We start from the raw sequence: 56153 nt of genomic DNA on the forward strand, positions 1-56153 counted from the left end.
CGCGCCCCTACGGGCGCGCCCCTGACAGGGCGCTATACGTACCGCTTCAGTTCGCGCCGCGCGAGAGACCGCTGGTGCACCTCGTCCGGCCCGTCCGCCAAGCGCAGCGTCCGCGCCGCCGCCCAGAGTTCCGCGAGCGGGAAGTCCTGACTCACACCCCCCGCGCCGTGCAGCTGCACCGCCCGGTCGAGGATGTCCACCACCGCACGCGGCGTCGCGATCTTGATGGACTGGATCTCCGTGTGCGCACCCTTGTTGCCGACCGTGTCCATCAGCCAGGCGGTCTTGAGGACCAGGAGGCGCAGCTGCTCCACGGCGACCCGCGCGTCCGCGATCCACTCCTGTACGACGCCCTGCTGGGCGAGCGGCTTGCCGAAAGCGGTGCGCGACACGGCGCGCCTGCACATCAGCTCGATGGCCCGCTCGGCCATGCCGATCAGCCGCATGCAGTGGTGGATGCGGCCGGGGCCGAGCCGCGCCTGGGCGATGGCGAAGCCGCCGCCCTCCTCGCCGATCAGGTTCGAGACGGGGACGCGGACGCGGTCGAAGACGACCTCGGCGTGGCCGCCGTGGTAGTGGTCCTCGTAGCCGTACACCCGCATGGCGCGCCGGACTTCGAGGCCCGGGGTGTCGCGCGGGACGAGCACCATGGACTGCTGGCGGCGGATGTCAGTGCTGTTCGGGTCGGTCTTGCCCATCACGATGAAGATCTTGCAGTCCGGGTTCATCGCCCCGGAGATGTACCACTTGCGGCCCGTGATGACGTACTCGGAGCCATCGGCGGAGCGCTCGATGCGCGTGGTGATGTTCGTGGCGTCGGACGAGGCCACCTCCGGCTCGGTCATCGCGAACGCCGAGCGGATCCCACCGGCGAGCAGCGGCTCCAGCCACTGCTTCCGCTGCGCCTCGTCGCCGAACTGCGCGAGCAGCTCCATGTTGCCGGTGTCGGGCGCCGCGCAGTTCAGCGCGGTGGGCGCCAACTGCGGGGAGCGGCCGGTTATTTCGGCGAGCGGCGCGTACTGGAGGTTGGTGAGCCCCGCGCCGTGCTCCGCGTCGGGGAGGCTGTGCTGGTCTACAAAGAACAGGTTCCACAGGCCCTGCCTGCGGGCCTCGGCCTTCAGTTCCCCGACGACGGCGGGGGTGTCCCACGGCGAGGCGAGCGCGGCCCGCTGCTCGTCGGCGACGGCCTCGGCCGGGTACACATGGTCGTCCATGAAGGCGAGCAGCTTGCCGCGCAGCTCTTCGGTGCGGGCGTCGAATGCGAAGTCCATGGCTCCGTCTCAGCCTTCCTTTCCCTGGAGCGTGGTGCGGCCGTGCTCGATGAACACGGGCACCAGCTCGCCGATCCGGTCGAAGCCCGCGCCGACCGTCTGGCCCAGCGTGTAGCGGTAGTGGATGCCCTCCAGGATCACGGCGAGCTTGAACCACGCGAACGCCGTGTACCAGGAGACGGCCGACACGTCGCGCCCCGAGCGCGCGGCGTACCGCTCGACGAGCTCGGCCGGGTCGGGATGGCCCGGCGCGCCCGCCGTGGTGCTGACGGGGGAGTCGGGCACCTCCAGCTTCGCGCTGTACATCACGAGCAGGCCCAGGTCGGTGAGCGGATCGCCGAGCGTGGACATCTCCCAGTCGAGGATGGCCTTGATCCGGTCGTCGTCGCCGATCAGCACGTTGTCCAGGCGGTAGTCGCCGTGGATGACGGTGGGCGCGGGGGAGTCGGGGAGCGAGCGCCCGAGGGCCGCGTGCAGCTCGTCGATGCCGGCGAGCTCGCGGTTGCGGGACGCGTCGAGCTGCTTGCCCCAGCGGCGCAGCTGCCGGTCGAGGAACCCTTCGGGTCGCCCGAAGTCGCCGAGCCCGACCGCGGCCGGGTCGACGGCGTGCAGGTCGACGAGGGTGTCGACGAGGCCGAGCACCGCCTCACGGGTGCGCTCGGGGCCGAGCGGCGCCAGCTCCTCGGCGGTGCGGTACGGGGTTCCGTCCACGAACTCCATCACGTAGAAGGGCGACCCGAGCACGGTGTCGTCCTCGCACAGCAGCACGGGCGCGGGCACCGGCACGTCCGTCCGGTGCAGTGCCGCGATCACCCGGTGCTCGCGCTTCATGTCGTGCGCGGTGGCGAGGACGTGGCCCAGCGGGGGGCGCCGGACCACCCAGCGCGACGTGCCGTCCGTCACGGCGTACGTGAGGTTGGAGCGGCCGCCCTCGATGAGCCGGGCGGTGAGCGGGCCGCCGACCAGACCGGGCCGCTCGCGGTCGAGGTGGCCGCGCAACTGGTCGAGGTCGAGGCCCGGCGGGTGGTCTGAGCTCATCTTCGCTCCTGATCGGCGTGGTGGTGGCGTGCCACTGCGGGGTGGCGGGCGTGCCACTACATGATGCCGACCAGTCGGTATGCCGTCCAGAGGCTACCGCGCCCCGTCGTGGGGCGCGGGCGGAGCGCTCAGTGGTCGTCCCAGTGCCCGTCGTGCGGCGCGTGCCGGTGACCGTCGTGCAGATAGTCGACGTGGTCGCCGTGCGTCACGGAGTCGTGGCCGCAGCCGTCCCCGTGCTGGTGGTCGTGGCCCTGGTGCGCGGTGTGGCCGGTCGGCTCGCACTCGTCGTAGTGGTCGGAGTGCAGACGGTGCAGGTGGCCGTCGTGCGCGTAGTCGACGTGGTCGCCGTGCGGCACCTCGGGGTGGCCGCAGGCCGGTCCGTGGACGTGGTCGTGCACCGGGTGTTCGTGGTGGAGCGTGGTCATGACGCGCACCTTCTGTGGCTTCCGGGACGGGGTGCCCTCCCTTCCGGGAGGGGGTGACCCTCTCAGGCTAGCCCCCGATGCCCCTTTATTTCCTTTATGCGAGTCTTGTCAGTCACGTCGGTGTTTCCCTGACCTCCGCGAAGGCGACCCCATGAAGGCGATCAGCTACCGCAGCTACGGCGGACCCGAAGTCCTGGAGTACGGAGAGGTGCGCGACCCCAAGGTCGGCCCCGACTCCGTCCTGGTCAAGGTGCGTGCCGCCGCGGTGAACCCCGTCGACTGGAAGTGCCGGGACGGCCACCTCGACGCCGTCCTGGACCCGGTCTTCCCCGTGATCCCCGGCTGGGACGTCTCCGGCGTGGTGGTCCAGCCGGGTGCCGCGGCACCGGAGTTCGCCGTCGGGGACGAGGTCATCGGCTATGTGCGCGAGGACTTCCTCTCCCGCGGCACCTTCGCGGAGTACGTCGCGGCTCCGGTCCGCACCCTCGCCCGCAAGCCGCGCAACCTCACCTTCGAGGAGGCCGCGGGGCTGCCGCTCGCCGGGCTGACCGCCTACCAGGTCATCACCCAGGCGCTGGAGGTCACCGAGGGGGACGTAGTCCTCGTGCACGCGGCGGCGGGCGGCGTCGGCTCGATCGCGGTGCAGCTCGCCCGGCACGCGGGCGCCCGCGTCATCGGCACCGCGAGTGCACGCAACCACGACTTCCTGCGCGAGCTCGGCGCCGAGCCGGTCACGTACGGGGACGGGCTGGTGGAGCGGGTCCGCGGGCTCGCCCCCGAGGGGGTCGACGCGGCCTTCGACACGGTCGGCGGCGACACGCTCAAGGCGTCCGCGGAGCTCCTCGCGCCCGGCGGCCGCCTCGCGTCCATCGCGGACGGCGGGGTGATCGGGCTCGGCGGCCACTACTGCTTCGTACGTCCCGTCGCCGCCGACCTGCGGCGCCTGTCCGAGCTCGCCGAGCAGGACGTCGTCACCGTCCACGTCGACGAGACGTTCCCGCTGGAGCGGGCGGCCGACGCGCACCGGCTGAGCGCGGAGGGCCGGGCCAGGGGGAAGATCGTCGTGACGGTGGAGTGGGCGGACTGAGGCCACCGAGGTCCGCGGCACGGACGGCCCCGCTCCTCAGAGGAGCATCACCACCGCGCACAACGCCAGCGCGAAGGTGCACAGCGCTGCGGCCCGCGCGGCCCGCAGCGACATCGTCCGGGGCCGGGGCGCCGTCAGCGTGACCATCCTGCGGTGCGCCACCGCGAGGAAGCCGAGCCAGAGCAGCAGGCACAGCGCGCAGGCCAGCACGCCGAGCGCGCTGGCCCCGTCGTGCAGCACCGCGCGGGCGCCGAGCACCGCGGCCACCGTGCACGAGAGCGTCGTACGCCGCCAGGCCAGGCGGGTGCGCTCCGGCTGCAGGCCGGGATCCCGGACCCGCCCGGCTCCCCGGTCGGCCTGCGTCACCCCTCCCACCCGAAGAGCACGACCACCACCATGGCGACCGCGACCACCGCGACCGCCAGGCTCAGCACCGTCGGGAAGCGGCTGGCCGGCAGGTCCTCGCCGCGCCGCATGGCCCGCTCGCAGCGCACCCAGTGGTTGACCGAGCGCAGCGAGCACAGGACGCCCGCGGCGAGCAGCGCGAGCGCGAGCCCGATCCGCCACCCCCAGCGCAGGTCCGGCAGGAACTGGTCCACGGCGAAGCCGCCGCCGATCAGCGCGAGCGCGGTGCGCAGCCAGGCGAGGAAGGTGCGCTCGTTGGCGAGGGAGAAGCGGTAGTCGGGGGTGTCGCCGTCCTCGCGGATGCCCTCGGGCGCGAACCACAGCTTCAGGCTCTGTACGAAATTGCTCACGGCCGCACCCTAGGTCCTTTCGTCCGGACCAGGCCGTGTCGACCAAGGTGTGCCGGTCAGGCCGCGCGGAAGGCCCTCAGCCGGTGGTAGGCGTCGAGGCCGTCCGGCACCCACTCCCACTCGTCGAGCCGCCGCTCCAGCTCGTCCTCCGTGATGAAGGCGTGCCAGGCGACCTCCTCGACCTGCGGCGCCACGGGCAGGTCGCAGCGCACCTCGTAGAGGTACGACCACCAGGACTTCCCGGCGCCGTCGTCGTACAGGAACTTGAACAGCGGCGTGGGGCGCGGCAGTCCGTGGACGCCGAGCTCCTCCTCCGCCTCGCGCAGCGCCGCGTCGGCGTAGGACTCCCCGGCCCCGACCACGCCCCCGACGAACATGTCGTACAGCGAGGGGAAGACCAGCTTGGTCGGGGTGCGGCGGTGCACGAAGACGCGGCCCTCGGCGTCGCGCGCCATGATGAACGTGCAGCGGTGGCGCAGCCCGCGCGCGTACGCCTCACCGCGCGGGGCCTCGCCGACCACCTCGTCGTGCTCGTCGACGATGGTGATCATCTCTTCGCTGGGGTCGGGCACGGGCCCGTCGCTCGCCGTCATGCCGACCATCCAACCTCAGCGCCGGGCGGGGGAGTCCGCCGGGCGTCGGGGTTCACTGCCCCATGACGTACTTCACCGTGGGTCCGGCCGTCCAGCCGCCGTCCACGGCGAGCTCCGCGCCCGTCACGTACGAGGCGGCGTCGGAGAGCAGGAAGACCATGGCGCCGGCGATCTCGTGCGGCTCGCCGACCCGGCCCATCGGGGTGTTGGGGTAGTTGCCCTCGCCCTTCTCGATGCCGACCTGGGCGGTCATCGGGGTGTACGTCATGCCGGGGTGGACGGAGTTGACGCGGATGCGGGCCGTGCCGAGCTCCACCGCGCCGATCTTGGTGAGGCCGCGCACGCCCCACTTCGACGCGCCGTACCCCGCGGTGAGGGCGAGGCCCATCAGGCCCGCGGCCGAGGAGATGTTGACGATGGAGCCGCCCCCGGCCTCCTTCATGGCGGGCACGACGGTCTTCATGCCGATGAAGACACCGGTGAGGTTGATGTCGAGGACCTTGCGGAAGTGCTCCACGGACTCCGACTCCAGGAACTGGCCGGTGGATATCCCGGCGTTGTTCACCAGGCCGTGGACGCCGCCGAACTCGGCGACCGCGAGGTCGGTGACGCGCTGCCAGTCCTCCTCCGACGTCACGTCGTGGTGCGCGAACCGGGCGCGGTCGCCGAGCTCCACGGCGGTGGCCTTGCCCTCCTCGTCGAGCACGTCGGTGAGGACGACGTTGGCGCCCGCGGCGACGGCCTGGCGCGCGGCCTCCGCGCCGAGGCCGCGCGCGGCGCCGGTGATGATGACGGTCCGGCCGGTGAGGTCGTGCTGGCTCATGAGAGGTCTCCAGGGGTGGGGTGCGGGGCCCGCAGCAGCGCTGCGGTGGTCTCGACGAGATCGGCGAGGAAGACCTCCTCGCCGGTCAGAGGGGTGGTGCCGGCCAGATACTGGCGGGCGCGGTCGCCCAGGGCGGCGCCGACCATGGCGAGCGCGAGGTCGAGCCGCTCCAGGCGGAGCGGCTCGGGCAGCCCGGGGGAGAGGGCCACCAGGCGGTCTTCGAGCCGCCCGATCAGCGTCCAGTAGACGGTGCCGTCGAGCGTGGGATGCGGGGTGCGGGTCCGCACGCCGCTCTCGTGGCTGAGCTGGGCGGAGATGCGCAGGCAGCGGAGCCCGCGCTCGGTGCGCAGTTCGGTGGCCTCGGTGCGCACGAGGGCGGTGAGCAGCGCGCGCAGGCTCAGGTCGTCGCCGGTACGTGCCAGCTCGGCGGTGAGCACCTGCTCGGTGCGTTGCTGCCGCGCGGCCATCACGGCGTCGAGGAGGCCGCCGCGGGAGCCGAAGTGGTACTGCACGGCGGAGGGGTTGCTCTGCCCCGCGATGCGGACGATGTCCCGCAGCTGGGCACCGTCGACGCCCTGAGCCGCGAAGACCTCCTCCCCGGCACGGATGAGCTTCTCCCGGGTCTCGGGACCTGAGGTTCTGGCCATGGCTTCACTGTAATGCTGCCCATTATTAAAACGCGAGCGACCAGGGAAGTGCGTTCCAGCCCGTCGGGCGTTCGAGGACGAACTCGGCGGAGCCGGTGACCGACGTCAGCACACGCCGACGTCAGCCCTCATCGCCGCCAACGCCCACCCCTCACCGCCGCCGACGCCACCAGAACCCGCTCCGGCCCGCGCCCAGCGCCCGGCATCGCGGGGTGCAGCCCGAGCAGCACCACCCCCGCCACGATCGCCGCGAGGCCCGCCGCCTCCCAGGCCAGCGCCCCCGCGTCGGTACGCAGCCGGTCGCCGAGGAAGCCGACCCCGCAGGCGATCCCGGCCAGCGGCTGCGCGGCCGTGAGCGCGGGCAGCGACATCCGCAGCGGCGCCGTCTCGAAGGCGCTCTGCACGAGGACCAGTCCCGCCACGCCGAGCGCGAGCACCCCGTACGGCTGCCACCCGGTGACCAGCGCGTCGAACCCGCCCGCGGAGAACCGCTGTCCGCTCACCCGCGTCAACGCGTCCTGCACGCCGTACAACAGTCCGGCCGCGACCGCGAGCAGCGCGGGCCCGGCGTAGAGGCGGGACCTCTTCGCGTACGCCGTCATGAGCAGCGCACCGCCGACCATCACGCCGATGATCAGCCAGTGCCGCGTCGGATCGGTCACGGCCCGGCCGCCCCGCGGCTCACCGGCCACGATGAACGCCGTGACGCCGCCCGCGAGCAGCGCGAGCCCCGCCCATCCCTGGCGCCCCAGCGGCTGCTTCGTCTGGTGGCGGGAGAGACCGAGGGCGAAGAGCAGGTTCGTGGCGAGGAGCGGCTCGACGAGCGAGACCTCGCCGTGCCCGAGGGCGATCGCGCCGAGGGCCATGCCGCACGCCATCAGGCCGATCCCGGCCAGCCAGCGGGGCACCCGCACCAGATCGAGCAGCAGGCGGGGCGAGAGGAAGTCGCCCAGCGGGGCGTGCCGCGCCACGTTCTGCTGGAGGACGAAGCCGAAGCCGAGGCAGCAGGCGGCGCCGACCGCGAGGACGAGAACCAGAACCGACACGTCACGCACCAGACAGACGAAGCGGAGTACGGGATCTGGCCGACGATAGCGGCCGTCCGCCCGCACCGCGCACCGGAGCTTGACGAACTCTCCTCCGCTGTCGGTTGACGTCCGTCACTCCGCTGCCCAGGATCTGACCTGTGCCTGAGATGACCCACCAGTAACGTTGCGGGACCTTGTCGAGGAGGACGACCTCAATGGCGTACGACGCAGATGTGATCGTGATCGGGGCAGGGCTGGCGGGACTCGCGGCGACCGCGGAGCTCGTCGACGCGGGACGCCGGGTCATCCTCGTCGACCAGGAGCCCGAGCATGCGATCGGCGGCCAGGCGCACTGGTCCTTCGGCGGACTGTTCTTCGTGGACTCGCCCGAGCAGCGCCGGATGCGGATCAAGGACTCGCACGCGCTCGCCCTCCAGGACTGGATGGGGACGGCGGCGTTCGACCGGCCGGAGGACCACTGGCCGCGGAAGTGGGCGCAGGCGTACGTCGACTTCGCGGCCGGCGAGAAGCGGTCCTGGCTGCACGGGCAGGGTGTCAGGTTCTTCCCCGTCGTGGGATGGGCCGAGCGCGGCGGGTACGACGCGCAGGGGCACGGGAACTCGGTGCCGCGCTTCCACATCACCTGGGGCACGGGCCCCGGGTTGCTCGCGCCGTTCGTGCGGCGGGTGCGGGCCGGGGTCGCGCGGGGCCTGGTCCAGTTGAAGTTCCGGCACCGCGTCACGGGGCTCTCGCGCAGCGCGGGCAGCGTCGACACGGTCACCGGCGAGGTCCTGGAGCCGTCGTCCGTCGAGCGGGGCGAGGCCAGCAGCCGCGTGGTGACCGGCGACTTCGAGTTCCGGGCCCAGGCGGTGATCGTCACCTCCGGCGGCATCGGCGGCAACCACGACCTCGTCCGCGCCAACTGGCCCGAGCGGCTCGGCACCCCGCCCCGGACGATGATCTCCGGGGTGCCCGCCCACGTGGACGGCAGGATGCTCGGCATCGCCGAGGACGCGGGGGCGCACCTCATCAACCGCGACCGCATGTGGCACTACACCGAGGGCATCCAGAACTGGAACCCCATCTGGGACCGGCACGGCATCCGCATCCTGCCCGGCCCCTCCTCCCTGTGGCTCGACGCGCGGGGCGACCGGCTGCCCGTGCCGCTCTTCCCCGGCTTCGACACGCTCGGCACCCTCGAACACATCATGAGCACCGGGCACGACTACACGTGGTTCGTGCTCAACCAGCGCATCATCGGCAAGGAGTTCACCCTCAGCGGGTCGGAGCAGAACCCCGATCTGACCGGCAAGTCCGTGCGCGGCGTCATCGACCGGGCGCGCGCCGAAGTGCCTGGACCCGTCAAGGCGTTCATGGACCACGGCGTGGACTTCGTGGTGGAGAACGACCTGAGCGCCCTCGTGCGCGGCATGAACGCGCTCACTGGGCACTCGGCGAATCCCCTCATCGACGAGGACGCCCTGCGCCGCACCATCGCCGCACGCGACCGCGAGATCGCCAACCCCTTCACCAAGGACCTCCAGGTGATGGCCGTCCGCGGCGCCCGCAAGTTCCTCGGCGACCGGCTCATCAGGGCCGCGGCCCCGCACCGCATCCTCGACCCGAAGGCGGGCCCGCTCGTCGCCGTCCGCCTCAACATCCTCACCCGCAAGACCCTCGGCGGCCTGGAGACCGACCTCTCCTCGCGCGTCCTCACCGAGGGCGGGACGCCCCTGCCGGGCGTGTACGCGGCCGGGGAGGCCGCCGGATTCGGCGGCGGGGGAGTGCACGGCTACCGCTCGCTCGAAGGAACCTTCCTCGGCGGCTGTCTCTTCTCGGGGCGCACGGCGGGCCGCGCCGCCGCACGTGCGGTGAATTGAGCGTGACACGAGTGTGATGCGAGTGGTTCTCCGGTGAAGGGAGGTAGGAGCGTTCGCCCAGGTGACGGGCGAAGTCTGCGGATTTTGAAATGAGTTGGTGAAGAGTGTGGGACCGCCGGGCCTTGACGTGGAGCGGTACCTACCGCTTTGCTGTGCGTGATCATCCGCTCGCAAGCCGCGCCGGGGAGGACGTCCCGCGGTGTCACCACCCCCGCCCCCACTGGGCCGTTCCCGCAAAAAGGCCGCGGGACACGCCTTCGACGCCGCACTCGACGACGCCGAACTCGTCGCCGCCCGCACGGCATTGGCGCAGGGCCGCTGGACCGAGGTCCGCGCGCTCCTCGCCGCCACCGGTGACGACTGGGACCGCAGGGGCCACCGCTTCGACGTCCTCGGGCAGGAGCCCACCACCACCGCGTGGGCGCGCGACTGGCGGCTCGCGGAGCCCGAGAGCCACGACGCCGACGTGCTGCTCGCCTTCGCCGCCGTGCACAAGGCGCTGCGCGGCAAGGAGCGTTCGGGCAAGGTGCGCGAGAAGTGCCGGGAGGCCGCCGCCCGCAGGCCCGCCGATCCCACGCCCTGGCTCGCGCTGCTCATCCTCGAACGCTCCCTGGGCCACGAGGAGGACGTCGTACGCCTCTTCGACGAGATCCGGCACCGCCACCCCGAGCACCACCACGCCCACCACCTGATGGTGGCCCGGCTCGCCGAGCGGCGCCCCGGCGCCGGCCAGGACCCGATGCACGAGGTGTACGACTTCGCCTCCTGGGCCGCCGAACAGGCCCCCGCCGACTCGCCGCTGGCGGTCCTGCCCGTCGTCGCGCACGCCGAGCGCTACCGCGTCCTCGCCGCCGCGGGCCTGGAGTCCGCCGATCCGGCCGCGTCCGGCCACTGGGTCGGGCGGCGCGCCCGCGGCGTCATGAAGGCCGCCTTCGACTGGTGGCTGGAGTGGGAGACGCCCGACGCCCCCGGCCACCCCCGCTGCCACGTCGACCTCAACTTCCTTGCCCACGCGAAGTCCTGCGAGGGCAGGGCGGCCGAAGCCGCCGCGCTCTTCCACCGCATCGGACGGCACGCGACCCCGGCCCCCTGGTCGTACCCGGACCGGGACCCGTACGGGGCGTTCACCGCCGCGCGGACCGCGGCCTTCGGCTCGGCCTGAAGCACGCCCTGAACCACGCCCTGAACCACGCCCATCTGAGAACAAGGCCCCGATTCAGCACCCCCGAAAGGACAACCGCGCCATGGCGACGGGAAGTTCGAGCCCGAGCGGAACCAGATCACCGGGTGAGCCAACCGGAGACACCGGGATCAGCACGTACAAGGGACAGGAGCAGGCGCTCCGCGCGGGCCGGCTCGGCACCGCGGGCCTGCTGCTCTCCGTGCTCGCCGCGACCGGACCGCTTATGGTCGTCGCCGGTGTCATGCCCACCACGTACGGCGTGATGGGCATCGTCGGACAGCCGCTCCTCTTCCTGATCCTCGGTGTCGTCCTCGCGCTCTTCAGCCTCGGATACGCCGAGATGAGCCGCCACGTGCACAACGCGGGCGCCTTCTACGCGTACATATCCCGCGGCCTCGGCGGCACCGCGGGCGCGGGCGCCGCGCTGGTCGCGCTCGTCGCCTACAGCGCCTTGCAGGCGGGCCTGTACGGGCTGCTCGGCTTCGAGGTGTCCGGGCTCCTCCAGACGTACTTCGAGGTCGAGGTCGCCTGGTGGATCCCGGCGCTGGTGGCCGTCGCCGTCGTCGCGGTCCTCGCCTGGATGAAGATCGACCTCAACGCGCGCGTGCTCGGCGTCCTGCTCCTCATCGAGGTGGCGCTCGTCGTCATCTTCGACATCGCGGCCGTCGTCGACCCGGCCAAGGAAGGCCTGTCGCTGCACGCGTTCAACCCCGACACCCTCACCGGCGCGGGCGTGGCCACCTCGCTCTGCTTCTGCATCGCGGCCTTCACCGGCTTCGAGCAGGCTCCCGTGTACGCGGAGGAGACCAGCCGCCCGCAGGTCGTCGTCGCCCGCGTGATGTTCTTCGCGGTGGGCTTCGTCGCCGTCTTCTTCGCGTTCAGCTCCTGGGCGCTCTCGGTCGCGGCGGGCCCGTCCGGCATCGTTCCCGCGGCTCAGGAACAGAGTGCGGGGCTGCTCTTCGACCTCACCGAGTCGCGGCTCGGCAACACCTTCACCGACGTGCTCCACGTGCTCTTCGTGACCGGCATGTTCGCGGCGATCCTCAGCTTCCACAACGTCGTCGCGCGGTACGCGTTCGCGATGGGCCGCGAGGGGCTGCTGCCCGCCGCGTTCGGCCGGACCAACACCTCCACCGGCGCGCCCGGCACCGGCTCGCTGCTCCAGACCGTCGTCTCCGTCGTGGTCGTCGTGGGCTTCGCCGTCTCCGACGACGGCAAGGCGGGCGACCCGACCGCGCCCGTCCTGCACCTGTTCACCTGGGGCGGCAACATCGGCGCGCTCGGCGTGATCCTGCTGATGGCCACCGCGTCCGTCGCCGTCATCGTCTTCTTCGCCCGCAGGGGCGCGGCGCGCGCCCAGGCCTGGCGGATCACCGCGTCCGCGCTCGCCGCGGTCGGCCTGCTGGTCATCGCCGGCTACACCGTCAAGGACTTCGACGTCCTGGTGGGCGCGGGCCCCGGCTCGACCCTGAGCTGGGCGCTGCCGGGGATCATCCTCGTGGCGGCCGTGATCGGGGTGGCCCACGGGCTGATCCTGCGGGCCAAGAACCCGGCGGCCCACGCCAGGATCGGTCTCGGCAACGAGGCCTTCCAGCTGGAGAAGGCGTCCTCCTCGCCGGAGGCGTGACGGCGTACGGCCGCGCTGCGGAGCGCGGCGCGGCCGTGGGGTTCTTCCCGTACCGGGCAGCTAGATGATCAGGGACAGCAGGAGCACCAGGCCGCCCGCCACCACGGAGATGATCGTCTCCATGACGGACCAGGTCTTGATCGTCTGGCCGACGTCCAGGCCGAAGTACTCCTTGACCAGCCAGAATCCCGCGTCGTTGACGTGCGAGAAGAACAGCGAGCCCGCGCCGATGGCGAGGACCAGCAGCGCCGTGTGCGAGGTCGACATGTCGGCCGCGAGAGGTGCCACCAGGCCCGCCGCCGAGATCGTCGCGACCGTCGCGGAGCCCGTCGCGAGCCGGATGGCCACCGCGATCAGCCAGGCCAGCAGCAGCGCCGGGATCGACCAGTCCTTGGAGAAGTCCAGGATCATCTGGCCCACGCCGACGTCGATGAGCGTCTGCTTGAAGCCGCCGCCCGCGCCCACGATCATCAGCACGCCCGCGATCGGGGCGAGCGACTTCTCGACGGTCGTCGACAGCCGGTCCTTGGTGAACCCGGCCGCGCGGCCCAGCGTGAACATGCCGACGATCACCGCGGCGAGCAGGGCGATCAGCGGCGACCCGATGACGTCGAAGACCCGCTGCACGGTGGCCTCGGGGTCGTCGACCACGATGTCCACCAGCGCCTTGGCCAGCATCAGGACGACGGGCAGCAGCACGGTGGCCACCGTCGCGCCGAAGCCGGGGCGCTTGTCCAGGTCCTCCGAGGGACGCTGCGGGATCATCTTCTCGGGGGCGGGGACGTCCACCCAGCGCGCCGCGACCTTCGAGAACAGCGGCCCCGCGATGATCACCGTCGGGACGGCGACCAGGACGCCGAGCGCGAGCGTGACGCCGAGGTTGGCCTTCACCGCGTCGATCGCGACGAGCGGTCCGGGGTGCGGCGGGATGAGCCCGTGCATCACGGACAGACCGGCGAGCGCCGGGATGCCGATGCGCATCAGCGAGTAGTTGCCGCGCTTGGCGACCATCAGGACGACCGGGATCAGCAGCACGATGCCGACCTCGAAGAAGAGCGGAAGGCCGATGACGGAGGCGATGAGGACCATCGCCCACGGCATCGCGCGCCCGCCCGCCCTGGCGAGGATCGTGTCGACGATCTGGTCGGCGCCCCCGGAGTCCGCGAGCAGCTTGCCGAGGATCGCGCCGAGCGCGATCAGCACGCCGACGCCCGCGACCGTCGAGCCGAGCCCGGTCGTGAAGCTGGCGATGGCCTTGTCGAGGGGAGCGCCCGCGAAGGCGCCGAGCGCCAGCGACCCGACGGTCAGCGCGAGGAAGGCGTGCAGCTTGAACTTGGTGATGAGCAGGACGATGACGGCGATGCCCGCGAGGACGGCGATCCCCAGCTGGGCATGGCCCGCCGAGGTGATCGGCTCGACGGGGTCCGCTGCCAGCATCTCGACGCTGAGATGGGTCACGGTGCTTTCCTTGTACGTGGGTACGGAGTGCGCCCGTAAGGGGCGCGGGGAGCTGCGCGACCAGCCACAGCGGGCCCGCAGTCGAAGAACTCCCGGCGGGAGCGGTCAGCCGAGACGGCCGAGCGCCTCGACGGCCCGGTCGGCAATCTCCTCGGGGGTCCCGGCGACATCGACGCCGATGCCCGTCTCATCCGCCCCGAGAGGCTGAAGCGTGGCGAACTGCGAGTCGAGGAGCGCCGTCGGCATGAAGTGCCCCTGCCGGTGAGACATCCGGTCCTCGATGAGAGCCCGGTCACCGGTGAGGTGGACGAAGACGACGCCAGGAGCGGCCGCCCGCAGCCGGTCGCGGTAGCTGCGCTTCAGCGCGGAGCTGCTGACCACTCCGCCGAGCCCGGCCCGGCCGTGGGCCCAGGTCCCGATGGCGTCGAGCCAGGGCCACCGGTCGTCGTCGGTGAGGGGCGTGCCGGACGACATCTTCCGGATGTTCGCCGGCGGGTGGAAGTCGTCGCCCTCGGCGTACGGGACGCCGAGCCGGTCCGCGAGCAGGGGCCCGATCGTGGTCTTGCCGGTCCCTGCCACGCCCATCACCACGACGACGTGGGGGGTGCGCCGTTCCTGCATCGCGTCCTGCCTCGCTGTCCTCATCGACATCGGTCGGTTGTTCACGCCACTGAAACCCATTAGGTCTGACGAATTCAAGAGCCTGTGACATAAAAGTCTGACTTATTGTTCCCGCGTCGCTCCTCGTAGGCTTCCGTCATGACCGCACAGGCCCGAGGGCTGCACTCCCGCGTACTGGAAAGCCTCGGGCCCGCCATCACCGCGGGCGAGTATCCGCCGGGCAGCGTGTTGCGCACGGACGAGCTGGCCCAGCGCCTCGAGGTGTCCCGGTCCGTGATGCGGGAGGCCGTGCGGGTCCTGGAGTCCATGCACCTCGTCGCGTCCCGCCGCCGGGTGGGCGTCACCGTGCTGCCCGCCGAGGAGTGGAACGTCTACGACCCGCAGGTCATCCGGTGGCGGCTGGCCGGCGCCGACCGTCCCAGGCAGCTGCGCTCCCTGACCGTCCTGCGGTCCGCCGTCGAGCCGGTCGCCGCCGGACTGGCGGCCCGGTACGCCACGGCGGCCCAGTGCGCGGAGCTCACCGAGTGCGCCCTCGGGATGGTCGCCCACTCCCGCGGACACCAGCTGGAGGGCTACCTCAAGCACGACGTCGCCTTCCACCGGGTCATCCTCAACGCCTCCGGCAACGAGATGTTCGCCCGGCTCGGTGACGTCGTCGCGGAGGTCCTGACGGGACGCACCGCACACCAGGTCATGTTCGAGGACCCCGACCCGCCCGCCGTCACCCTGCACGTCCAGGTCGCCGAGGCGGTCAGGGAGGGCGACGCGGTCCGCGCGGAGGCCCTGACGCGGGAGATCGCCCTGGGCGCCCTGGAGGAGCTGGACATCCTCGCCCCCTGACGCGGGGGCCCGCCGTACGACCGGGGGCGTGCGGTCGGCGAGAATGGGCGCCATGTCCCGACGCGCCGCACGCCCCGCCGCCACGCACTGCCCCTGCGGGCACCCCCGCCCGTACGAGAAGTGCTGCGGAAGGCTGCACCGGGGCGAGGCCGCCGCGACCACCCCCGAAGAGCTGATGCGCTCCCGCTACTGCGCCTTCGCCGTGCGGGACGAGGGCTACCTGCTGCGCACCTGGCATCGCAGGACCCGGCCGCCCCGCGTGGAGTTCGACCCGGCCCTGCGCTGGGTCGGCCTGGAGATCGAGGACACCACCGAGGGCTCCGCGTTCCACACCACCGGCACGGTGACGTTCCGCGCGCGGTACACCGACGGCGGCCGCCCGGACGCCCTCCACGAACAGAGCCGGTTCGAGCGCGTCGACGGCGCGTGGGTGTACGTCGACGGCACCTTCATCGAGTAGGCCGCACCCTCAGTAGTTGTCCTACGTTTCAGGAGCGGGCCAGGGCCGGCGGTATTGCCGGGAGTGTGGTGATCCGTTGCCGGTGACGATGGCGGCGGCCGCGGTGTCCTGCTCAAGTCGGTGCAGGTCGAGGCGGTGGCGGAGGTTGCGGCGGACACGGTTGCGGGTGGCTGCGATACAGCGGGGCGAGCGGGCGGTGTGTCCGGTGTGCGGGCGGTCGTGGACGGTGGGGGTGGAGCGGGCGAGGTCGGCGGTGTACTGCTCCGACCGGTGCCGGGTTCGGGCCTGCCGGAAGCGGCGGGCGTCGCGCTTTGGTGTTGCGGAAACGCCGCAGGCGAACGCCTCGCCTGCACCCTCAATACCCTTTGTTTTGCACGGAGGTTGAAGCCTTCGGGGTGGGTGCTTCCAGCTCTCCTGGCTCGCGCTCTTTCTGCGCCGGGCCGGAGCCGAGTGCGCTGCCCGGAAGGGCGACAGGCCGCGGACGTCGTGATCGGCAGGGCGGCGAGGGCATCAGGCCTACGGCCTGAGTTGAGCCGACCTGAGTTGAGCCGAGAGGCGATCTGGCTGGTGTTCCGCTGGTGACATTCCGGTGCTGCCCGTGCCGGCGCCTCCGTCGCCGCCTTCACCGATGAATACGCGGATTCCGATGCGCCTTCTCCCGGTCACCCTCTAGGCCGGGCGTCACTCCCGACGCCCGCTGTCCTCCTACCGGCCCCGGTGCCGCAGCCCACGCCAGGCCCATACGTCGCCGAGGACGGCAGTTCCTACAGGTGCCTCCAAAGCCTTCACAGCCCTGCGCATTCACCTGGCGCGGGCCGGTGAAAGGGTTTCCCAATCCCTGTATAGGAAATTCTGGCATAGGCAGGAGTCGGGTCTCTGCGTAGAATCTTGGCGTGCCGGATATTGGTGAACTACCGTGCTCATCACTGCCGTCCAGCATGTCCGCCCGCCACCGAAGGAGCATCTTGTCTACCCGGAAAACGATAACCAAGCGCTTCCTGGCCGCAATGACCGCAGTCACCGCGATCGGTGTGGGTGGGGTGATCTCGTCGAATGCTTCTGCCGCCCCTGCTGTAAATACCGCACCGGTCGCCGCCGAAAAGTCGGGACCGGCTGTCGGTACTGATCAGGACGGCCGCCATCTTTACGCGGGACTGATCTTCCTGCAGGGGGACCTTGGTAAGAAGTTCACCGAGCTTGGGTCATACTCCGGTGCCCCAGATTCCTACCGAAAGAACAATAATTCCGAGGCACGGCGCGCCGTAGCCCAGGTGCTCGACGCGATCGCCGAGAAGGAGCCCGGCTTTTTCAGTGCCTTCTCCACAAAGGTCCGCTCCGGCGATCCCCGCAAGGTAGAGTCCGGAATGGACCAGGCCGTCAAGCTGCTCGCCGACGTCACGGTGGACAAGAAGGACACCGACAAGAGCTCTGGGGACGCGGGCACGGGTACCGGTCGCTGCGCTGTGATCGCGGTGAACGTGCTGGTCGCCGTGAACGTAGGCGGCGCTGTGAATGTTTCCGTCGCAGTCAATGTGCAAGCGTGGAAGAACGTCGTCAACATGTCGAGGGCAGCGCACGACGACGAGGACGGCATCACCAAGGAGCAAAAGGTCGCCGACATCACCCGACTCGCCGCTGCGTGATCCACAGCAGCCGAGCACTTCTTTGCACCCAGCTTGCAGATCGCTTATGAGACTTGCCGAGCACGTACCGCTACGAGTAACTGATAGCGCTAGTCGCACCCGCGTGGCGAGCAGTTGGATCGTCGTGGCTGCCGTCATCTGGGCTGTGATCGTCCTCTACTTGGCCCAAATATTTCTACCGAAGAACGCACTCCACTTTCCGGGGCAGGAGAAGTTGTACGACGTCGCCTTTGTGGTCGCACCGCAGGGCTGGGCGTTTTACACCAAGTCCGCCAAGAGCTCCGAGTTCGTTCCTTTCCATCGGCAGGGCGAGGAGTGGCGCGATATCCGGCTGGGACCGCATGCTCGCGCCTCCAATGCTCTCGGCCTGGACCGTGCCTCTCGCTCTCAGGGAATAGAGGGAGCCCTGCTCCTGCATGAGAAGGGCATCGTCTGGCATCCCTGCGGTGACGCCACCTCCGCTGCCGAGTGCCTTCAAAAGGTATCTGCGGCGCGAAAATTGAAGAACCGTTCGCCGTCGCCCAGCATCTGCGGGCGCTCGGCCATGGTCGAGATGAAACCGGTTCCGTGGGCTTGGCGTGATCTGCTGTCGGGCACCCACACGCCGGTGCGCGCTGCCGTCTGGGAGGTGGAGTGCTGACATGGCCGCCGACCGCCTCGTCCGCCTGCCGTGGAGCAACGTCTACGGCCTGGCACGCACCCTCGTCGCCCTCGGCACCGCGGGCACCCTCGCATTCTCCAGCGTCGACACCCTGTTTCGCCCGGTCGCCCTCGCCGGTGACTTTCCTACCTGCGAGGGGGCCACTTCAGCTTCCGTGTTCTGCCTCGCGAAGGACGACCACGCCGGCCTTTTGTGGCTGAAGTGGCTGTGCGTCCTTCTGCTCCTGGTCGTCGCTTCCGGATGGCGCCCCCGCCTCACCGCCGTTCCGCACGCCTATGTCAATTACAGCGTCTTTGCGGGCATCGCCATCAGCGACGGCGGTGACCAGATCGGGCTCATCCTGTCGATGCTGTTCATCCTGCCTGCCCTGGGTGACCCGCGCCGGTGGCACTGGCAGGCACCGCCATCGGACGAAGGCTCCCGGGCCCGCCGAGGCTGGGCTCTCATCGGCTCCTCGGGACTGCTGATGCTGCGGCTGCAGATGTGCGTCGTCTACTTCACCGCGTGCGTCGCCAAGCTGCCGCACCAGGAGTGGTACGACGGAACGGCCATGTGGTACTGGAGCACCAACCTCAGCTTCGGCGCTCCCCCTTGGCTGGCCGCCATCGTACGTCCTGTCGTGTCGACGCCATGGGGGGTCGCCCTGATGACGTGGCTTCCCTTGTTCATCGAGATCACACTCGCCATCGCCCCGCTGTTGCCGCAGCGGGTTCGCTATGCGGCGATGTGGGCGGGGCTGCTGTTCCACTTCTCGATCGGGCTGATGATGGGCCTGTGGAGCTTCGCCCTCGCGATGGCGGGCGGCATCCTGGTGCTCTGCCTGCCGTCCGGCGCCTCTATCGCCCGGCGCCGGGCGCAGCCGACTGCTGAGGCCCCTGCCGAACCAGTCGAACCTGTCGAGCCCACGACGCCGCGACCTCCGGTACGAAGCGCCAGTTGACACGCAGAGGACGGACTCCCACCGGATCTACCGCATCTACTCCCGGCCCATGCATGTCGAGACCAGCGCGAGCGTTTCGGTATCCGAGATGCCTATCCGCCGAGCGGCAGCCACCAGCTGCCGTGCTTGTTCGACGACTGCGGCGCGGTCCTGCGGAGCGCATGCGACGACGACCGCCCCTCGGCCGCGCCGCAACTCGATGAGCCCCTCGGCCTGGAGCGCCTGGTAGCCCCGCAGCACGGTGTGCAGGCTGATCCCCAATGCCCCGCCCAGATCCCTGGCAGCCGGCAACCGGTCACCCACGCGCAGCGAGCCGGCGAGCATGGCGCGCCGCACGGCCGCGGCAACCTGTTCCGACAGCGGTTGCGTGGAGCTTGTATCGATCTCCACCAGCATGGCGTCAATGCCCTTCAGAGAGGTCCGTGATCAGACGTGCGGCAGTCCCGGCATCGTCTACTGTCACGACAAACTCTCGCCCACTGCTCAGCACCAGCCACAGGGCATCGCCCGGCCGCAAGGATACGGAGTGCCGGCCGGGCATCACGCGATAGCCGAAGCCCCCCAGGTCGGCGAGGCGGGCGTAGCCGGAGCGCGCGGCGACGATCTGATCCGAGCGGAAGCGCCGGATCGGCAGCCGACCTGAAGAGACGGTGACACCGCCCGCGTCGACGGTAACCCTCGTACTGCCGAACAGCACGAGAAGCAGGCCAATGAACGCCGTAAAGAGCAGCCACCAGCTCACCGATGTGACGTAGGCGAGACCGCCGCTTGCGGCGACCAGGAGCACTCCGACCGGTGCGCACCAGGCAGGCCCCGCGTTCCGGCTCCAGGCCGCCCTGCGAGGGGTGTGCGGCGTCATCCCTGGTCCGCCTTCCATGCCAGCGCTGCCCCGAGAGCGCCGCCCGCCAGGCAGATAGCGATGGCGATCCCCCCGTGCAGCGCCATGGAGAAGTCGAGGTCGCGTGGGTCGGACAGCCCGGCGTTGGCGGCGAAGGAGGCGGTGAGGAAGTAGCCCTCGCCCAGAGCGGCGCCCCACCCGCAGGCAGCAACGAGTCGATATTGCCCGCCCGTCTGGCGGCGGCCGGTCAGCAAGTATCCGAACAGGGCTGCCTCGGCCAAGTACACGGCGATGGTGATGGCGACCAGCTTGAGGGGCGACATGAAGCCGTCGGGCCCGGAGAAGCCCACGTGAGAGACCACCTCGTCCGGCAGTCGACCGCGAACAGCCGCGTAGACGGCCAGCTGTGCCACGGCGGCGGCGATCCACGGGGCAGCACCTAAGACGATCCGACTGCGATCGGAGATTCCGGGACGCGTCTCTTTGGCCTGGGAGGTCATGAGCTCTCCAACTTCAAGAACTATTGTTACAGTACTACTATAACAATGGCTTGATGGGTTGGCGCGCCCAAGCTCGCCCCTACGCAGCAGCGCGGCGTCGATCTCGCTGATCCACACCCGTTCGACGTACGCCTTGAGCTTCGCCCGCCCGCGCACTCAGTCCTGCCGCTCCGTCCAAGCACGGCGGCGAGTTCGTCTCTGGCGATGCCGCAACCTGGTTGCACCGAGCAGGCCTCTCATCGAGGGCACCGTCGTCCGCCTGATCGTGGAGAAGCTGCCCAGCGGCGGGATCAACAAGCCGGTCTGGCTGTGGTAGTCGACTAGAGGTCGGTGGCCAGTGGGCGGGCGAGCCGGAGATGGGCATAGGCGGCGATCACCAGCCAGGTCCCTTGGGTCGGCGCTTCCGAGTTGCGAAGCCGGGGCTTGGTCCACCTCGGCGTCTGCTTGAAGAGGCGAAACGTGTGCTCGATGTCGAAGCGACGCAGGAACGACTGCCAGCACCGGTCGACTTTCGCGTCGGTGGCGCCGGCCGGATGTCGTCGGCGCGCGCGGCATGGGCGCTGGCAGGCGCGAGCAGGACGGTGAGTGTGGCACGGGTGGCGGCGGCGCGGATGCGCACGGGCTCCTCCGACAGGCCTTGCGCCTGCATTTCCCATCGGATGATGGATGTCTTTCCTTCATCGCCTTCGAAGCCACCGCAGTTTGAAAACAGGCTCTCAGCGGGCGCCGCCCCTCACCGCACGTCCCCGAACTCGCTCAGGACCCCGGGCGGAGCCAGCGCGTTGACGTAGTGGCCCGGACCGTGGTCCTCGAAGGAGTACGTGAACGGGATCGTCCGCGTGAGCGCGAGCCGCGCCGCGAAGAACGCGAGCGGCGCCACCACCGCGAGCCCCGCGAGGCTGTCCATCTGCGGATAGTGCAGGCCGGGATCGTGCACCTCGGCCCAGCCGCCCTCCCTCGGCCCCCGCGCGAGCGCGGTCAGCGAGCGGCCCGCGGCCCGCGCCCTGCGCCCCGCGTTGCGGCGCAGCTGCCCGCGGAGCAGGTCGCCCGGCAGCGAGACCGCGTCGATCGCCGTCTCCGCCGCGAAGGCGAGCGCGCCCTCCGTCACCCCGCGCGGCCTGCGGTAGTGGAACTCGCGGCCGAAGGGGGCGTACGGCCCGACGGGCCGGGGCGGCAGCGCGGGCACGACGTCGCGGTCGAAGATGTAGCGCAGCAGCCGGTCGCGCAGGACGTGCTCGCCCCGCTCGTCGGTCGCCCGCGCACAGGCCGCGGCGAACTCGGGGCCGCCGAGCAGCGGCTGGCCGAAGGTGTAGACGGCCCGCAGGCGTTCGGCCACGACCCGGTAGCGCGGCTCGTGGGTCAGGACGACGCCCATCAGCGCGGCCATCGCCCCGCCCAGGCTGTGCCCGGTGATGTACAGCGCCTCCATGCCGTCGCCGCGCACGCCCTTCTCCGTCGGGTCGACGGACTCGCCGCGCGCCGCCCGCTCCAAGGCCTGCATGATGAGGTGACGGGTGGCGCGCATGTTGCGGTAGAAGCCCGCGTGGACCTGGTGGCGCGTGCCCGCCAGCTCCACGGAGAGCGTCTCGGGGCGCACGTCCGCGTCGGTGAGGATGCTGATGATGTCCTCGGGCTGGGTGCCGCGGTAGCAGAGGATCACCACGCGGCGGTCCTTGTCCTGGACCAGATAGGCGGCCGAGGCGATGTACATGGCATCGACCCGCTGCTCGAAGACCCGGCAGCGGTTCTCCTCCAGACCGAGCCTGGACATGATCATCGCGACGGTCCCCGGATCACCGACCCGTCCTGCCCCGGCGTACGCGTACGCCGAGCAGGTCGCCATGGTGTGCGGGACCGGGCCCTCGGCCGGTGGCGGGCCCTTCTCCGCGGCCAGCAGGTCCACCAGGTTCTCGTGGACGGGGAACCCGGGCCGGCCGGGCCCGTGGACCTCGGTGGGGTCCTTGAGCGGGCGCAGCTCGGCGAAGCTCGGGCCCCTGGCGAAGTCGTCCCGCATGGCGTCCCCTACGACGAGCGGTGGCCGCCCCCGCGACGGGCGGTGGCTGCACCGGACTTGCGAGCACACCACCGGCCCGGCGCACCGTCAACTCCAAGGCCCCCGCGCGGCGGCCACCCGACGGGACCCGGCCACCGCGCACGCCGCGCACGTGGGGCTGGTGGGGAGCGGGGATTCACACGGGGTGCGAACCGGCCGCACGGCACGGCACGGCGCACCCGTGGACAGGCCCTCGACGGGCCCAAACGTCCTGGCCCGCGCGCCCGTTCGAGGTGTCGGGACGGCCGCGCACATAGGCGGGAACCCTCGCTGCGGCCGACCGGTGCCGCCAGTAGCGTCTGCCTGCCCCCTGTCCGTACGCAGTCCCGCGCAACCCAGCCGTGCGAAGGAAGAGGCGCCCGATGGCCGACACCGGACAGCACCAGCAGAGTTACGAGCGCTACATGGGCGGCAGCCCGGAAGCGGAGCGACGCCTCTTCGAGCGCCTGGCCAAGGAACTGATGAAGGTCCAGGAGAAGAACCGGACCGCGGTCCACGGGGCCACCCCCGAGCGCGCCCTCCACGCCAAGGCGGCCCTCGGCGTGGAGAACGCCCGCCTGCGCTTCCACGACGACCTGCCCGACACCCTGCGCAGCGGCTTCGCGCAGCCCGGTGCCGAATACCGGGCGACCGTGCGGCTCTCCAACGCGAGCGGCATCCGGCAGGCCGACGGCGCGCCCGACCTGCGCGGCGCCGCCGTGCGCGTGACCGTGTCCGCCGAGGAGAGCCACGACCTGCTCGCCACCAACCACCCCGTCTCGCACGCCCGCGACGCCCGCGAGTTCGTCGCGTTCGCCAAGGCCATGGCGGGGGCCACGACCACGCTCCAGAAGGCGGTCGGGCTCTTCGTGAAGCTGCCGCTCGCCGTCGGCATGGCCACCGCCACCCGGATGCGCCGCAACGTCCAGGCCGCCGCCCGGCACACCGTGAACAGCCTCGCCGGAGAGACGTACTGGAGCCGGAGCGCCATCCTGTGGGGCGAGGCGGGACCGGTCCGCTATCTGCTGCGCCCGTCCGGTCAGGGCGGCACCACCGCCGGGTCCGACCCCGAGCGCCGCGACCCGCAGTACCTGCGCCGCGAGCTGGAGACCCGGCTCGCCCGGCAGGACGTCGCCTTCGACCTGTGCCTGCAGCGGTACGTCGACGAGCGGCGCACCCCCGTCGAGGACGGCTCCGTGGAGTGGCTGGAGTCCGTCGCCCCCGCGGTGCCCGTGGCGACCCTCACCGTGCCGCGCCAGGACCTCGACACGGCGGAGGCGCGCGCCGTCGGCGGACGCGTCGAAGTGCTCGGCTTCAACCCGTGGTTCACCACGGACGAGTTCCGCCCGCTCGGCAACCTCAACCGCGCCCGCAAGGCCGCGTACGAGGCGAGCGCGGCACACCGGGGCGGCCTGCGCTTCGTCACCGGGGAACCGCTGCGCAACAGGGTGCTCGGGGCGCCCGTCGGCGCCGCCTTCCGGCTCCTGAACCGCTATGTGCCCTGGCACAAGCTGCCGGTGGAGCTGGGCCTGCTCAACCTCGTCTTCCTGCGCAAGGCGCTGCGCCGCCTCAACCTCATCGACACCGACGTGCCCGAGGCGCCGCCGAGGACCGTGCCCGTGCCCGCCCCCGTCGACGAACAGCTGCGCACCGCCCGCTCCTACGACGGGACGTACAACGACCTGTCCAAGCCCTCCATGGGGGCCGTGGGCGCCGCTTTCGGGCGCAACCTCAAGCCGGTCTACCGGCCCGACCTCTTCGACGTCCCGAACCCGGTCACCGTCAGCCGCACGCTGCTGCACCGCGACACCTTCCTGCCCGCGACCTCGCTCAACGTCCTCGCCGCGGCCTGGATCCAGTTCCAGGTCCACGACTGGGTCAACCACCGCCGCCACAAGCCCGGCGGCAAGGCCGTCGAGGTGCCGCTGCCGCCCGGCGCGACCTGGTTCAACACCCCCGGTGGACCGGCCGAGCGCGTGATGCGCTTCGCCGACAACGAAGGCGTCGAACTCCCCGGCGACCAGCCGCCCATCCTCTTCGCCAACACCGCCTCGCACTGGTGGGACGGCTCCGAGGTGTACGGCGAGAACGAACACACCGCGAGGTTCCTGCGCGAGCCCGACGGCCGCGCCGAACTGCGCCTGGAGGAGGGCCATCTGCCCCTCGGGCAGAACGGCATCCCGCTGACCGGGTTCGCCGAGAGCTGGTGGATGGGGCTCAGTGCCATGCACACCCTCTTCGCCCGCGAGCACAACGCGGTCTGCGGCGCGCTGCGCCACGCGTACCCGTCGATGAGCGAGGAGAGCATCTACCACACGGCGCGTCTCGTCGTCTCCGCCCTCATCGCGAAGATCCACACGGTGGAGTGGACCCCGGCGATCCTCGCCACCGAGGCCATCGACATCGGGCTGCACACCAACTGGGAGGGCCCGCCCAACAGTTGGCTCAACAAGCTCGGTCTGTGGCTGTTCGAGTCCCACTCGCTGACGGGCATCCCGGCGACGCTGCCGGACCACCACGGGGCGCCGTACTCCCTGACGGAGGACTTCGTCACCGTCTACCGCATGCACCCGCTGATCCCCGACGACTTCGAGATGCGCGAGCACCACTTCGGGCAGCGGCTGGAGACCCTCGGCTTCCGCGACGTCCAGGGCGGCGCCGCCGAGGCGGCCATCCGCAAGACGGGCCTCGCCGACACGCTGTACTCCTTCGGCATCGCCCACCCGGGCGCGATCACCCTGCACAACTTCCCGCGCGCGCTGCAGCAGTTCGAGCGCGAGGGCGAGATCATCGACCTGTCCGTGGTCGACCTCGTCCGCACCCGCAGGCGCGGCGTGCCCCGCTACAACGACTTCCGCGAGGGCCTGCACAAGCAGCGCATCCGCCGTTTCGAGGACCTGTCGCAGGACCCCGAGACCGTCGCCCGCCTCAAGGACGTCTACCGCTCGGTCGACGAGATCGACACGGTGGTCGGCCTGTTCGCCGAGAACCCGCCGCACGGCTTCGGCTTCAGCGACACGGCGTTCCGCATCTTCATCCTGATGGCCACCCGGCGGCTGCAGAGCGACCGCTTCCTGACCGTCGACTTCCGCCCCGAGATCTACACCCCGCTCGGCATCGACTGGGTCCAGAAGGGCGGCATGAACTCCGTGCTGCTGCGGCACTGCCCGGAGCTCGCGGGCATGCTGCCGCGCGGGGCCAGCGCGTTCGCGCCGTGGCGGCAGGTGCAGCAGACGGGCGGCGGGGACGAGGGCGGACGTGTCGGCGGCTGAGGGCGGGCCCGGCGGGCAGGGCGAGCGTGCCCCCGGCCGCCCGGGGGAGCACGGGCCCGGCCATCCGGGCCTCGGGGACCTGTTCGCCCGGCCCCTCCTGGAGACGGTCTGGCGCCGCCGCACCCACCGGGTGAGCCGCGGCGCCGCCGTCCCGGCGGGCTCGATGAGCTACCGGTCGCCGCACGAACCGCGGCCTCTGTCCGAGCTGGAGGAGGCGGTGCTGATCGCGCTCACCGGCTGCACCGGCCTCACCATGCCGGACCGTCCCTTCGACGACCCGCGCGACGGCACACCCATCATGGCCAAGCCCAACATGACCATGGCGGGCCGCACCGCGGGCAGCCCCGACAACGCGCAGGGCACGCACTTCTTCCTGATCAACGACTCGGGCACGTACTTCCTGCGCAGACTGCCCCCGGCCCCCTCCACCCCCCTCGACGCGACCAGTCTGGTGGAGCGGGCGCGTCGGGCGAAGGTCCGTGTCCTCGACCACCGCCTGGACGTCGCCGAGGGCATGCGCGACTTCCCGGCCTACCTGGACTCCAACCGCTTCCTGTCCAACCTGCCGGGAACGACGGTCCTGTTCCCGGTGGTCGACCTCTCCCACCAGTACATCAACGCCCTGATGTATCTGCTCACCCAGCCGGACGAGGCCCGCCCGACCCTGGTCGACGACCGCAACTTCTACCGCCCGGCGGGGGTGAAGAAGTGGGTCCGCAACGGCTTCCTCAACGGCGATCTGAAGCTGCCGCTGGGCGCGCTCGGCCCGATGCGCACCCAGATCGAGGCGGACCTGCTCCTGCAGAACCTGATGCTGACCGCCGAGGCGATGGGCCTCGGCGCGTGGATCCACGCCTCCATCAACCCGCAGATAGCCCTGGGCGACCCGAAGTTCTCCCGCGCCTACGGCCGGATGCTCGGCTTCACCTTCGTCACCCCGCGCTGGCGCCTGCCGGACGTGTGGCGCTGGCACGTCCCGCTGCCCAGGCACGCGAACCTGCGCTCCCACCCGGTCGGGCTGAGGTCGCCCGGGGGCGAGCCCCTCATCGAGGCGGCGTGCCCGCCGGCGCACCGCACGATGGCGGCGGCGGTCGACGCGGTGATCCGCGCCAAGTTCGGCCCCGGCGGCACGTACGGCGACAAGGACGTCTTCGCCCACATCTACAAGGAGGACTACGGGCCGCGGTACCTGGCGGAGGCGAGCGAGTACGAGGACCGGGTGGTCGCCTGTGCGCGGGACATCTGCACGTACATCCTGCGGACGCACCGCCGCTTCCCCGCGCACACGGACGCGATCCACGTCCCCGGCGTCTGGCTCCAGGTCCACCACGTGGAGAACGACTACTACGACAAGTTCTTCGCCGACGGACTGACGGACGCGCACCGTCACCATGAGGAGACGTGGGACACCTGATCCCCCCGCCGGTTCCTGCCTCGCGCCGGGGTCACGCCAGCGGCGGCACCACACAGTCGATGAGGAAGGGCCCCGGCTCCGCGAGCCCACGCTTCAGGAGCGCCGCGAACTCCTCGGCGGTGGCCGCCCGTTCGGCGGGCACCCCCATCCCGTTCGCCAGCGCGACGAAGTCGAGGGACGGTCCCGAGAGGTCGAGGAGCCGACGGGCCCGCACCCCGCCCGCGCCCGCCCCGACCGCTCCCAGCTCCAGATTGAGGATCGCGTACGACCGGTTGGCGAAGACGACGGTCGTGACGTCGAGCCCCTCCCGCGCCTGCGTCCACAGCGCCTGCAGCGTGTACATCGAGGCCCCGTCCCCGACCAGGGCGAGCACCGGCCGGTCGGGGCAGGCCACCCCCGCGCCCACCGAGAGCGGCAGCCCCTGCCCCATGGCCCCGCCGGTCAGCGTCAGCCAGTCGTGCGGCGGCGCACCCGCGGTCGCGCCCGGCAGCCACAGCCCCGACGTGTTGGCCTCGTCGACGACGACGGCGCCCTCCGGCAGCAGCGCCCCGACCACCGCGGCCGCCGACTCGGCGGTCAGCTCGCCGCTGGGCAGCGCGGGCCGGGCCGCCGCCTCTTCCCGTACGCGGTTCGCGGCGGGCCCGACCACCTCCGCGAGCCCTTCGAGCGCCGCCGTCACGTCCTCCGCCCCGGCCGCGAGCGTGTGCACCGCGCACCCCTGCGGCACCAGCGCGCCGCCCTGCCCGGGGTAGGCGAAGAACGTGACCGGTGACGCGGCTCCGGCGAGCACCAGGTGCCGTACGCCCTCCAGTTGACGCAGCGCGCCCGACGCCAGATAGGCGAGCCGCTCGACGGCGGGGCGGCCCGCGCCCCGCTCCATGCGGGCGGGAAAGGTCTCGCACAGCAGCTTCGCGCCGGTGGCCGCGGCGATCCGCCCCGCGGCCGCAAGACCGGCGCCGCGTGCGGCCTCCCCGCCGAGCAGCAGGGCCGTGCCTCCGCCGGACCGCAGCGCCCCGGCCGCGCCCGTCACGGCGTCCACGGAGACCAAGCCGTGCCGCGCCGGGGCGGGCCGCGCGGAGGGCGGCGGATCGCCCGCATCCGACCACGACACGTCGGCGGGCACGACCAGCGTGGCGACGGCGCCGGGCGGCCCGGTCGCCGCGGTGACGGCGGCGGCCACGTCACCGGCGAGCTCGGTCGCGTAGTACGTGCGCCGCGTCCAGGCCGACACGGTGCGGGCGAGCGCCCCGATGTCGGACTCCAGGGGCGCGTCGAGCCGCTTGTGGTGCAGGGCGTGGTCGCCGACGACGTTGACGACGGGGGTCGCGGCCCGCCGTGCGTTGTGCAGGTTGGGCAGGCCGCCCGCGAGGCCGGGGCCGAGGTGCAGGAGCGTGCACGCGGGGCGGCCCGTCATGCGTCCGTAGCCGTCGGCGGCGCCGGTGGCGACGCCTTCGAAGAGGCAGAGCACGGGCCGCAGTCCGGGCGTCTCGTCCAGGGCGGCCACGAAGTGCATCTCGGAGGTGCCGGGGTTGGCGAAGCACGCGCGGACGCCTCCGTCCACGAGGCCGTTGATCAGGATCTGCGCTCCGGTCGGCATGGCGGTCCGCCTCTGCTCGGTGGCGAGGGCGCGCGGTGGGCGACGGCGCCCGGCGCGTGGGGGAGGCCAGTCTTCACGGGGTCCGGGCCGTGGCGGCAGCCGGGATCCGGCCAGCCGGCGCGGGCGCGCCGGGGCCGAACCTGCGCCGGTAGTCGGACGGGCTGAGCCCCGTCTCGCGGCGCAGCCTGGCCCGCAGATTGGCCGCGGTGCCCAGGCCGCTGCGGTGCGCGACCATGTCGAGGCGCTCCTCGCCGCGTTCGATGAGTCGGCAGGCCAGGGCCACGCTTCCCCAAGCTCTTAATGAGCAGGGGAGACCCCGATCCTGGTGAGCCCGGCCAGCGGGGGATGCCGAGCTGGGCGCGGAAACGGCGGTGCGGGGTGGCGGGGCTGACCCCGGCGCGGGCCGCGAGGCCGGCCACCGTGACGGAGTCGCCGAGCTGCCCCTGTGCCCAGGCGAGTACCGGTGCGAGGGACTCGTCCGGCACGGTGCGAACGGGCCGTTCGACGAACTGCCGCTGTCCGCCGTCCCGGTGGGCGGCGAAGACGAGCCGCCTGCTCACGGAGTTGGCGACCTCGGCGTCGAAGTCCTTGCGCACGATGTGCAGGCCCAGGTCGAGGGCGGCCGTGCCGCCCGCCGCGGTGAGGATGCCGCCGTCGTCGACGAAGAGCACGTCCGGTTCGAGCTGCACGGCCGGAAACCGCTCCCGGAAGAAGTCGGCCCACTGCCAGTGCGCGGCGGCCCGCCGCCCGTCGAGCACCCCGGCCTCGGCGAGCGTGAAGGCCCCGCTGCAGAAGCCCACCGGGCGGGCGCCGCGCGCGTAGGCCCGGCGGACGGCGTCCGAGACGGCGGGCCGTCGCGGCACGTCGGTGTCCGGCCGGTTGGGCACGATCACGGTGTCCGCGGTGTCGGCCGCGTCGAGTCCGGCCACACTGGTGAGCGCGAAGAAGCCGTCCGCATCGGGGTGCCGGGCGCGGGCGAGCAGAGCGCGAACTCGTAGAGTGCGCGCCCCAGGTCCGGCCCGCGCAGCTCGAACGCCACGGTGGCGCAGCCGAGTTCGAAGGGGTTGGAGTTCTCGTCGACGACGACGCGGTGCGGACGGGCCGGGCCCGGTACCGGGGCCTGAGAGGATCCTTGCGGCATGCGCGATTTCCAGCACTCGTGGCGGGGCGCGGCACGTCGCAGGATCACCCCATGACCAGTGACCCCAGCGCCGTCAGCACTGCCCCCATCGCCCTCGACCAGGCCTTCGCCTGCTTCGACGCCCTGTGGAGCCCCCGCATCGTCGCCTCCGTCAACGACTACGACGTACGCGTCGCCAAGGTCGAGGGCGAGCAGGTCTGGCACGTCTGGCACGTCCACGACGACACCGACGAGTTCTTCCTGGTGCTCGGCGGCGAGCTGCACATCGATCTGCGCGAGCCGGCGGGGGAGCGCCGGGTCACGCTCCCGCAGGGCTCGCTGTGCACGGTCCCGCGCGGCACCGAGCACCGGCCGTACGCCCCGCGGGGCGCCCGCATCCTCCTCTTCGAGCCCACCGGCACCCCGACGGTCGGCGACCGCCACGAGGAGATCCCGGCCCACGTGGACGTGACGACGGGTCACCCGCTGCACGCGTGACGCTTGTGTTCAAGTCCGTATCCGTACGCCGTCGTCGAACGCGGCCCGATCGAGCCGCAGTTCTTCGGAATGAAGGAGTACGACCCCCAGGAGTCGTACTCCGCGCGCTACGTCGTCACGGACGACGTGGAGGCACATGTCGTACGGCACGCGGCAGTTCCTGATGACCGACCCCGGTGGCACCAGCATCCGCGTCGGACCGCGGATCAGCGAGGACCAGTCGCTGCGCCCCGTCCCTGCAGGGCCCGCGCGAAGGTCCCCTTGGCGCGCCGCCCGGCTCCGGCTCACCGGCGCGGAGCGGGAGGCCGCACGCGACGCCCTGGCGCGCCTTGCGGAGCCGCGGGAGTAGCGGTCCGCCCCCGGGCGGTCACGCACCGGCACCCTCCGTATGAGAGCCGTCAAGACGGCTGAAAGTGCCGTATGGAGGACGTCAACGAAGGTCGTGGACGGCGAAAACGGCGGTTACCTCTAACCGTCCGAGCAAGTACTGCACCGTCCACTTCCTACAGGAGCTCACGATGGCCGACGTGGCCTTCGTCGTCACCACGATCGCGGTCTTCGCGCTGGTGGCCCTCGTCGCCAAGGGGGTGACCAAGCTGTGACCGCCGAGAACATCGTCGGCCTCGTCGTGGCCGTCGCACTCCTGGGCTATCTCGTCCTCGCCCTCGTCTTCCCGGAGAGGTTCTGAGTACGGATATGAGCCCCGTCCTTGCCGGTGTGCTCCAGCTGCTCGCCCTGGTGGCCGCGCTCGCACTCGCATACCGTCCGCTCGGCGACTACATGGCCCGCGTCTACGGCTCGAAGAAGCACCTCCGTGCCGAGAAGTGGATCTACAAGGCCATCGGCGCCAACCCCGACACGGAGATGCGCTGGCCCGCCTACCTGCGCGGAGTCCTCGCCTTCTCCGCCGCCGGCGTCCTCTTCCTCTACCTGCTGCAGCGGCTCCAGGGCTCGCTGCCCGGCTCGCTGGGCTTCAGGTCCATCGACCCGGATCAGGCGTTCAACACCGCCGCGTCGTTCGTGGCGAACACCAACTGGCAGTCGTACTCCGGCGAACAGGCCATGGGCCACGTCGTGCAGACCGGCGGCCTGGCCGTGCAGAACTTCGTGTCGGCGGCCGTCGGCATCGCCGTCGCCGTGGCCCTGGTCCGCGGCTTCGCCCGCTCCCGCACCGGTGAGCTCGGCAACTTCTGGGCCGACCTCGTGCGTGGTGTCGTCCGCATCCTGATCCCGATCTCCGTGATCGGCGCGATCGTCCTGGTCGCCTGCGGCGCCCTGCAGAACTTCTCCGGCATCCACGAGGTCGGCCAGTTCATGGGCGGCAAGCAGGAGTGGAACGGCGGAGCCGTGGCCTCCCAGGAGGTCATCAAGGAGCTCGGCACGAACGGCGGCGGCTACTTCAACGCCAACTCCGCGCACCCCTTCGAGAACCCCAACGGCCTCTCCAACCTCTTCGAGGTCTTCCTGATCCTGCTCATCCCGTTCGCCCTGACGCGGACCTTCGGCAGGATGGTCGGCTCGGTCAGGCAGGGCTACGCGATCCTCGCCACGATGGCGACGATCTGGCTCGGCTTCACCGCGCTGATGATGTGGACCGAGTTCCACCACGGCGCCCCGGCCCTCGACCTGGCAGGCGGGGCGATGGAGGGCAAGGAGACCCGGTTCGGGATCGCCGGATCGTCGATCTTCTCCGTGGCCACCACGCTCACCTCCACCGGCGCGGTGAACTCCTTCCACTCGTCCTACACCGGCTTCGGCGGCGGCATCCAGATGCTGGGCATGCAGCTCGGCGAGATCGCTCCCGGCGGTACCGGGTCGGGCCTGTACGGCATGCTGATCATGGCGATCATCGCCGTGTTCATCGCCGGTCTGATGGTCGGCCGCACCCCGGAGTACCTGGGCAAGAAGATCGGCACCCGCGAGATCAAGCTGGCCGCCTGCTACATCCTCGTCACCCCGGCGCTCGTCCTCGGCTTCACGGCCGTCGCGATGGCCCTGCCCACCCCGGGCAACTCCATGGCGAACCCCGGCGCGCACGGCTTCTCCGAGGTCCTCTACGCCTACACCTCCGGGGCCAACAACAACGGCTCGGCCTTCGCGGGCCTGAGCGCCGACACGCAGTGGTTCAACAGCACGATCGGTCTCGCGATGCTGCTCGGCCGCTTCCTGCCGATGGTGTTCGTCCTCGCGCTCGCCGGATCGCTGGCCGAGCAGCAGCCGGTCCCCGCGACCGCGGGCACCCTGCGCACCGAAAAGCCGCTCTTCACCGGCCTCCTTGTCGGCACCATCATGATCATCACCGGTCTGACCTACTTCCCCGCGCTCGCGCTGGGACCGCTTGCCGAGGGGCTGGCGTCATGAGCACACACACCGAGAAGCACCAGGCCGACGACCGGAACGAAGGGGCGCTCGCCACCGCGGAACGCGCCCCGCACCAGGACGTCCCGAGCGGCCACAAGTCCTCCGACGCGGGCAAGGTCGGCGCGGGCCTCTTCGACCCGGCCCAGCTCCTGAAGTCGCTGCCGGACGCCTTCCGCAAACTGAACCCGCGCGTGATGGTCAAGTCGCCGGTCATGTTCGTGGTCCTGATCGGCTCGGTGGTCACCACCGTGCTCGCCGTCAAGGACCCGGGGGACTGGTTCGGCTGGGCGATCACCGCCTGGCTCTGGCTGACCACGGTCTTCGCCAACCTCGCGGAGGCCGTCGCCGAGGGCCGCGGCAAGGCGCAGGCGGACACCCTGCGCAAGGCCAAGACCGACACGGTCGCGCGCCGCCTGTCCGGATCCACCGAGGAGTCCGTGGCCGGTACCGAGCTGCGCATCGGCGACCTGGTCGTCTGCGAGGCGGGCGACATCATCCCCGGCGACGGTGACGTCGTCGAGGGCGTGGCGTCCGTCGACGAGTCCGCGATCACCGGCGAGTCGGCTCCCGTCATCCGCGAGTCCGGCGGCGACCGCTCCGCCGTCACGGGCGGTACGAAGGTCCTCTCCGACCGCATCGTCATCAAGATCACGACGAAGCCCGGCGAGACGTTCATCGACCGCATGATCAACCTGGTCGAGGGCGCCGCTCGGCAGAAGACGCCCAACGAGATCGCCCTGAACATCCTCCTGGCGTCCCTCACCATCGTCTTCCTGCTGGCCGTCGTCACCCTCAAGCCCTTCGCGATCTACGCCGGGGCCGACGACCAGACCTCGATGATCGTCCTGACGGCGCTGCTCGTCTGCCTGATCCCCACCACCATCGGTGCCCTGCTCTCCGCGATCGGCATCGCGGGCATGGACCGCCTGGTCCAGCGCAACGTCCTCGCCATGTCGGGCCGGGCCGTCGAGGCCGCGGGCGACGTGTCGACCCTGCTGCTCGACAAGACCGGCACCATCACTCTCGGCAACCGCCAGGCCGCCGAGTTCGTGCCGGTGCGCGGCACCACCGAGGCAGAGGTCGCGGACGCCGCCCAGCTCTCCTCGCTGGCCGACGAGACGCCCGAGGGCCGTTCCGTCGTCGTACTCGCCAAGGAGAAGTACGGCCTGCGCGAGCGCCACCAGGGCGAACTGACCGGCGCCGACTGGGTGCCCTTCACCGCGCAGACCCGTATGTCCGGTGTGGACGTCGACGGACGCAAGGTGCGCAAGGGCGCGACCGGTTCGGTCATCGCCTGGGTCAAGGAACGTGGTGGCGAGGTCGCCGAGGATGCGCAGGAACTCAACGACCGGATTTCACAGGCTGGTGGCACGCCGCTGCTTGTGGCTCTTGAGGACGCTGACGGGGCCCGGGTCCTCGGGGTGATCCACCTCAAGGACGTCGTCAAGGAGGGCATGCGCGAGCGGTTCGACGAACTGCGCCGCATGGGCATCAAGACCGTCATGATCACGGGCGACAACCCGCTGACCGCCAAGGCCATCGCGGACGAGGCGGGCGTGGACGACTTCCTCGCCGAGGCCACGCCCGAGGACAAGATGGCGCTGATCAAGCGCGAGCAGGCGGGCGGCAAGCTCGTCGCGATGACGGGTGACGGCACCAACGACGCGCCCGCGCTCGCCCAGGCCGACGTCGGCGTGGCCATGAACACCGGCACCTCGGCCGCCAAGGAGGCCGGGAACATGGTGGACCTGGACTCCAACCCGACCAAGCTCATCGAGATCGTCGAGATCGGCAAGCAACTCCTCATCACCCGAGGCGCGTTGACGACCTTCTCGATCGCCAACGACGTCGCGAAGTACTTCGCGATCATTCCCGCCATGTTCGCGGTGGCCTACCCGAGCCTCGACAAGCTCAACATCATGAACCTGTCGTCGCCGGAGTCCGCGATCCTGTCCGCGGTCGTCTTCAACGCGCTGATCATCGTCGCGCTCGTGCCGCTCGCCCTGAAGGGGGTGCGGTACCGGCCGATGAGCGCCGACCGGATGCTGCGGCGCAACCTCGGCATCTACGGCCTGGGCGGACTCGTCGCCCCGTTCATCGGCATCAAGGTCATCGACGTACTCATCTCCCTCATCCCCGGCATTGGGTGACGCTGTCATGAACAACTCCGTAGGAAACACCGCCCGGTTGATCGGCGCGGGCCTGCGCGCCCTGCTCGTCCTCACCGTGATCTGCGGCGTCCTCTACCCGCTCGCGGTGACCGGCGTCGCCCAGGCCCTGTTCAACGACAAGGCCAACGGCTCCGAAGTGAAGGCGGACGGCAAGGTCGTCGGCTCCGAACTCATCGGCCAGCGCTACGACCTGCCGCTGAAGAAGGGCCAGGAGACGGCCGAGCCGGACCTCAAGTGGTTCCAGCCCCGCCCCTCCAACGGCCTCGGCGAGAACAGCGTCAACACGCAGTACAAGCTGCTGCTGTCCGGCGCCACCAACCTCTCCGGCGCCAACAAGGACCTCATCCAGCAGGTGAAGGACGCCAAGGCGGCCGTCGTCAAGGACAACTCGACCGCCGACCACAAGGTCAGCCCCTCCGACGTGCCCGCCGACGCGGTCACCTCCTCCGGCTCCGGCCTCGACCCGCACATCTCCCCGGACTACGCCGACCTCCAGGTCCACCGCGTCGCCGCCGAGAACCACCTGGACGCGGAGCGGGTCCAGGAACTGGTCGACGAGCACACCGACGGACGCGCCCTCGGCTTCATCGGCGAGCCGCGCGTCAACGTCCTGCAGCTCAACATCGCCCTGAAGGAACTGACCGACAAGGGCTGACGGGCCCGCATCCACAAAGGAAGAAGGCGGCACACCGATGACCCGGGTGCTGGTGGTGGAGGACGACGTGCAGCTCGTGAGGGCTCTCGTGATCAACCTCAGGGCGCGCAAGTACGGGGTCGACGCGGCCCCCGACGGAAGCACCGCGCTGCGCCTGACGGAGGCCCGGCAGCCGGACGTCGTCATCCTCGACCTGGGACTGCCCGACATGGACGGCATCGAGGTGCTCAAGCGCCTGCGGGGCCGGACGCGCGCGCCGGTCCTGGTCCTCACCGCCCGGCGGGCCTCCGAGGAGAAGGTCGTGGCGCTCGACGCGGGCGCCGACGACTACATCACCAAGCCGTTCGGCATGAACGAACTCCTCGCCCGGCTGCGGGCCGCCGTCCGCCGCACCGAACCCGTCGCGGTCGCCCGGGAGACCGCGGTGGTCACCACCGACGGCTTCACCGTCGACCTGGTCGCCAAGAAGGTCACCCGCGGCGGCCGCGACGTACGCCTGACCCCCACGGAGTGGCAGCTCCTGGAAATCCTCATCCGCCACCCGGGACGCCTCATTCCCCAGCGGCAGCTGCTCCTCGACGTGTGGGGCCCGTCCCACGGCACCAAGACCAACTACCTCCGGGTCTACATGGCCCAGCTCCGCCGCAAACTCGAAACGGACCCCTCCCGTCCACGGCACCTCATCACCGAGCCGGGGATGGGCTACCGCTTCGAGGGCTGACCCCGCACGGGGCGGGCGTCAGGGGGCCGGGTCGGAGTCCCGCAGTACCGTTCGGATGAACTCTTCGGCCCCCGCGATCTGCTCCGCGTCGATCTCCACCTCCTTGCCGTCGGGGTGCCGCACGACGATGGAGAGGTTCGCGCGGCGCTGCTTGATCCAGAGCTGCGCGGAGGCGACCAGCGCGGCGACCGTGCCACTGCTGACCGTGGTGAGGACCAGCTCCGACACGGCCCCCATCTGCCCCGGCCCGGGGGCCTCGCCGCGCAGCCGGACCCGGCCGCGCAGGTCGTCCTCCCGCTGCAGCCAGGAGTGCAGGTCCCGCACCAGAGCCGGGTCGGAGCCTGCCGGACCACTGACCTTGATCTGTATGGACATCACCGCATCCGTCCCACGTCCGCACGGACGTCTCGTCATACTGTGCCCCACGACAACTCGGTCCGTACGGGGGGGAATTGGACCGACCCGGAGCGAAGTGGTGAGGCAGTGCGTACAGCGGTGGCCGCGTTCGACGTGGGTGGTACCAATTCCCGGCTGCGCGGCGGCCGGGCCGGAGAGCCGGACTGCACCGAGCTGAAGGTGCGGACCGCCGACCACCCGTCGCTGGGGGCCCTGTTGACCTCCTGCCTGGACCAGGCGGGCCTGCGCCCCGAGACCGTGGTGCTCGCCGTCGCCGGGCGCGTCCCCGCGCACGGCGCCGTGCAGATGACGAACCTTCCGCACTGGCCGGTGTTCGAGAGCGCCGCGTTCGCGGCCGAGCACGGCATCCGGCTCAGCGTCGTCAACGACATGACCGCCACCGCGCACGGCATGGCGGACCTCGGACCGGACGAGGTGCGCCCGCTCACCCACCACGACGCCGCCTTCCGCGCGGACGAACTCCTCGCGGTCTCCGTGGGCAGCGGTGTGGGCAGCGCCCTGCTGGACGGGCACGGGGTGGTGCGCACCTCCGAGTCGGGACACGTCGCCTGGCAGCCGGTGGACGAGTTCGAGGCGGGGTACCTCGCCTTCCTGAGGTCCGGGAGCGGAGGGCTCGAAGGGGTCGTCACCGTCGAGGAGTCCATCGGCGGCCTCCGCGGCTTCGACCGGATGTACGACTACGTGTGTCACGCCGCGCCGCCCGCCCCCGAACTGCACGACCGGGTGGCCGAGGCGCGCAGGACCGGCTCGGCCGTCGCGCCGTTGATCACCGCGGCGGCGCTGGCGGGCGACGCCCGCGCCCGTGAGGTGGTCCGGCTGTTCGCCGCCCTCTTCGGCCAGTATCTGCGCGGCGTGGTCCTGGTGTGCCTGCCCGCGGGCGGCGTCGTCACCCTGACGAGCGGAGTGCTGCAGGCGCCCGGAGTCGCGGAGTTCCTGTGCGGGGAGACGGAGTTCCTGGACCGCTTCGTCAGCCCGGGAGCCTGCCACCACGACCTGCTCGCGGAGGTCCCGGTGCGCCTCGCCCTCGACCCGCTGGTGGGCGTGCGGGGCGCCTACCGGCTGGCGACGCGGGACGCCCTGCGGGAGGGGCAGCAGGCCGACTGAGGGCGCCCGGCCGACCGGGACACGGGCGCCCTAGAGCGGGGCGCACCACCCGCCGGCCCCCGGCAGCCCCGCCGACTCCTCCGGCCCCCACGACCCGCGCGGGTAGGGCAGCGGCGCATCCCGCACCTCCAGCGCCGGAGCCACGATGCGCCACGACTCCTCCACCGTCCGCATCGAAACGAACCGCCCCGTCCTGCCCTGGATCGCGTCCGCGAGCAGATGCGTGTACGCCTCCCACGAGGTCCCGGACGCCTCCAGGTCGAAGTCCAGACCGACCGGCATCGGGCCGGGATCCGCCCCGGGTCTGCGGGCGTTGACGGTCAGCACGGCGCCGCCGTGGCTGCCGAGCCGGAAACGCAGGCGGGTCGGTCCCGGGTCCTCGTGGGTGAACCAGAGGCGGTGCTCGGCGGGCGCGAAGTCCACGACCACCTCGATCGCCGTCGCGGCCAGCCCTTTGCCGGAACGCAGCAGGAACGGCACACCCCGCCAGCGCTCGGCGTCGACGTCCAGGCGCAGCGCGGCGTACGTCTCCACCGTCGAGTCGCGGGCCACCCCCGCCTCCGCCCGGTAGCCCGCGTACTGACCGCGCACGAGCTGGCCGGGATCCACCGGGCGCACCCGGGCGAGGGCCTGCGCGATCCGCTCGCGGAAGGCCTCCGCGGTGCCGTCCGCGGGGGGCTCCATCGCCACTATCCCGACGAGCTGCAGCAGATGGCTCTGGACGACGTCACGGACCGCGCCGATCTCCTCGTACAGCGATCCCCGGGTATCCACGCCCCTGATCTCGCAATGCGTGATCTGCACCCGGGAAATGCTGTTCCTGTCCCACGCCGATTCGAGGAACGGATTGCAGAAACGAAAAGCCAGGAGATTCTCGACCGCTTCCTTGCCGAGGTAGTGATCCATTCTCAGCACGCAGTCGGCGGAAAAGACTTTGAGCAGTGATTCGTTGAGCGTACGGGCCGAATCGAGATCGTTGCCGAACGGCTTCTCCACGAGCACGGACCCCGGGGGCAGGCGCACGGAGCCCATCGTCGCGATCGTGCCGGTGGCCTGCGGGGGCGGGATGCCGAGGAAGTACACGGGACGGTCCGCGTCGCGGACCGCGAGGGCCACGTCCGCCATCGTGCCGTGCTGTTCCGTGTCCCCTTCGATGTAACACGTCCTGGCCAGCAGCCGGTCCACCGTTGTGCCGTCCGAGGGGCCGCACATGTCGTGGACCGCCGAGGCCACGAACTTCTCGAAGCCCTCCCGGCCGAGACCGGGCAGCCCGACGGCGACGATCAGGGGCGCGCACCGCTCCGACAGCGACAGGCGATAGAGGGCGGGCCACAGTTTTCGTCGCGCCAGATCTCCGGTCGCGCCGAAGAGAACCAAGGCATCTGACGATGCGTTCGTCACGCACCCTCCTCAGGGAGAACCCGACGCCCGCGAGAATACCCAAGCCACCCGTCCTGGACACCTCTCGCAACCTTCCGCAAGCCGTATAATTCGCCCCACTTGGCTTGACCCACGGGGGTGGATCCGTGTCAGCAGGGGAAATCCATGGAACGGCCGCGGGGGCGCCGTCGCGCGACGCGCCCGCGACCGGATCGCAGACCAGCTGGGAGGGGCTCCGCAGGCTGGTGGACGAGCGGACGGACCGGCGGCCCGGCCGGGCCGCGCCGGGGGCCGAGGAGCGCCACGGGCCCAGGGTCGGCTCGGTCGACGAGCTGTCGCGGGCCGTCACCGACGACCCGGAGTTCGGCCGCAGGCTGATCGAGCGCCTGCTGCGGTTCCAGCCGGCCGAAGCGGGGTCCCCGGACCGGCCGCCCCTCCCGGTGCCCCATCAGCTGCCGCTGGACCGCCCGGGGTTCGTGGGACGCGAGAGCGAGCTGGCCGAACTGGACCTGCTGCTGTCGGAGCCCCAGAAGGCGGGCCCCGACACCGCCGTGATCTCCTCCGTCGGCGGAGCTCCCGGAGTGGGCAAGACGGCGCTGATGGTGCACTGGGCGCACCGCTCGCGCGACGCGTTCCCGGACGGGCAGCTCTACGTCAACCTCCGGGGCTACGGACCGGGCATCCCGCTCGAACCCGCGGAAGTCCTCGCCGACTTCCTGCACGCGCTGGACGTGGCCCCGCCCAAGGTGCCGCAGGAACTCGAACCGCGCGCGGCGATGTTCCGCACCCTGCTGCACGAGCGCAAGATGCTGCTCCTCCTGGACAACGCCCGCAACACCGCGCAGGTGTTCCCCCTGCTGCCGGGCAGCGCCACCTGTGTGGTGATCGTGACCAGCCGGAACCGGCTCCAGGGCCTGGTCGGCAACTACGGCGCGCGCAGCATCCGCCTGGACACGCTGAGCGAGCGGGAGTCCGTCGAGCTGCTGACCGGCATCGTCGGCGACGACCGCGTGCTGCACGAGCGCGGCGCGGTCGAGGAACTCGCGGCCGGCTGCGGTCATCTGCCGCTGGCCCTCAGCATCGTGGGCGAGCGGGTCGCGGCGTATCCGCAGTGGCCCATCGCCGACCTCCTGGAGGGCCTCGGCGACGAGCGCCACCGGCTCGACACCTTCGCCGCGGACGTCGAGGACACCGGAGCCGAACAGCGCGAGGTGCGGGTCGCCTTCTCCTGGTCGTACCGCGCACTGGGCGCCGGCAGCGCCCGCTGCTTCCGCATCCTCGGCCTGCATCCCACCGGCGAGTTCAGCCTGCTGGCCGCGGCCGCCGCGACCGGCGACTCCCGAGCGCGCACCAACGTGTACCTGCGGGGCCTGATCGACTGCCATCTGCTCGAACAGGTCGCGCCCGACCGGTTCCGCTTCCACGACCTCATCCATGACTACGCCGCCGAGCGCGCGTACGAGGAGGAGTCCGAGGAGTCCCGCGAGGAGTCCGTCCGGCGCTGCCTGCTCTGGTACCTGCACACGGCCGACGAGGCGAACCGGCAGCTGATGCCCCACCGCCGCAGGATCGACCTCGACGCCCTGCCTGAGCGGTGCGAACCGCTCCGGTTCGCCGACGGAGCTGAGGCCCTGACGTGGTGCGACACCGAGCGGACCCATCTCATAGCCCTCGTGCGGCAGGCCGTGCAGTACGAACAGGACGCCATCGCCTGGCAGCTGCCCGTCGTCCTGTGGAGCTTCTTCAACGTGCGCAAGCTCATGAGCGACTGGATCGTCACCCACGAACTGGGGCTGCGCGGCGCGCGCCGCTCCGGCTGCCTCAAGGGCGAGGCCTGGACGCTGAACAGCCTCGGCAACGCCTACCGCGGCACGCGGGAGTTCGAGAAGGCCGTCGAGGTCTGGGAGCAGGCGCTGGCCATCCGCCGCCGGATCGGGGACAAGTACGGCGAAGGGACCTCGCTCAACAACCTGGCGGGCGCACTGCGGCGGATGAACCGCATCGAGGACTCGATCCGCTGTTCCAACGAAGCCCTGGCCATCCACCGGGAGATCCGGGACCGCTGGAACGAGGGCATCGACCTCAACAGCCTCGGCACCGCCCACCGCGACCTCGGCCGGATCGACGAGGCGATCAGCTGCTGGCTCCGCGCGCTCGGCATCCAGCGCGAGATCAAGGACCTGTTCGGCCAGGGCACGTCGCTCAACCACCTCGGCGAGGCCTACCGCACGGCCGGGCGCGACGACGAGGCCGTGGCGACCTTCGACGAGGCGCTGCAGATCAGGCGCTCCTTCGGGGACGAGCCGGGGGCCGCGGCGACCGCGGTCAACCTGGGCGCGACGCTGGCCGCCATGGGCCGCCCGAAGGAGGCCGCGGTCTACTACACCCTCGCCCTGAAGGACCTCGAACGGCTCGGCGATCCGCGCGTGGACGCCGTCAAGGAGGCCCTCCATGACCTGGCCGAACGCACCGCGCCCTAGCAGCTCAGCGCCTGTGCCGGTCGTCCCTCACCTCCGCGAGATCGGTGAGCTGGGCCCGCAGCCAGCTCTCGGGCGAGGAGTCCGCAAGCGGCGCCCGCATGCGAAGGGCCCGCGCGGCACGCTCCTCGCGCGGCATGGCGAGCGCCCGCGCGAGCGCCGACGCGGTCGCACGGACATCGCGCGGATCGTCGATCACGACGGCCCCCGCGCCGAGCCGCTCGGCGCTCCCGGTCCGCGCCGACAGGACGACCGCCCCGTCCCGCCGGTTCGCCAGCACCCCTTCCTGGGCGACCAGATTCATCCCGTCGTGCACCGAGTTGACCAGCAGGACGTCGTACTCCCGCAGCGCGGCCATGGCCCGCACCCGGTCCTCGTCCCAGTGGACGGTGAGCACGCCGGGGAAGTCCCGCTGGATGTCCGCGACGGCCTCCCGCACGCGGGCCGCGTACCAGGCGTACTCGGGAACCGTGGGCCGCGAAGGCGTCAGACAGCACACGAACCTGACGCGGCGTCGCAGCTCCGGGCGCTCGGCGAGGAGCAGCGCGAAGGCCTCGAAGCCCCGCAGGACGTTCTTCGCCGGATCGAGCCGGTCGACGCGCAACAACAGCCGCGCTCCTTCCCGCATCCCCCGGAAGACGCCGGACCAACGGTCCGCCTCCGGTGTGCCGAACACGCCGGACAGGTACTCCCGGTCGGGCGGTGCCGGATAGCGGCGGACCAGCGTCCGGCCACCGGCGTGCCGGACGATTCCGTCCGTCGGGTCGACCTCGTGTCCGGCCTCCGCGGCGAACCGCAGGAAGGAGTCCGCCCAGCGCTCGCACTGGAAGCCGAGCACGTCCGCCGCGAGCATGCCCCGCAGGAGCAGCCCACGGGCCGCGCCCGGCAGCGCGGCCAGGGCCGACGGGGCCGCGAACGCGGCGTGCAGGAAGAAGCCAACGGTCTGGGCGGGCAGCCGGGCGCGCAGGAACCCGGGGGCCGTCGCGAACTGGTAGTCCTGGAAACAGACGACGGTGCGGGGATGGCAGCGGGCCGCGGCCGCCGCGGCCACGGCACGGTTCACCTGCTGGTACGCCCGCAGCGCGGCGCCGTCGCCGAGTGGCCCGGCGCCGGGGCCGTCGGTGCCCTGCGGAAGGTCCGCCCAGAGGTCGTGCAGTGCGTACCAGAGGCCGCGCACGCCCGCGTCCTCGTAGTACCGCCGGTAGTCCGCCGCCCGGAAGGGCACCGGCCGGAATCCGTAACCGAGCCCCAGTCCGGCGAACCGGCCGTCCCGCGAAGCCCTGCGGTCCTCGTCGCTCACCGACGGGGCCAGCCAGCAGACGTCCCCGTCGACCGCGCGCGCGGCGCGGTCGAGCAGCGCCGTCACGCTGCCCGTGCGACGCTCCGGGGCGAGGCCTGACGGGGTGGACCGGAACGTCACGGGGCCCCGGTCGGAGACCAGGACCACATCGGCCGTACGCGCCTCCCGCGCGGGCCCAGCGGCCACCGTCAGCCCCGCGTTCCGTCGGGCGGGGCGTTCAGGATGTCCCGGGAGCGGCCCCTTCCGGTGCCCAGGGCGAGAGCCAGGGAGTGCACGAGGCCCAGGTGGACGGTCTCGACCACGCCGTACACGTCGCTGTCGACCAGGAGCGGCACGTCGACCAGCGCGGCGGCGCTGCCGCCCGAGCCGCCGAGCAGCCCGACCGTGCGCACGTCGCGCGCCCGCGCCGTCTTGAGGCCCTCCAGGATGTTCGGGGAGTTGCCGCTGACGCTGATGGCCACCACGACGTCGCCCGGCGTGAGCAGACGGGCCAGCTGCTCGGAGAAGACGCGGTCGTAACCGATGTCGTTGGCCAGGGCGGTGAGCAGCGGTGTGTTCCCGGTGAGCGCGTGCGTCCGCAGACCGGCGGCCTGGGGCCCCGAGGTCATGGCGAGGTCGCACGCCAAGTGGCTTGCCGTGGCCGCGCTTCCGCCGTTGCCGATCGCGTAGAGACAGTTGCCGCTCGTCCGGACCGAGTCGAACAGCCGGACGGCCGAGGCGAATTCATTGGGTTCCACCGCGAGGGCGGCATCGGCCACCAGGTTCTGGAACGCCGTACAGACGGCGGAGGCCCGGTGCGCACCGCCCCCGCCGTCTAACTCGTCCGCGTTGTCCCGCACGCCCGAGCGCCCCATGGCAACCCCCACCAGTCACAGCCGACTTCGGATTCGTCAGCATGCCCGAAACCTCGGACAGCGGTAAGAGCGCCGCCCCTCAGATGAGTTGCCTCGGTATCATTTGGGCAGCGCGGCGCGGGGCGGTATGAGGGGGACGAAGTGCGGTTGGCCAGCGGCTCGAACTCGCATGCGGTACTCATCGGATGCAGCAGCTACGACGACGTCGAACTGCCGCCGCTCCCCGCGGTGCGGAACAACCTCGACGATCTGCGGACCCTGCTCACCAGCTCCCAGAACGTCGCGCTCCCCGAGGAACGCTGCACGCTGCTCCGCGATGTGCAGGAGCCCCAGAGGGTCGGGGCTGCCCTCAGCCACGCGGCGAGCGGGGTGGACGACATGTTCCTCGTCTACTTCGCGGGCCACGGCGCGCTGGACGAACACGGCCTGCTCCACCTCCTGCTCACCGGGAGCGACACCCGGCTGCTCGGCTGGTCGAGCCTGCGGTTCGACCTCATCCGCCAGACCATGGCGTCCGCACCTGCCAGGAACCGCGTCCTGCTCCTCGACTGCTGCTTCTCGGGGCGGGCCATCGAGGCCATGGGCGACACCGCGTCGGTCTACTTCGGCCAGCTGGAGATCGCCGGTACCTTCGTCCTCGCCTCCGCCCCCGCGAACACCCCGGCCCGCGCGCCGCTGGGCGACCGGCACACGCTGTTCACGGGGGAGCTGATCAAGTTCCTGCGCGAAGGTTCCGCCGCGGAGCCCGAACTGCTCACCCTGGGCGCGGCCTACCGCCACACGGCCCGGATCCTGGCCGCCAAGGGCGAGCCGAGGCCCCAGCGGTGCGGCACCGGGACCAGCGACCAGCTGGCCCTGGCCGCGAACGCGGCGTTCCGCAGGCTGACCGCCGAGGACGTGCCCGAACGCCTGAGCAGTGCCGTCGAGTTGGGGGAGTCCGGCGACCTGGCGGGGGCGCTGGACGCCCTGCACGTCCTCGCGCAGGAGTGCGGCCGGGTGCTCGGTGCCCACCACGACTTCACCCTCCTGGCGCACCAGGCCCTCGCGCACGCGGAGGGGGAGAACGGGCGCGCGATCGACGCCGCCGCGCGGTACGCCGTGCTCGCCGGGCAGCTGGCCGTCGAGCGCGGCCCGAGGCATCCGGACACCCTCCAGGCGCGCCACGAGCACGCACGCTGGGCCGGCATCGGCGGCGACGCCGAGACCGCGGCCGACCTCTTCGCCGAGCTGGCGGTGGACGCCTCGGGGGCCCTGGGGCCCGGGGGCGTGCGCGCGCTCAGCTGCCGGTGGCAGCACGCCCACTGGCTGGGGGTGAGCGGCCACCCCGAGCGCGCCGCGGCGGCCTTCGCCGAGCTCGCCGAGAACTACGGTTCCTCGCTCGGTGAGCGGCACGGCGACACCCGCGCCGCCCGGCGCAACCACGCGTACTGGCGGGCGGCCGCGGGACCGGCCTGACGCGGTCCCGGCACGACCGACCCTGCGCACACCACGCAAAAGGCCCCAGTCTCTCGACTGGGGCCCTGCTGGTGTCCGAGGGGGGACTTGAACCCCCACGCCCGATAAAGGGCACTAGCACCTCAAGCTAGCGCGTCTGCCATTCCGCCACCCGGACAAGGTGTCTGTCTTCGCGGGGCGTTTCCCGCGGCGACACAGAGAACATTACCAGGCTTCCAGGGGTCCCCGATCACCCCCGCCACCCCTCGTGAACTGCTGATGACGACACCCGCCCGCCCTTGGGCGCGGAGCGCCGGAGAGAGAGGATGAGGGGGACCACCAGCAGCGAATGCGGGAGGAGCCAGCGTGAGCGGGTCCAGCACGGGCAAGGCCGTCACCGGTGAGGACGAGGTCGTCGACCTCTGTCGCGAACTGATCCAGATCGATACGAGCAACTACGGCGACCACTCGGGCCCGGGGGAGCGCAAGGCCGCCGAGTACGTCGCGGAGAAGCTCGCCGAGGTGGGCCTCGAACCGAAGATCTTCGAATCCCACCCGGGCCGGGCCTCCACGGTCGCCAGGATCGAGGGCGAGGACCCGTCGCGGCCCGCGCTCCTCATCCACGGCCACACGGACGTCGTGCCGGCCAACGCCGCGGACTGGACGCACCACCCCTTCTCCGGGGAGATCGCGGACGGGTGCGTGTGGGGCCGGGGCGCGGTCGACATGAAGGACATGGACGCGATGACCCTCGCGGTCGTCCGCGAGCGGATGCGCACCGGCCGCAAGCCCCCGCGCGACATCGTCCTGGCCTTCCTCGCCGACGAGGAGGCGGGCGGCACGTACGGCGCACGGCACCTGGTCGACAACCACCCCGACCTCTTCGAGGGGTGCACGGAGGCGATCAGCGAGGTCGGCGGCTTCTCCTTCACCGTCAACGAGAACCTGCGGCTCTACCTCGTCGAGACGGCCCAGAAGGGCATGCACTGGATGAAGCTCACCGTGGACGGCACGGCGGGCCACGGTTCGATGATCCACAAGGACAACGCGATCACCGAGCTCTCCGAGGCCGTCGGACGGCTCGGGCGGCACAAGTTCCCGGTGCGCGTCACCAAGACGCTGCGGCACTTCCTCGACGAACTCGGTGACGCCCTCGGCACCGAGCTCGACCCGGAGAACATGGACGAGACGCTCGCCAAGCTCGGCGGCATCGCCAAGCTCATCGGCGCCTCCCTGCAGAACACCGCCAACCCCACGCAGCTCGGCGCCGGGTACAAGGTCAACGTGATCCCGGGGCAGGCCACCGCGCACGTCGACGGCCGCTATCTGCCGGGGTACGAGGAGGAGTTCCTCGCCGACCTCGACCGGATTCTCGGTCCGCGGGTCAAGCGCGAGGACGTCCATGCCGACAAGGCTCTGGAGACCACCTTCGACGGCGCGCTCGTCGACGCCATGCAGACCGCCCTGCGCGCCGAGGACCCGATCGCCCGCGCCGTGCCGTACATGCTCTCGGCCGGCACGGACGCCAAGTCCTTCGACGACCTCGGCATCCGGGGCTTCGGCTTCGCGCCGCTGAAGCTGCCGCCGGAGCTGGACTTCGCGGGCATGTTCCACGGCGTGGACGAGCGGGTGCCGGTGGACGGCCTCAAGTTCGGGGTCCGGGTACTCGATCGGTTCATCGAGGAGTCCTGACGGAATGCGGCCGGAATTCGGGTGAAATCCGGTCGCATTACGTGCTGAAACGAATCTCCAATAATCGCCAGCGCGTGCGTACTTGACTGAAAAGAGTGAAAGGGGACAAGGCCTCGTAGCCCCACCAGTTCCTCCTCGTTACAGGTGATGCAGTCCGCGGCTGGGACTGCATTGCCAACAAGGAGGAATAATGATCAAGAAGGTCGTCGCCGCTGTGGCCGCCACTGGTGGTCTCGTGCTCGCGGGTGCGGGCATCGCCACCGCTGACGCCGGTGCCCAGGGTGCCGCCGTGGGCTCTCCCGGTGTCGTTTCGGGCAATGTCATCCAGGTGCCCGTCCACGTGCCGGTGAACGCCTGCGGCAACACGGTCTCCGTGATCGGGCTGCTGAACCCCGCCTTCGGCAACACCTGCATCAACAAGTGACGTTGTTGTGCCTCACCCCTTGAGGGTCTGAGTCCGTCGGCCCCGGAGTGCGTGCCATGCGCTCCGGGGCCGACGGGCATTCCGCGTCCGGGCAGTGGGCCCGTACGTATTCCGGCAGGTAAAAGGCAGGGAACAGCTATGCGACAGGTCACGCGCAAAGGCCTGATCACCGTGGCGGCCGCGACCGGCGTGCTCGCCGCGACCGGTGGTTACGCACACGCGGATTCGGGTGCAAACGGAAGCAGTTCGAACTCACCCGGCGTGCTGTCGGGCAACAACGTCCAGCTTCCCGTCGACGCACCGGTCAATGTGTGCGGGAACACCGTCAACGTGATCGGTGTCCTCAACCCGGCGGCGGGCAACAACTGTGCCAATACGGGCCACAAGGGCGGCGGTTCGCACAAGCCGTCCGGCGGCGGCGCCAAGGCCGACGGTCACGCGAGCGACTCACCCGGCGTGGGCTCCGGCAACAACGTGCAGTTGCCGATCAATGCCCCGGTGAACGTCTGTGGCAACAGCGTCACCATCGGCGGCCTCGGCAACGCGGCCATGGGCAACGAATGCGCCAACGACTCGGGTTCCACGGTGACTCCGCCCGGCGGCGAGAAGCCCCCGACCGGGCCCGAGCACCCGGGCAATCCGGAGCACCCCGGCAACCCCGGAAACCCGGAGCACCCCGGCAATCCGGAGCACCCGGGCAATCCGGAGCACCCCGGAAATCCGGAAGAACCCGGCAAGCCAGGCAAGCCGGGTGGCCCCGGAGGGCCCGGGGACTCCCTGTCCCCGCACGGGCCGATGAGCCCGATCGACGACCGCGCCATGCCGAACAGCCCGCAGGCGCAGGTCCTCGCGCCGCCGGAGGGCACCTCGCAGCTCGCGTCGACCGGCAGTGAGCTGCCGCTCGGTCTCGCGCTGCCGGTGGGTGCGGGTGCGCTGCTCGCGGGCACGGTGCTCTACCGCAGGGCCCGGGCGACCGCCTGAGCCACTCTGCTTTTGAGTACGCCGTACGGAGCGGGCCCCGCGACAGCGGGGCCCGCTCCGTTTCACCAGGTCGCTCTCAGCTGGCGAATGATGCGCCGTTTGAGGCGCACTCTGCGGCTTCCGTCGGGGCGCAGACTCAGGCGGTCCAACTCCCAGTGTCCGTACTCCGCGTGGTCCGTCAGCAGGCGGGTGGCTTCCTTGCGGGTGACCCCGCGCGGTACATACACGTCGACAAATTCGTATTCCGGCATCGCATCTATTGTGCGGGCATGGGCCCGGTACGGATAGCGTCTGCACTATGTCTGATGCTGCGCAGCCCACCGCTGCCGAGGTACGTGCCGCCGCCGAGGCGGTCAAGACCGCGCTCGACCGCCACCTGGCCGCGGTCGAACGCAGGTCGGGCGAGGACGATCCGGCCGTCTACGAAGCGTTCAACGAACTGGCCGCGGCGGCCGAGGAGTACGACGAACTCCTCTACGACCGCTACGACGAGGTCACCCCCTTCGAGATCCCCGGCACGGACGACGCGCTCCCGCCGTACCAGGGACCGGACGAAGCGAACGCGCTGAGCGTGCTGCTCCGCCGCGACTACACCGTGGTGGAGCCACAGCGGCTGCTGGCCCAGGCCCAGCGCGTCGCCGACCTCGAAGCGGGCAGTGCGGGGGGCGCCGGCTCGGCGGACACCGTGCACAGCGCCCTCGGCGTCCTCTTCGGGGAGTTCGAACCGGACGAAATCTCCTCCCGGCACAAGGAGTTCGGCCTGGAGGAGGGCGACTCCACACTCTGGGTCACCGCGGTGGACACCCCCGCGGAGCCGGGGGAGTGGCTCGACGCCCCCTTCGACCAGGCCGACCCGCACCGGGTGCTGTGCCGGTTCGACGTCAGTGTGGTCTTCGACGACGAACTGGACGACGACGGTCTCGACGGCCTCGACACCGACGTCGACATCGACCCGGACGTGGCGGTGCCCCTCGACGACATCGACGAGCCCGACGACGCCGGGGAAGACGTGCACGAGGCGGACAGGGACGGCCCGGGAGCCCGCAGCACCGGCCGCTGAGGGCCTCTTCCGGCGCCGCGGACCTGGCGAATCGCTCCTGCGCTCGCCGCTCCCTCAGGGGGCGGCGAGCGCATTGCGTCGGGGCCCCGGGGAAGCCGGGCCCGGGGAGCGGCGGCTCAGACCGTGGCGGTCGGCACCTGCGGGCGCAGCAGCGTCTGCAGGCGCGTCGTACGGTCCTTCCAGAGGCGCTCCGCCACCGCGCGCGGCAGCGCCTGCTCCACGCCCTGCACGACCGACAGGTGTCGCTCCGCGCGGCTGAACGCGGTGTAGACCCACGGCCGGGACAGGGCCTCCGCCGCGTCGCCCGGCAGCACCACGACGGCCGCGGGCCAGCGCTGCCCCGTCGCCTGGTGCGCGGTGAGCGCCCAGGCGTGCCGCACCTGCCGCTCCACCCGCTCCTTCGGTACGACGACGGGGGCGCCGTCGCACTCCAGGTGCAGCCCCTCCGCGTCGGCCCGCACCACACGGCCGAGCGTCGTGCGGCCCGCCGCGGGGACGTACGCGACGCGGTCGTCGGGGTCGAAGCCGCCGAACCGGCCGGGGCCCGGATTCAGCCGTTCCTTCAGGGCGGCGTTGAGCGCGCGCGTGCCCGCGGCACCGCCGTGTCCGGGCGTGATGACCTGCGTCTGCCCGGCGGGCACCCCGATCGCCCGCGGCACCGAGTCCGCGACCAGCTGGACGGTGCGGTGGATCGCCTCGGCGGGGTCGCGCACCGGCACGAGGACGACCTCTTTGCCGGGCGCCTCGACCTGGTTCAGCTCGCCGATGCCGATGCCGGACGTCAGCTCCCCGATGGGGCCCGGATCCGGGGTGCGCGAGACGATCTGCGGGCAGCAGCGCGCGGAGAGCAGATCGGCGAAGACCCGCCCGGGGCCCGCCGACCACAGCACGCCCGGGTCGCCGCCGAGGACCAGGCGGGCGCCGTCCGGCAGGGACTCCACGAGCATCGCCGCGGTCTCCACGTCCAGCTGCGGTGCGTCCAGGACGACCAGGAGGTCGAGCGCGAGCGCGCCCTCCGCGTCCCGCCCGGGGCCCTGCTCGCCGGAGAGCAGCCCGGCCACGGTCACCGCGGCTCCGTCCGCGCCCGTCGCCCGCGCGAGGCGGCGGCGTCCGTCGGCGCTGTGGGCGGCGGCGCACACCCGAAGGCCCAGCGCCGCCGCCGCGGCCACCAGCGCCGCGGGCTCGGCACGCGCCTCCTCGCCGCCGGAGTGCAGCACGAGTCCGTGCCCGGCGACGGCGCGGATCAGCTCGGCGGCGGACCCGGTCACCTGCGCGGCGGCGGCCTCCCAGTCGGCGTCCGCGGGGCCGGAGCCCTCGTCCTTGGGCAGTGAGTTGATCACCCGGGCGAGGCCGTCGGCGAGGCTCTCCTCCGCGAGTGCGTACCGCTCCAGGCCGATCAGGACGCGGACCGGGCGCTCCGGCTCCTCGTCAGCGCCCTCTGCGCCCTCCGTGGCCTCGTCGTCCGTGCGCTGGACCGGCACCTCGGTCCCTTCGAGCGCGTCCTGGAAGACCAGGGCGTCGCCCTCGGCGAGCGCGCTCTGCACCGCGGCGTCGGGATCGGGCACCGCGCGCTGCCCGAGCGCGGCGTGCAGCGTCGCGGCGTCCAGCGCCGTGTGCCCCGCGACGGCGGCCTGCTCCAGGAGCCATACGGTGATCGCGCGGCCCCTGCGCTCGTCGTCGGGTCCGCACTCCGCGCCGAGCAGGGCCCTGGCGAACCCGTCGGCCTGTTCCGGCCGCACCCCGGTGACCCGCAGCAACTGCCACGGGTCCGCACGCAGTTGTCCGTCGGCGTCGTCACCGAGGACGGCCGCCGTCCGCTCGGCGAGCGCGGGCGGAGCGCCTCCCTCGGCGAGCACGGCGCGGACGGCCTCGACGGCTTCCTCCGCGGGTGCCTGAGCGGCCGCGGGCCGCTGCGGACGCACGGGCTCGGGTGCGCGGGACGGCGCGGGCCTGCGCGCGGGCTCCGGCTCCTGGAACGCGCTCGTGACGGGCTTCTCGCCGCTCTCCACGGCGCGCACGGCGGCCAGCAGATCGGCGGCGGTGCCGCTCAGCTTCGTCCCGGCCGCGATCGGCCCCTGCTTCGACGCCTTGCGCTGCTCGATCCGCTCCCGCAGCTCACGCTGGGCGGCGATCTCGGCCTCGGTCTCGGACAGCTCGGCGCCGTCGCCGCCGTCGTCGGCCTTGGTCTCGCTCTCGCTCTCGCCCTTGGTCCCGGCGTCCGGCACGGCTTCCTCCGGGCCGGGCGACTCCGCCTGCTCCGCGGCAGCGGCCCCGGGGTCCTCCGCGGCAGCGGGTTCCGTACTCACAGCGTGCTCCAGTCGTGATCGGGATAGCGGTGCACCGGCGCCGACACATCGTCGAGCGCCCGGCAGATCTCGTCAGGAAGACTAAGGGTCTCCACTGACAATGCGGCCGTGAGCTGCTGCGCGTTGCGCGCGCCGATGATCGGGGCCGTCACTCCGGGGCGGTCCCGCACCCAGGCGAGGGCGACCTGCAGCGGGGTCGCCGCGAGCCCGTCGGCGGCCGTCGCGACCGCGTCGACGATGTGGCCCGCCGTCTCGTCCAGGTACGGCGCGACGAAGGGCGCCATCTGGTCGGAGCCGCCGCGCGAGTCGGCGGGAGTGGCGTGCCGGTACTTCCCGGTGAGCACGCCCCTGCCGAGTGGTGAGGACGGCAGGAGTCCCACTCCCAGGTCGCGGGCGGCGGGCAGCACTTCCCGCTCGACGCCGCGCTGCAGCAGCGAGTACTCCATCTGTGTGCTGGCCAGGCGGGTGCGGGTGCCCGGCGCGGCGAGCTGCCACGTCGCGGCCTTCGCGAGCTGCCAGCCGCAGTAGTCGGCGACCCCCGCATAGCGGGCCCGGCCGCTGCTCACGGCTATGTCGAGGGCCTGCAGGGTCTCCTCCAGGGGCGTCCCCGGATCGAAGGCGTGGACCTGCCACAGGTCCACGTGGTCCGTGCCGAGGCGGGTCAGGGAGGCGTCCAGTGCGGCGAGGAGATGGCCCCGTGAGCCGTCGAAGCGGCGCTCCGGGTCCGGCACGCTGCCCGCCTTCGTCGCGATGACCAGGTCGCGGCGGGGCACGAGCCGCTCGATCAGGCGTCCGATGAGGTACTCGGCCTCCCCGTCGCCGTACACATCGGCCGTGTCGATGAGGGTGCCGCCCGCTTCCCAGAACACCTTCAACAGGTCGGCGGCGTCGTTCTCCTCGGTGTGGCCCCAGGTGAGGGTTCCGAGTCCGATGCGGGACACGCGCAGGCCGGTCCGGCCGAGATGCCTCTGCTCCATGGGCGCTGAGATTACTGGCCGTACCCCCGCGGCGGTCGAGCCTGTGGACAAACCAGCGATTGTGGAGATCCCGGCCACCCCCGCGTCACTGACGGATCGGGCACCGCGCGCTAAAGTCCCCGGCACAGACACGTTACTCACGGGTAAAGCGGTAAGGGGATTCGGTCATGCAGCTCGGGATCAACCTCGGCTACTGGGGCGCGGGGATGGACGCGGACAATCTCGCCGTCGCGAAGGAGGCCGACAAGCTGGGCTATGCGGTCTGCTGGGCCGCGGAGGCGTACGGATCCGATGCCGCGACGGTGCTGTCCTGGGTGGCCGCCCAGACCGAGCGCATCGACATCGGATCCGCGATCTTCCAGATCCCGGCCCGGCAGCCGGCGATGACCGCGATGACGGCGGCGACCCTCGACTCGCTCTCCGGCGGCCGCTTCCGCCTCGGCCTCGGCGTCTCGGGCCCGCAGGTATCCGAGGGCTGGTACGGCGTGAAGTTCGACAAGCCGCTGGCCCGCACGCGTGAGTACGTCGAGATCGTCCGCAAGGCAATGACCCGTGAGCGGCTCTCCTACGAGGGCGAGCACTGGACGCTGCCGCTGCCCGGCGGTCCCGGCAAGCCCATCAAGCTGACCGTCCACCCCCAGCGCGAGCACATCCCGCTGTACGTCGCCGCGATCGGCCCGAAGAACCTGGAGCAGACCGGCGAGATCGCCGACGGCGCCCTGCTGATCTTCCCGGCCGCCGAGCACCTGGAGGAGACCGCGGTCAAGCACCTGCGCGCCGGGCGGGAGAAGGCGGGCAAGACCATGGACGGCTTCGACGTCGTCCCGACGCTGCCGCTCGCCGTCGGCGAGGACGCGCAGGTGGACGCCCTCGCGGACATGTTCCGCCCGTACACCGCCCTGTACGTCGGCGGCATGGGAAGCCGGAAGCAGAACTTCTACAACCAGCTGGCGCAGCGCATGGGGTATGAGAAGGAGGCCGCCGAGATCCAGGACAAGTACCTGGCGGGCGACAAGGAAGGGGCGGCCGCGGCCGTGCCCCGGCAGCTGATCGACTCCACCACGCTGCTCGGTTCCGTGGACCGGATCGCCGACCGCATGCAGGCCTACGCGGCGGCCGGGGTCACCACGCTCACGCTGGCTCCCGCGGGCTTCACGCTGGAGGAGAGGCTCACCGCGCTGCGCGCGGGCACGGAGGCCCTGGAGCGCTCCGGGCTGGCATAAGGGGGGAAGTCCGCGGCCGTGGTGGGGGCTCGGGGGTCTTCCCCGCCACGGCCGTCACGGAGCACAACGCGCCAAGAGGTCCCCGGTTACGGCCTCGTGGCGGTGCCTGTGTCCTTCGTTCAGCGGAGCCGACCTGTACAGCTGTTGCCCATTGCGGAACCTCGCACTTGACTATTTCTTTGCGGAGGTTCGCGCACAGGGGTATGGAGGTGCCAGTGATGTTGTCGGCCAGGAGTGTCTTCGAGGAGATCCTCGACAACGACGAGTCGTTCCGGCTCTTCTGCTCCATCGCTGCCAGTGGCGAGGCCCAGGGCGGCTGGGAGAACGGCCGCATCGCCGCGCTCGTCCCGGAGGCCGAGCGCGCGCTGGCGCCCAAGATCGCCCGGCACGGCGCCGACGAGGACAAGCACGGCAGGATCTTCAACGCGCTCCTGAAGAAGCGCGGCCTGCAGCCGGTCGAGGTCCCGCACGACACCGACTACACGATGCTCCTGGAGCGGCACGGCATCGGCCTCGCGCACGAGAAGCTGAAGGCCGACGAGCCGCTGTCCGTGCAGGACGTCGTCACGTACCTCTCGCACAGCAGGGTCACCGAACAGCGCGCCTCCGAGCAGATGCGGCTGCTGCTCAAGTACTTCGGCGACCACCCCGACATCGGCCGCGCCGTGCGGATGATCTCCAACGACGAGGACAACCACCTGGCGTACTGCCACGAGGAGTTGCTCCGGTTCGCGTACGCCGGACACGGCCGCGCCATCCAGCGCACCCTGCGCGAGTGCGCCCTCGCCGAGATCCGCGTCTACCGCGACGTGAGCCTCGCGGTGATGGAGCGCATGGGGCGTCTCCTCGGCTGGCCCCCGGCCAAGCGGCAGCTGCTCACCGCGGGCATCCACGCCATGTACGGCTACGAGAGAGCCGTGGGATGGCGGCGGATGGTCTCCCTGAAGATGCCCGCCCGGCGCGACGCCCTCGGCGGGCCCGCCGCAGCGGCCGCCGAGTTCGCCTGAGCCCGGGACGCCGCCGCTGGGCTACAGCCAGCCGCGGCGCTTGAACATCCGGTACAGGACGATCTCCAGGACCGCCATCAGGAGGATCACGGCCGGGTACGTCCACCACCAGTGCAGCTCGGGCATGTGGTCGAAGTTCATGCCGTAGACACCCGCGATCATGGTGGGGACCGCGGCCATCGCCGCCCACGCCGAGATCTTCCGCATGTCGTCGTTCTGCCGCACGCTCATCTGCGCCAGATGCGCGGACAGGATGTCCGACACCAGCCGGTCCAGGCCCTCCACGGACTCGTTGACGCGCGTCAGGTGGTCGTTGACGTCCCGGAAGAAGGGCTGCGCCGTCTCGTCCACGAAGGGCACGGAAGGGCTGAACGGGCCCACTCCGGAGAGGCGCGCCACGGGCAGTGCCAACGGCCCGGTCGCCCGGCGGAACTCCAGGATCTGCCGCTTGAAGGTGTAGATCCGCGACGCCGTGTTCCGGGAGGAGGCGCCGCCGTCCGGTGAGAAGACCTCCGCCTCCAGGACCTCCAGGTCGGCCTGCAGCTCGTCGGCGACCTCCAGGTAGTGGTCCACGGAAGCGTCGGCGATCGAGTACAGGACGGCCGTCGGGCCGTGCTTGAGGACGTCGGGATCGGCCTCCAGACGGTGGCGCACGACGCCGAGCGGCGCACCCTCGCCGTGGCGGACGGTGACCACGAACGAGTCCCCCATGAAGATCATGACCTCGCCCGACGAGACGGTGTCGCTGTCCGGCTCGTACACGACCGGCTTGAGGACCATGAACAACGAGTCGTCGTAGACCTCCAGCTTGGGCCGCTGATGGGCCTTGAGGGCGTCCTCGACGGCCAGCGGATGCAGCCCGAACTCCTGGCTGACCTGGTCGAACTCCTTCGCCGTCGGTTCGTGCAGACCGATCCACACGAACGCGTCGCCCGCCGCCCGCGCCTCGTCCAGGGCATCCGAGAAGTCCTCGGGGCCCTCGGTCCGGCGCCCGTCCCGGTAGATGGCGCAGTCGACGATCACACAGCGCATTCTTCCCAGGCTTCACGCCTGTTGCACCCGCTGGGGCGCATAGGCTGAACCGCATGCCCACGCTGATCCTCGTCCGGCACGGACGCTCCACGGCCAACACCGCCGGCCTGCTCGCCGGGTGGACCCCCGGCGTGGCCCTCGACGAGCGCGGCTCCGCGCAGGCCGCCGCACTGCCCGGACGGCTCGCCGCGCTGCCCATGTCCGAGGTGGTCACCAGCCCCCTGCAGCGCTGCAGGGAGACCGTCGCGCCGCTGCTCGCCGCCCGCCCGGGGCTCCAGGCGCACACGGAGGACCGCATCGGGGAGTGCGACTACGGCGACTGGTCG

51 protein-coding genes, 1 tRNA gene and 3 pseudogenes (1 of these 55 running past the window's edge) are annotated in these 56153 nt (G+C 71.5%); 28 read left to right on the forward strand and 27 right to left on the reverse strand.

Features of this window, described 5'->3' with window-relative positions:
* Positions 1 to 32: 32 nt before the first annotated feature.
* The 3 genes from AOK03_RS11280 to AOK03_RS11290 all read right to left on the reverse strand — a co-directional run bounded on the left by AOK03_RS11280 (position 33) and on the right by AOK03_RS11290 (position 2734).
* A complete protein-coding gene (locus AOK03_RS11280) occupies positions 33 to 1271 on the reverse strand; it encodes an acyl-CoA dehydrogenase family protein (protein ID WP_055565058.1) in 1239 nt (412 codons plus the stop codon).
* Between the two features lie 9 nt (positions 1272 to 1280).
* Positions 1281 to 2309, reverse strand: coding sequence for a phosphotransferase family protein (locus AOK03_RS11285; RefSeq protein ID WP_055565059.1), 1029 nt, complete (start codon positions 2307 to 2309; stop codon positions 1281 to 1283).
* A 128-nt stretch (positions 2310 to 2437) separates the two neighbouring features.
* A complete protein-coding gene (locus AOK03_RS11290) occupies positions 2438 to 2734 on the reverse strand; it encodes a hypothetical protein (protein ID WP_055565128.1) in 297 nt (98 codons plus the stop codon).
* A 151-nt stretch (positions 2735 to 2885) separates the two neighbouring features.
* Here AOK03_RS11290 and AOK03_RS11295 point away from each other — a divergent pair, with 151 nt between their 5' ends.
* On the forward strand, positions 2886 to 3821 hold the full coding sequence (locus tag AOK03_RS11295; RefSeq protein WP_055565060.1) for an NADP-dependent oxidoreductase: 936 nt from the start codon (positions 2886 to 2888) through the stop codon (positions 3819 to 3821).
* Positions 3822 to 3857: 36 nt separating this feature from the next.
* On the opposite strand, the gene AOK03_RS11300 is transcribed toward AOK03_RS11295, so the two are convergent.
* The 6 genes from AOK03_RS11300 to AOK03_RS11325 form a co-directional block, all read right to left on the reverse strand.
* Complete coding sequence (locus AOK03_RS11300; RefSeq protein WP_055565061.1) at positions 3858 to 4187, reverse strand: DUF202 domain-containing protein; 330 nt, start codon at positions 4185 to 4187, stop codon at positions 3858 to 3860.
* Complete coding sequence (locus AOK03_RS11305) at positions 4184 to 4576, reverse strand: YidH family protein (RefSeq protein ID WP_055565062.1); 393 nt, start codon at positions 4574 to 4576, stop codon at positions 4184 to 4186. Before AOK03_RS11305 ends, AOK03_RS11300 begins: the two co-directional genes overlap by 4 nt.
* Before the next feature lie 56 nt (positions 4577 to 4632).
* Entirely contained in the window at positions 4633 to 5169 is a 537-nt protein-coding gene (locus AOK03_RS11310; protein WP_079074644.1) for an NUDIX hydrolase, read from the reverse strand.
* A gap of 52 nt (positions 5170 to 5221) precedes the next feature.
* A complete protein-coding gene (locus AOK03_RS11315; RefSeq protein WP_055565064.1) occupies positions 5222 to 5992 on the reverse strand; it encodes a glucose 1-dehydrogenase in 771 nt (256 codons plus the stop codon).
* Positions 5989 to 6639 carry a TetR/AcrR family transcriptional regulator gene (locus tag AOK03_RS11320; RefSeq protein ID WP_055565065.1) on the reverse strand — a complete coding sequence of 217 codons (651 nt, stop codon included), beginning with the start codon at positions 6637 to 6639 and terminating at the stop codon, positions 5989 to 5991. Before AOK03_RS11320 ends, AOK03_RS11315 begins: the two co-directional genes overlap by 4 nt.
* Positions 6640 to 6767: 128 nt before the next feature.
* Positions 6768 to 7685: a DMT family transporter gene (locus AOK03_RS11325; RefSeq protein WP_055565066.1), complete on the reverse strand. Its 918-nt coding sequence runs from the start codon at positions 7683 to 7685 to the stop codon at positions 6768 to 6770.
* A gap of 197 nt (positions 7686 to 7882) precedes the next feature.
* Here AOK03_RS11325 and AOK03_RS11330 point away from each other — a divergent pair, with 197 nt between their 5' ends.
* The 3 genes from AOK03_RS11330 (at position 7883) to AOK03_RS11340 (ending at position 12357) form a co-directional block, all read left to right on the forward strand.
* Complete coding sequence (locus AOK03_RS11330) at positions 7883 to 9547, forward strand: FAD-binding dehydrogenase (protein WP_055565067.1); 1665 nt, start codon at positions 7883 to 7885, stop codon at positions 9545 to 9547.
* Between the two features lie 199 nt (positions 9548 to 9746).
* Positions 9747 to 10709: a hypothetical protein gene (locus AOK03_RS11335; RefSeq protein WP_055565068.1), complete on the forward strand. Its 963-nt coding sequence runs from the start codon at positions 9747 to 9749 to the stop codon at positions 10707 to 10709.
* Between the two features lie 82 nt (positions 10710 to 10791).
* Positions 10792 to 12357 (forward strand): APC family permease, encoded by a 1566-nt coding sequence (locus tag AOK03_RS11340; protein ID WP_055565069.1) that lies wholly within the window; start codon positions 10792 to 10794, stop codon positions 12355 to 12357.
* A gap of 60 nt (positions 12358 to 12417) precedes the next feature.
* Here AOK03_RS11340 and AOK03_RS11345 read toward each other — a convergent pair whose 3' ends face one another.
* Both AOK03_RS11345 and AOK03_RS11350 read right to left on the reverse strand, forming a co-directional pair.
* Positions 12418 to 13815 carry a GntP family permease gene (locus AOK03_RS11345; protein ID WP_055565070.1) on the reverse strand — a complete coding sequence of 466 codons (1398 nt, stop codon included), beginning with the start codon at positions 13813 to 13815 and terminating at the stop codon, positions 12418 to 12420.
* Between the two features lie 105 nt (positions 13816 to 13920).
* A complete protein-coding gene (locus AOK03_RS11350) occupies positions 13921 to 14436 on the reverse strand; it encodes a gluconokinase (protein WP_055565071.1) in 516 nt (171 codons plus the stop codon).
* A 138-nt stretch (positions 14437 to 14574) separates the two neighbouring features.
* Here AOK03_RS11350 and AOK03_RS11355 point away from each other — a divergent pair, with 138 nt between their 5' ends.
* The 5 genes from AOK03_RS11355 to AOK03_RS11375 all read left to right on the forward strand — a co-directional run bounded on the left by AOK03_RS11355 (position 14575) and on the right by AOK03_RS11375 (position 18980).
* Entirely contained in the window at positions 14575 to 15276 is a 702-nt protein-coding gene (locus AOK03_RS11355) for a FadR/GntR family transcriptional regulator (protein WP_055565072.1), read from the forward strand.
* Between the two features lie 52 nt (positions 15277 to 15328).
* Complete coding sequence (locus AOK03_RS11360; RefSeq protein ID WP_055565073.1) at positions 15329 to 15736, forward strand: YchJ family protein; 408 nt, start codon at positions 15329 to 15331, stop codon at positions 15734 to 15736.
* Positions 15737 to 16743: 1007 nt separating this feature from the next.
* On the forward strand, positions 16744 to 17379 hold the full coding sequence (locus tag AOK03_RS42510) for a sporulation delaying protein family toxin (RefSeq protein WP_157868919.1): 636 nt from the start codon (positions 16744 to 16746) through the stop codon (positions 17377 to 17379).
* A 124-nt stretch (positions 17380 to 17503) separates the two neighbouring features.
* The gene (locus AOK03_RS11370; RefSeq protein WP_244177571.1) at positions 17504 to 18019 is read left to right on the forward strand and encodes an SdpA family antimicrobial peptide system protein; all 516 of its coding nucleotides are present in this window, start codon (positions 17504 to 17506) and stop codon (positions 18017 to 18019) included.
* 1 nt (position 18020) lies between these two features.
* Positions 18021 to 18980, forward strand: coding sequence for a sporulation-delaying protein SdpB family protein (locus AOK03_RS11375; protein ID WP_055565076.1), 960 nt, complete (start codon positions 18021 to 18023; stop codon positions 18978 to 18980).
* A gap of 36 nt (positions 18981 to 19016) precedes the next feature.
* Here AOK03_RS11375 and AOK03_RS11380 read toward each other — a convergent pair whose 3' ends face one another.
* From AOK03_RS11380 to AOK03_RS11395, 5 genes and pseudogenes are all read right to left on the reverse strand, one after another.
* Complete coding sequence (locus AOK03_RS11380; RefSeq protein WP_055565077.1) at positions 19017 to 19376, reverse strand: GntR family transcriptional regulator; 360 nt, start codon at positions 19374 to 19376, stop codon at positions 19017 to 19019.
* 4 nt (positions 19377 to 19380) lie between these two features.
* The gene (locus AOK03_RS11385) at positions 19381 to 19722 is read right to left on the reverse strand and encodes a hypothetical protein (protein WP_157868920.1); all 342 of its coding nucleotides are present in this window, start codon (positions 19720 to 19722) and stop codon (positions 19381 to 19383) included.
* Positions 19723 to 19835: 113 nt separating this feature from the next.
* Positions 19836 to 20318, reverse strand: a complete 483-nt coding sequence (locus tag AOK03_RS11390) for a hypothetical protein (protein WP_055565079.1) — start codon at positions 20316 to 20318, stop codon at positions 19836 to 19838.
* Between the two features lie 323 nt (positions 20319 to 20641).
* Positions 20642 to 20842, reverse strand: a pseudogene (locus AOK03_RS44990) (NF041680 family putative transposase); the annotation flags it as partial.
* A 209-nt stretch (positions 20843 to 21051) separates the two neighbouring features.
* Entirely contained in the window at positions 21052 to 22332 is a 1281-nt protein-coding gene (locus AOK03_RS11395; protein WP_055565080.1) for a lipase family protein, read from the reverse strand.
* Positions 22333 to 22733: 401 nt separating this feature from the next.
* Between AOK03_RS11395 and AOK03_RS11400 the strand changes: the two genes are divergently transcribed.
* Both AOK03_RS11400 and AOK03_RS11405 read left to right on the forward strand, forming a co-directional pair.
* A complete protein-coding gene (locus tag AOK03_RS11400; RefSeq protein WP_055565081.1) occupies positions 22734 to 25622 on the forward strand; it encodes a peroxidase family protein in 2889 nt (962 codons plus the stop codon).
* Complete coding sequence (locus AOK03_RS11405; RefSeq protein WP_244177572.1) at positions 25609 to 27036, forward strand: hypothetical protein; 1428 nt, start codon at positions 25609 to 25611, stop codon at positions 27034 to 27036. The genes AOK03_RS11400 and AOK03_RS11405 overlap by 14 nt, the downstream gene beginning before the upstream one ends.
* 31 nt (positions 27037 to 27067) lie before the next feature.
* Here the strand turns inward: AOK03_RS11405 and AOK03_RS11410 are convergent, their stop codons facing one another.
* Together AOK03_RS11410 and AOK03_RS11415 are read right to left on the reverse strand one after the other, a co-directional pair.
* Positions 27068 to 28633 carry an acetolactate synthase large subunit gene (locus tag AOK03_RS11410; protein ID WP_055565082.1) on the reverse strand — a complete coding sequence of 522 codons (1566 nt, stop codon included), beginning with the start codon at positions 28631 to 28633 and terminating at the stop codon, positions 27068 to 27070.
* Between the two features lie 73 nt (positions 28634 to 28706).
* Positions 28707 to 29774 (reverse strand): annotated as a pseudogene (locus AOK03_RS11415) (GlxA family transcriptional regulator).
* A gap of 51 nt (positions 29775 to 29825) precedes the next feature.
* Here AOK03_RS11415 and AOK03_RS11420 point away from each other — a divergent pair.
* From AOK03_RS11420 to AOK03_RS11450, 7 genes and pseudogenes are all read left to right on the forward strand, one after another.
* Positions 29826 to 30251, forward strand: a complete 426-nt coding sequence (locus AOK03_RS11420) for a cupin domain-containing protein (RefSeq protein WP_055565083.1) — start codon at positions 29826 to 29828, stop codon at positions 30249 to 30251.
* A 3-nt stretch (positions 30252 to 30254) separates the two neighbouring features.
* A pseudogene (locus AOK03_RS43945) lies at positions 30255 to 30489 on the forward strand (VOC family protein); the annotation flags it as partial.
* A 360-nt stretch (positions 30490 to 30849) separates the two neighbouring features.
* Complete coding sequence (kdpF, locus tag AOK03_RS11430; protein ID WP_033264828.1) at positions 30850 to 30939, forward strand: K(+)-transporting ATPase subunit F; 90 nt, start codon at positions 30850 to 30852, stop codon at positions 30937 to 30939.
* A gap of 8 nt (positions 30940 to 30947) precedes the next feature.
* Positions 30948 to 32612: a potassium-transporting ATPase subunit KdpA gene (kdpA, locus tag AOK03_RS11435; protein ID WP_055565085.1), complete on the forward strand. Its 1665-nt coding sequence runs from the start codon at positions 30948 to 30950 to the stop codon at positions 32610 to 32612.
* Positions 32609 to 34762, forward strand: coding sequence for a potassium-transporting ATPase subunit KdpB (gene kdpB / locus AOK03_RS11440; protein WP_055565086.1), 2154 nt, complete (start codon positions 32609 to 32611; stop codon positions 34760 to 34762). Before kdpA ends, kdpB begins: the two co-directional genes overlap by 4 nt.
* A gap of 7 nt (positions 34763 to 34769) precedes the next feature.
* Complete coding sequence (locus tag AOK03_RS11445; RefSeq protein ID WP_055565087.1) at positions 34770 to 35438, forward strand: potassium-transporting ATPase subunit C; 669 nt, start codon at positions 34770 to 34772, stop codon at positions 35436 to 35438.
* A 37-nt stretch (positions 35439 to 35475) separates the two neighbouring features.
* Positions 35476 to 36159 (forward strand): response regulator, encoded by a 684-nt coding sequence (locus AOK03_RS11450; protein ID WP_055565088.1) that lies wholly within the window; start codon positions 35476 to 35478, stop codon positions 36157 to 36159.
* An 18-nt stretch (positions 36160 to 36177) separates the two neighbouring features.
* On the opposite strand, the gene AOK03_RS42515 is transcribed toward AOK03_RS11450, so the two are convergent.
* Positions 36178 to 36534 carry an effector-associated constant component EACC1 gene (locus tag AOK03_RS42515; RefSeq protein ID WP_055565089.1) on the reverse strand — a complete coding sequence of 119 codons (357 nt, stop codon included), beginning with the start codon at positions 36532 to 36534 and terminating at the stop codon, positions 36178 to 36180.
* 108 nt (positions 36535 to 36642) lie between these two features.
* Here AOK03_RS42515 and AOK03_RS11460 point away from each other — a divergent pair, with 108 nt between their 5' ends.
* Complete coding sequence (locus tag AOK03_RS11460; protein WP_157868921.1) at positions 36643 to 37680, forward strand: glucokinase; 1038 nt, start codon at positions 36643 to 36645, stop codon at positions 37678 to 37680.
* A 30-nt stretch (positions 37681 to 37710) separates the two neighbouring features.
* On the opposite strand, the gene AOK03_RS11465 is transcribed toward AOK03_RS11460, so the two are convergent.
* Positions 37711 to 39081: a hypothetical protein gene (locus AOK03_RS11465; RefSeq protein WP_063792475.1), complete on the reverse strand. Its 1371-nt coding sequence runs from the start codon at positions 39079 to 39081 to the stop codon at positions 37711 to 37713.
* Between the two features lie 125 nt (positions 39082 to 39206).
* Here AOK03_RS11465 and AOK03_RS11470 point away from each other — a divergent pair, with 125 nt between their 5' ends.
* On the forward strand, positions 39207 to 41540 hold the full coding sequence (locus AOK03_RS11470; protein ID WP_167355595.1) for an ATP-binding protein: 2334 nt from the start codon (positions 39207 to 39209) through the stop codon (positions 41538 to 41540).
* A gap of 4 nt (positions 41541 to 41544) precedes the next feature.
* Here the strand turns inward: AOK03_RS11470 and AOK03_RS11475 are convergent, their stop codons facing one another.
* The gene (locus AOK03_RS11475) at positions 41545 to 43023 is read right to left on the reverse strand and encodes a trehalose-6-phosphate synthase (protein WP_157868923.1); all 1479 of its coding nucleotides are present in this window, start codon (positions 43021 to 43023) and stop codon (positions 41545 to 41547) included.
* Between the two features lie 2 nt (positions 43024 to 43025).
* Complete coding sequence (locus tag AOK03_RS11480) at positions 43026 to 43691, reverse strand: SIS domain-containing protein (protein WP_055565094.1); 666 nt, start codon at positions 43689 to 43691, stop codon at positions 43026 to 43028.
* A gap of 141 nt (positions 43692 to 43832) precedes the next feature.
* Here AOK03_RS11480 and AOK03_RS11485 point away from each other — a divergent pair, with 141 nt between their 5' ends.
* Positions 43833 to 45146 (forward strand): caspase, EACC1-associated type, encoded by a 1314-nt coding sequence (locus AOK03_RS11485; protein ID WP_079074640.1) that lies wholly within the window; start codon positions 43833 to 43835, stop codon positions 45144 to 45146.
* 69 nt (positions 45147 to 45215) lie between these two features.
* Here the strand turns inward: AOK03_RS11485 and AOK03_RS11490 are convergent.
* Positions 45216 to 45303: transfer RNA gene (locus AOK03_RS11490), tRNA-Leu, on the reverse strand.
* A gap of 188 nt (positions 45304 to 45491) precedes the next feature.
* On the opposite strand from AOK03_RS11490, the gene AOK03_RS11495 reads away from it, so the two are divergent.
* The 3 genes from AOK03_RS11495 to AOK03_RS11505 all read left to right on the forward strand — a co-directional run bounded on the left by AOK03_RS11495 (position 45492) and on the right by AOK03_RS11505 (position 48222).
* Positions 45492 to 46817 carry a M20/M25/M40 family metallo-hydrolase gene (locus tag AOK03_RS11495; RefSeq protein ID WP_055565096.1) on the forward strand — a complete coding sequence of 442 codons (1326 nt, stop codon included), beginning with the start codon at positions 45492 to 45494 and terminating at the stop codon, positions 46815 to 46817.
* A 190-nt stretch (positions 46818 to 47007) separates the two neighbouring features.
* The gene (gene chpH, locus AOK03_RS11500; RefSeq protein WP_055565097.1) at positions 47008 to 47241 is read left to right on the forward strand and encodes a chaplin ChpH; all 234 of its coding nucleotides are present in this window, start codon (positions 47008 to 47010) and stop codon (positions 47239 to 47241) included.
* A 138-nt stretch (positions 47242 to 47379) separates the two neighbouring features.
* Positions 47380 to 48222: a chaplin gene (locus AOK03_RS11505; RefSeq protein WP_055565098.1), complete on the forward strand. Its 843-nt coding sequence runs from the start codon at positions 47380 to 47382 to the stop codon at positions 48220 to 48222.
* Between the two features lie 62 nt (positions 48223 to 48284).
* On the opposite strand, the gene AOK03_RS40760 is transcribed toward AOK03_RS11505, so the two are convergent.
* Positions 48285 to 48473 carry a DUF5703 family protein gene (locus AOK03_RS40760; RefSeq protein ID WP_079074641.1) on the reverse strand — a complete coding sequence of 63 codons (189 nt, stop codon included), beginning with the start codon at positions 48471 to 48473 and terminating at the stop codon, positions 48285 to 48287.
* Between the two features lie 47 nt (positions 48474 to 48520).
* Between AOK03_RS40760 and AOK03_RS11510 the strand changes: the two genes are divergently transcribed.
* Entirely contained in the window at positions 48521 to 49282 is a 762-nt protein-coding gene (locus AOK03_RS11510; protein WP_055565099.1) for a hypothetical protein, read from the forward strand.
* Positions 49283 to 49398: 116 nt separating this feature from the next.
* Here AOK03_RS11510 and AOK03_RS11515 read toward each other — a convergent pair whose 3' ends face one another.
* Entirely contained in the window at positions 49399 to 51588 is a 2190-nt protein-coding gene (locus AOK03_RS11515) for a helix-hairpin-helix domain-containing protein (RefSeq protein ID WP_055565100.1), read from the reverse strand.
* Positions 51585 to 52565, reverse strand: a complete 981-nt coding sequence (locus tag AOK03_RS11520) for an aldo/keto reductase (protein ID WP_055565101.1) — start codon at positions 52563 to 52565, stop codon at positions 51585 to 51587. Before AOK03_RS11520 ends, AOK03_RS11515 begins: the two co-directional genes overlap by 4 nt.
* A 167-nt stretch (positions 52566 to 52732) precedes the next feature.
* Between AOK03_RS11520 and AOK03_RS11525 the strand changes: the two genes are divergently transcribed.
* Together AOK03_RS11525 and AOK03_RS11530 are read left to right on the forward strand one after the other, a co-directional pair.
* Positions 52733 to 53788 carry an LLM class F420-dependent oxidoreductase gene (locus AOK03_RS11525; protein ID WP_055565102.1) on the forward strand — a complete coding sequence of 352 codons (1056 nt, stop codon included), beginning with the start codon at positions 52733 to 52735 and terminating at the stop codon, positions 53786 to 53788.
* A 218-nt stretch (positions 53789 to 54006) separates the two neighbouring features.
* A complete protein-coding gene (locus AOK03_RS11530; RefSeq protein ID WP_055565103.1) occupies positions 54007 to 54795 on the forward strand; it encodes a ferritin-like domain-containing protein in 789 nt (262 codons plus the stop codon).
* 21 nt (positions 54796 to 54816) lie between these two features.
* Here AOK03_RS11530 and corA read toward each other — a convergent pair whose 3' ends face one another.
* Positions 54817 to 55818, reverse strand: a complete 1002-nt coding sequence (gene corA / locus AOK03_RS11535) for a magnesium/cobalt transporter CorA (protein ID WP_055565130.1) — start codon at positions 55816 to 55818, stop codon at positions 54817 to 54819.
* A 62-nt stretch (positions 55819 to 55880) separates the two neighbouring features.
* On the opposite strand from corA, the gene AOK03_RS11540 reads away from it, so the two are divergent.
* Positions 55881 to 56153, forward strand: partial view of a histidine phosphatase family protein gene (locus AOK03_RS11540; RefSeq protein WP_055565104.1) — the 5' portion only. The gene runs 414 nt beyond the window's last position; only the first 273 of its 687 coding nucleotides appear in the window; its start codon is at positions 55881 to 55883; the stop codon falls past the right edge of the window.

The sequence above is a fragment of the Streptomyces atriruber genome (assembly GCF_001418325.1).
Classification (GTDB): Bacteria; Actinomycetota; Actinomycetes; order Streptomycetales; family Streptomycetaceae; genus Streptomyces; species Streptomyces atriruber.

Excerpts from the sequence above, each read along its gene's own strand:
- AOK03_RS11280 (WP_055565058.1), bottom strand. The coding sequence starts at position 1,271 with ATGGACTTCGCATTCGACGCCCGCACCGAAGAGCTGCGCGGCAAGCTG.
- AOK03_RS11285 (WP_055565059.1), bottom strand. The coding sequence starts at position 2,309 with ATGAGCTCAGACCACCCGCCGGGCCTCGACCTCGACCAGTTGCGCGGC.
- AOK03_RS11290 (WP_055565128.1), bottom strand. The coding sequence starts at position 2,734 with ATGACCACGCTCCACCACGAACACCCGGTGCACGACCACGTCCACGGA.
- AOK03_RS11295 (WP_055565060.1), top strand. The coding sequence starts at position 2,886 with ATGAAGGCGATCAGCTACCGCAGCTACGGCGGACCCGAAGTCCTGGAG.
- AOK03_RS11310 (WP_079074644.1), bottom strand. The coding sequence starts at position 5,169 with ATGACGGCGAGCGACGGGCCCGTGCCCGACCCCAGCGAAGAGATGATC.
- AOK03_RS11315 (WP_055565064.1), bottom strand. The coding sequence starts at position 5,992 with ATGAGCCAGCACGACCTCACCGGCCGGACCGTCATCATCACCGGCGCC.
- AOK03_RS11320 (WP_055565065.1), bottom strand. The coding sequence starts at position 6,639 with ATGGCCAGAACCTCAGGTCCCGAGACCCGGGAGAAGCTCATCCGTGCC.
- AOK03_RS11330 (WP_055565067.1), top strand. The coding sequence starts at position 7,883 with ATGGCGTACGACGCAGATGTGATCGTGATCGGGGCAGGGCTGGCGGGA.
- AOK03_RS11340 (WP_055565069.1), top strand. The coding sequence starts at position 10,792 with ATGGCGACGGGAAGTTCGAGCCCGAGCGGAACCAGATCACCGGGTGAG.
- AOK03_RS11350 (WP_055565071.1), bottom strand. The coding sequence starts at position 14,436 with ATGCAGGAACGGCGCACCCCCCACGTCGTCGTGGTGATGGGCGTGGCA.
- AOK03_RS11355 (WP_055565072.1), top strand. The coding sequence starts at position 14,575 with ATGACCGCACAGGCCCGAGGGCTGCACTCCCGCGTACTGGAAAGCCTC.
- AOK03_RS11360 (WP_055565073.1), top strand. The coding sequence starts at position 15,329 with ATGTCCCGACGCGCCGCACGCCCCGCCGCCACGCACTGCCCCTGCGGG.
- AOK03_RS42510 (WP_157868919.1), top strand. The coding sequence starts at position 16,744 with ATGACCGCAGTCACCGCGATCGGTGTGGGTGGGGTGATCTCGTCGAAT.
- AOK03_RS11375 (WP_055565076.1), top strand. The coding sequence starts at position 18,021 with ATGGCCGCCGACCGCCTCGTCCGCCTGCCGTGGAGCAACGTCTACGGC.
- AOK03_RS11380 (WP_055565077.1), bottom strand. The coding sequence starts at position 19,376 with ATGCTGGTGGAGATCGATACAAGCTCCACGCAACCGCTGTCGGAACAG.
- AOK03_RS11390 (WP_055565079.1), bottom strand. The coding sequence starts at position 20,318 with ATGACCTCCCAGGCCAAAGAGACGCGTCCCGGAATCTCCGATCGCAGT.
- AOK03_RS11395 (WP_055565080.1), bottom strand. The coding sequence starts at position 22,332 with ATGCGGGACGACTTCGCCAGGGGCCCGAGCTTCGCCGAGCTGCGCCCG.
- AOK03_RS11400 (WP_055565081.1), top strand. The coding sequence starts at position 22,734 with ATGGCCGACACCGGACAGCACCAGCAGAGTTACGAGCGCTACATGGGC.
- AOK03_RS11410 (WP_055565082.1), bottom strand. The coding sequence starts at position 28,633 with ATGCCGACCGGAGCGCAGATCCTGATCAACGGCCTCGTGGACGGAGGC.
- AOK03_RS11420 (WP_055565083.1), top strand. The coding sequence starts at position 29,826 with ATGACCAGTGACCCCAGCGCCGTCAGCACTGCCCCCATCGCCCTCGAC.
- kdpA (WP_055565085.1), top strand. The coding sequence starts at position 30,948 with ATGAGCCCCGTCCTTGCCGGTGTGCTCCAGCTGCTCGCCCTGGTGGCC.
- kdpB (WP_055565086.1), top strand. The coding sequence starts at position 32,609 with ATGAGCACACACACCGAGAAGCACCAGGCCGACGACCGGAACGAAGGG.
- AOK03_RS11445 (WP_055565087.1), top strand. The coding sequence starts at position 34,770 with ATGAACAACTCCGTAGGAAACACCGCCCGGTTGATCGGCGCGGGCCTG.
- AOK03_RS11450 (WP_055565088.1), top strand. The coding sequence starts at position 35,476 with ATGACCCGGGTGCTGGTGGTGGAGGACGACGTGCAGCTCGTGAGGGCT.
- AOK03_RS42515 (WP_055565089.1), bottom strand. The coding sequence starts at position 36,534 with ATGTCCATACAGATCAAGGTCAGTGGTCCGGCAGGCTCCGACCCGGCT.
- AOK03_RS11480 (WP_055565094.1), bottom strand. The coding sequence starts at position 43,691 with ATGGGGCGCTCGGGCGTGCGGGACAACGCGGACGAGTTAGACGGCGGG.
- chpH (WP_055565097.1), top strand. The coding sequence starts at position 47,008 with ATGATCAAGAAGGTCGTCGCCGCTGTGGCCGCCACTGGTGGTCTCGTG.
- AOK03_RS11505 (WP_055565098.1), top strand. The coding sequence starts at position 47,380 with ATGCGACAGGTCACGCGCAAAGGCCTGATCACCGTGGCGGCCGCGACC.
- AOK03_RS40760 (WP_079074641.1), bottom strand. The coding sequence starts at position 48,473 with ATGCCGGAATACGAATTTGTCGACGTGTATGTACCGCGCGGGGTCACC.
- AOK03_RS11510 (WP_055565099.1), top strand. The coding sequence starts at position 48,521 with ATGTCTGATGCTGCGCAGCCCACCGCTGCCGAGGTACGTGCCGCCGCC.
- AOK03_RS11520 (WP_055565101.1), bottom strand. The coding sequence starts at position 52,565 with ATGGAGCAGAGGCATCTCGGCCGGACCGGCCTGCGCGTGTCCCGCATC.
- AOK03_RS11525 (WP_055565102.1), top strand. The coding sequence starts at position 52,733 with ATGCAGCTCGGGATCAACCTCGGCTACTGGGGCGCGGGGATGGACGCG.
- AOK03_RS11530 (WP_055565103.1), top strand. The coding sequence starts at position 54,007 with ATGTTGTCGGCCAGGAGTGTCTTCGAGGAGATCCTCGACAACGACGAG.